A 57051-nucleotide genomic window follows, 5' to 3' on the forward strand; every position below is an offset into this window, starting at 1 on the left:
CGGCAGCCTCTGCGGAGGAGGTTTTCGGGCCGTCGCCCTAGCCGCGTCGATGTCGATTCTACTCTATGCCGCACGCCCGCGCCGGCCGATGGGGATTACCTTCCCCTTGGATTCGGCAGTCAGAAAATTCGCCCACGCCTGCATCAGTGCCGCCCGTTTCTTCAGGAGTTCGCCTCTTCGGTAGGCGGCCTCGACTCGGTCGCCAATCGAGTGAGCCAAGGCCATTTCGGACACCTCAGACGGGAACGACGTTCGCTCTGACGCCCAGTCCTTGAACGTGCTGCGCGCCGTGCCGTGTACCGTGGCATCGCCGCCGCCGGCAGCTTCCAAGGCCTTGGAAAGGGCCGTCAGAGACAGGGGCCGCTTCGACTTGTGGCCGGGGAACAAATGCTTGCCGGTTCGGACTTCGGCCATCTCGTCCAGGATCGCCAAGGCTTCGCGAGATAGGGTTACGCGGTGCTCTTTGTCTGCCTTCATCCGCTCGGGCGGTAGGGTCCACAAGGCATTCTTCCGGTCGACTTCGGACCACAGGCCCCCAGCGGTCTCACCGGGCCGCGTAGCCGTCAGGATAGCGAACCGCACAGCCTTGGCAGCAATGCCCTTGGACTGGCAAAGACGGGCATAGACTGCGGGCAGGTCGTCGATCGGCACCGCCGAGTGGTGCTTCACCTTCCGGACCTTGGCCTTTGGAGGGAACACCTTGTCGAGATGCCCCCTCCACCGAGCCGGGTTCTCGCCCGTCCGGTAGCCCTTTACCTTCGCCCAATCGAGGATCCGTTCCACTCGGCCCCTCACTCTCGAAGCCGTCTCGGGCTTCGTGTACCAAATCGGCTCCAGCACCTTGATGACTTCGGGTGTGCCGATTGAGCCAACGGATAGCGGCCCCAAAGTGGGGGTGGCGTAGGCGTCCAGCGTGTTGCGCCACTGCTGGCGGTGCTTCTTGTTGCGCCAGGAGCCCGTGTGGGCTTCCAGAAACTGGTCGACGGCGTCGCTCCAGAGCACCCCCTGTGCCGCCTCCAGACGTTCCTGAGCCCTGTCAGCCTCACGCACGGCAATGGGGTCCTTGCCCGCCTTTACCAGCGCACGCGCCTTGGTGGCCGCTTCCCGGGCTGCCGCGAGGCTGATGGATGGGAAGGAGCCGACGCCCATCTCCCGGCGACGCCCGGCCAGTGCAAAGCGGAAAATCCAGCTCTTGGCCCCTGCGGATGTGACCTGGAGGTAAAGGCCACCACCGTCGCCGTGGTAACCCGGCTTCATTGGCCGGGACAGGGTGATGGGCTTCAGATTGTGAAGAGTGCGCGCCAAGGCCTACCCGCCATTTTACCCACCATAATGGTGGGTACATAGGCGGACGCGGACGGACAGGCAAGGACGGATATCGGGGAATAATCCTTACAAAACGGGACTATTCGGCCGCCCGCGGACGGCGGCGGTCACTGGATTGGCGGACGCCCTGTCCGCCAGTGGCCTCCGAAAGGCCCGTAAATCAAGGAACTTCAGGCTTTCTCGACACTCTTTGAGCCGCGCTGGTACAAAGGAGTGGTACAAAGTCGTGACGGTTCTCTGCATGGCGCGGCCCTGGCGGCACCCGAAGACAGGCAAGCTCTACTTCCGCAAGGCTATCCCGGAGCACCTCCGGAAGGCCGCCGGAATGCGCGAGTTCAAACGCTCACTCAATACGAGCGACGCGCGCGAAGGGCGCAAGCGGCACTCCGCAATCGCGGGTGAGTACGATGCTCTCATTGAGCGCCTCGAAGCGCCGCCTGTACCGACCTTGGAGGCCGAACAGGTACAAACAATCGCGGTCACTCCCGGTGATCTCCACGCGCTCGCGGGAGACCTCTGGCGGTGGCTCCTAGAACGCTATGCCGCTTCCCCCGCCCCCGATGAGGCGTTCTCCAAGACCGCGCCGAACGGCCCTTGGGGAGCCGCCTCGGAACCGTGGACGGCACAACGCTACGCGCTCCAATGGGGCCGCCGCCTCCGAACCCCTCCGGCTGAACAAGGCATCGTCGTGAAGTTTGTCGGGGAGTTCCTCGCGGAGAAGCGCATTGGCCTTGGAGCGAGTGACCGAAGCGCATTCTATGAGGCAGCGCGCGACGCCATCGACGGTGCTCTAGCGGACCTCCAGAGGCGCTTCCGAGGAGACCTCACCGATAGCCCGATGCTTGCGCGCTATCCGGATGCTCGCCCGAACGCTCGCCAAGGTGTCGGAGGCCAAGCCATGACCGTTGTAGCGATTTGGCGCGAGGGGCAGGTCCTATGGGCCGCTGCGGATACGCGCATTAGCACCGCCGGAAAGCAAGGTGTCATCATACGGACGGACTCAGCCGCTAAGCTTCTGCCCTTACGCGTCAAATGCCGCCAAGTTCCGGCCATGAGTGGAGTGCTGGCGCACGCACACTTTGATCGGACATTCGGCTTCGCCTACGCAGGCGACACGCTACCCGCGCTTCAGGTCTATGCGGCGTCTGTTGCCTTCTTGGATAGCTTGCAGGCCAACGGATACACCGATCCTCCTTCACTGAGTCAGGTTGCCGGGCTTGTGCGTGGCCTTGGAGAGCGCTTCGGACGCGAAGTGGCGGAGAGCCGGCATACGACGGCTTTAGACCTGACATTGGCTGTGTTCGGATACTGTCCGGTCCAATTGAAGTATGCGGTCTACTTGATTAAGCCCGTGCCTGGGGAGCCAACGCTGAGGCAGCCTTCGTCGCCCTTGCGGGCTCCTCAGGCTTATTCATCTTCAAGTAGCCCATCCCAGCGACCCTGCCTCTCAATCCTAGGCTCCGATGTGACTCCGATCCTTTCACCGGGCTTCCAGCCTGGGATATTCACGCCCCCCTAAGCGCCAGCGCGCCGCGCCGCCACCCCCCCTCTAGGGGCCTTGCGCCTATTAGGCTCCCGCGTTGACCCTCGCGGGCCTCTCCCGGCACTCCCCCGACGTCTCTCGCCACCCCGCCCAAGCGCTTAGTTGCCGCTAACATTGGCGGGGGTGAGTCAAAGTGACTCAGGCAGACAACGACCCTCGCGCGGCAATCCATGAGGCCGCCACGGCTACATTCATGCCTACCTTGGCACCGGCCTCCACTTGAGTGCGCGCCGGCCCGACTTGGTCCTAGAGGGCTGGGCAGAAAACCCCTCCGAAACCTCCCCGGAAAACCTCAATGATTTCAATGGGTGCATCTCGCCGTTTGGCTTGGGCGGTTTACAATTGTTTTCCGCCCATCCTGTCGATTAGGATGCGGGCACTACCGTTGCACTGATCTAGGAGAACGCCATGGCCCCGAAGAAGCCCAAGAGAGCCGCCTTGTACCTCCGCGTATCGACCGACCGGCAGACCGTCGAGAACCAACGGCAAGCCCTAGAAGCGGTCGCGGCGCATCGTGAGTGGGAGATCGTCACGGCCTACAGCGACAAGGGCATAAGCGGAGCAAAGGGCAGGAAGGATCGTCCCGAGTTCGACCGGATGCTCAACGATGCCCAGCGTGGGCTCTTTGACGTAATCATGGTCTTCGCCCTGGACCGCATCGGGCGATCCCTCGGGGACCTCTTGAAGACCATCGAACACCTCAAAGCGTGCCGAGTGGACCTGTTCATCGTGAAGTTTCGAGGCGACGGGGAAACGCTCGACACCACGACGGCAGGCGGGAAGCTGCTCTTTCACATCACGGGAGCGTTCGCGGAGTTCGAGGGCGACATGATTAAACAGCGAGTGAACGCTGGCCTTGACCGGGCGCGCGCCCGGGGAGTGACATTGGGGCGTCCGAGGCTGGGAAGCGAGAAAAACGAGAAGAAGGCCAGGGAACGCCAGCGACTTGAAGCGGCTATCCGCGCGGCCATCGCGAAGGGCGACAAGGGCAAGCACAAGATTGCTGCTGAGTTCGGGGTAGGCTCCGGCACAGTCGCCCGGATCAGGGCGGAGATGAACGCCTCTCCGGGGGCTTCCGATTTACTCACCTAGGGGGTAGAGGCGGTGCGGACGACGTAGGCGCTTCAGGCTCAATCAATGATGATCAGAAGAGGAATGCTCGCGAACTCAGCACGTGCAAGTTAGCAGAGATCAGTTCTTTTCGAGCCGGCCCAACGCCATTCGGCACCCGCAAAGGGGCTGGGGGTGGGCCTAGAGGTCGCGAAGCCCCTTCAAAAGCCCGGCCACCTCCGCCCGCCTCTGCTTCAACTCCCGACGCAAGCGGTCGTACAGAGCCACCGGCCCACGCAATAGTTCGAACATCTCCAGGTAGCTCTCGGCATCGTGGACAAACTTCGGCAGTTCCGCCCGCAACTGCGCTAGGGCCTCAAACAATTCCTCCGGCAGCTCTGCAAGGCTGGGAACGCCCTTAATATCTGCGCTCATAAGGTCCAGCAATCGCCCCGCTATCTGCAAATGATCATCTCGCGGTTCGGCCACGGGCGTCATCTGCGTTAAGAACGATTCGAAGAATTCGAGATGCTGATCCAATTCCCTTAGGCTGGCGTTCGCTACGTTGATGATGTGAGAAACCCGCCCGCGCATATCGCGGCGTTGCACGTACACCGCCCCCAAGACCGCGAGCGCCGCGCCCAAGCCTGCCCCCACGACGCCCCCGAGGAAATTCGCGATAGAGTCCTTCATGTCTACCCACGACAACGCGAGCGCCACAGCCACTCCGACGGTTGCGCCGAAGAAGATCAGGGCACCCATCAAGAGAAGCCCTGGAACGCCGTCTAGAGGCTTCTTAAGGTCGAGCATTGCTGGCTCAATCTTCCATCATGATTGTATCGCCGGGCGGTGGGCTGTACCCATCGGGGCGTTGCCGCCACCCCTTCGCGCCCATGCACGCCCGGAACAGACTGAGGCTGACTGTGGGCCGTGATTGCGACGACGCCCCATAAGCATTGGCTTGCCCGCTGGAACGCTGCCGGCTTGCCTCCTGGGCGCACACGTAGCGTTCCTGCATATACTGATCGTAGCTCGCTCCGGGTTTCGCCCAGCGCATCACTTGAGTATCCATGGGCTCGGGCGCGGCACACGCCGCCAGCAAGCCGAATACGCTACACGCGATTACCCCACCAAACCGCCCCAACAGCCCCTCCCCTCGCTACTGGCGAACTACTTACGCTAGCACAACCACCGCGCCCAGACAGTAGAACGGGGCCACCAGCGATCCGCCAATGACCCCGCTACGCATTCCCTCGTGGCCCGCTCCTACCTCGCGGGCTGGCTCCACGGGCTGTCCCAACACATATACAGCCGCTTCCACATGAACCCGCGCCCGGACTCAATCCGATCCAGGCGCGAGGACCAATCGGTCAGGCCCACGAACAACTCGAAACCCCATACGTTAAAATAGACGATCTCTCGCATCTGTATCTCCGATCTCTCTTGCTCGTCCACGGCGCGACTATCGCGACGCGGCGGAGAGACTATGGAGCGGCGTCACGGCAATTAAAAACAGCGGCCTCTAAGTATCGCTGCATTTCCTGCGGTAAATTACATAGCGGCCATTAACTTCCCTTCGCTCCATGCCCATATTTATTTGCGCCTTTTCCCCAACCGCCGCCCCATGGGAATTCCTGGAGAGAAGCGCGCAGGGCCGCTCGAATAGCCCCCAAACACTGTAGCGCCGGTCACCCCTAGCTCTCACCTCCGTAAAGGCGTGAACGCCTGACGTTCAATGAGCCTATGGGACTTTTGCTCTCCAGCCTCGACGCTCGCGTCGCGTGTATAGACACATTGTCTGCCACCTGATACGCAGCGCCCATGCCCGACAGAACAGACATTTCCCCAGCGCTTTCCTCGTGGGGCTCTCCCGACGCCTCCCTAGACCGGCTCGTTCGCTGCGTAGATACCTACCGCCGCTATTGCAGAAGCAATTCGCTCCTGTCCTTCCAACTTCTCTTGGTCGTCGCGGCGCGGTCGCCGATCAACCCACGACAAATAGCCAAGCTGCTGAACGTCACGGAAGCGGGCGTAAGTGTCGGGCTCGACAACTTGGGAGCGGGCTCAACTTCCTACGGCAGGACGCTCGGCCCTCCTCCCGATCTGATTTCCAAGGTCGATCATCCGGCAAGCGCTCGCATGAAGCTCGCCGCGCTAACTCCGAGGGGATCGCAGTTGGTGGCGGAGATGCGGGCAGCGCTCGCCGCCGGACGCTAGCTCGCATAGCCCTAGGGGGAGGGAGATGAAACTTAGCCAATTCGTTAGTGCCGGAGCGCTTCTCTGGGCGGTGTGTTCCAGCGCATCGGCCTCAAGGCGACCAAGCTCGCCGATGCGACCTGCGGCTCGATCCGCCTCAAACTCCTCAAGGCCGCCGCCCTGGTCCGCATCTCCGTCCGCCGCGTCAGGATTGCCATGGCATCGAGCCACCCCCGCCAGCGCGACTGGGCGCTCGCCTACGCCGCGCTCGGCACGCAGCGCTGACACGAACCAGACAGCGCAAAGCCGACATCATGATTGCCAACTCCGCTTCGGCGCGGATGACCGAACTCGCCCAGACTATCCCCAACAACGCTCCCGCCCTGCCTCATCAACGCCAACGACGCGCAATCCTCGAAGCCACCCAAGCTACTCAACTCCGTGAGACATCCGGGCTAGCCCCTATCGCTCCACAGGTGGCTTGGTCTTGCCGCTGGCACGCATACGGCCGATTATCGCGCTTTAGCAAGAGGACCTCACTTGGCGCGCTCCCACCCCATAGACATTCACGTCGGTCAACGCCTTCGCCAGCGGCGGATGCTTCTGGGCATGAACCAGACGGCTCTCGGCAGAGCCGTGGGGATGACCTTTCAGCAGGTTCAGAAGTACGAGAATGGCTCAAATCGCGTGAGCGCCAGTCGACTTTTCGAGTTCGCACACGTGCTCGATTTGCCAGTTACTCACTTCTTCGAAGGACTGGGCGCAGAGGCCGCCACCTCAGGGAAGCGCAAGGTGGGCCGCCCAAAGAGTACCAAGCACGCGGACGAAGAAGGCGCGCTCCTCACGAAGCGAGAGACGCTCCAGCTAGTTCGCGCCTACTATATGATCAAGGACGCGAATAAGCGGAAGCGCTTGTCAGACTTGGTAGTTGCCCTCGCCGGCAAGTAGTTGGTTCAATTCTAGATTTGCTATTGAAAATAGTCACTGATCGCGGCGGCAACCTCCATTGGCCGCGTCATTGCCGGAATGTGTCCTGCTCCTTCTAGAACGACGAGCTTGCTCTCTGGAATCAGTGACTTGATGTAGCGCATCGTCTCGATGTTAACGAGGAAGTCCTTCTCGCCGTGCAGCAGAAGGGTTGGAATGCGTAGCTTCGGAAGCTCGCTCGCCCAATCGACTGTGCTTGCCCACTGCATCGTCATAATCTTCTCGGCGGCTTCCGGCTCGGCGCGCGACAGGATGTTTATCCCCCACCGCCTAACGTGCTCCACATCGAGCTCCGGCGTGCTTCGGTCGATAAACCACTTGAGGCGCTCTCGATGAGTCTCTCCGGGCCACTTCGATGGCGGCACTCGCGGTGTCGGGGTAGCGCCTGGTAGTTGCACTTCGCCGGTCCCATTCATCAGGATCAAGCCTTCGAACCGCTCGGGATGACGAAGGACGGCCCGCATGACAGTCATCACGCCACGCGAGAAGCCAGCGAGAACGCATTTCTCAATTGAGAGAGCGTCCATGACCGCGAAGACATCTTCAACCAATGCCTCGTGCGTGATGGCCTCTACCGGGGCGGTCGTCTCGCCTGTGCCGCGATGATCATAAACGACGGTCCGCCATGTCTCGCTCAACGGGGCAAGCGCTCCGATCCAGTCTTCGAAGTTCCCGACCCATCCGCTGTGCGCCAGAATTGTTCGCGGTCCACTCCCAAAACTCAGTGTGAAGACCTTGTTGCCCCCAATGTCCAAAAACATGGCGTGCTCCCCTCTCTAGCGGCTTTGAACGATATGACACGACACGCGCGTGGACAACCAAAGCGCAAGGCGTGCGGCGGTGTCTCCAGCGCGCCACTCAATGCGCTCGACAAACGTAGCCGCTAACCGTTCACTGGACGGTCTTGGGGGAGACTCTAGTAAATGATGACACGGCGGACCCTGGTGCGCAGGCTACTTAGCTTCGGGCTCTTCCTCGGCACCTCCACCGCCGCCCTTGCTTGGGGCGCCACGGGACACGAATGGGTCTCCGGGATACACCACGAAGAAGATTCATGCGTACTTCGAAGGCGAGTTCGTGAAGCGCAACCTGTCGCGTTCGGCGGTGGCCGCTGAGGTCGGTCCGTATCAGCCTTGTGGCTGCTCAATCGAAGACAAAACCAAGGCCCTGCTCCTCGCTTCGCTCGCCCAAGTCGGCCCTCTGTACGCTCTAGAGAAGGACGGAGGCTTCAAGCGAGGCGCTCAGCGGGGCGCGGCTTTCGCGTCTGAAAGGCTCGCGGCTGGCGCAACGGCGGTGCGGGATATGATCGTGATGGCTTGGGAGGAGAGCGCGGAGACGCCCGTGGGATATCCGATGGTCTACTTGAGGGATATTGAGAGCTGCAAAGTGCGCGCTACGCGGGAGCTATTCGGGGCGGACTAATGGATCCCGTGCTTGCTATTTTGCTACTACGGGGTGCATTCTGGATCCAATAACAATGGACCCATACCATAATGCCAACTTGGAAACCGGACGACCTAAAAGCTTTTGCCGAAGCTGCGCAGTCGCTCAAACTCTATCGCCGTGCCGAACTCAGTGATTCTGACACTAACCGGCCGCTGATCGAGAAGTTGTATGTGGATCCACTGCCGGAAGACGGAGTATTGCAGACCGTCCTGCGTCAAAGCACAACCATTCTTATTGGCCGAAAAGGGACCGGTAAATCCACCGTCTTTCAGCGGGCGCAGCATGAGATAAGGAAGCAGAAAAGCTCACTCTCTTCTTACATTGACATCAAGACTGTGTACGAATCAGCAGAGGTTGACCCCGCACTCCTGCAGAAGATCAGCACAGCCAATAATGCACTGTCTGAAAACACGATCCGGCGGTTGCTCTTGTATAGAGCATTCATCCGAGAGGTACTGACCGAAATCAGAACGGAAATTCAGAAGCAAATCGACAGCTCTCTCTTCGAGAGGCTCAAAGGTACAGTTGGCAAGTCAAGAGCAGAAGTTTTCGAGCCTCTGGACGATATTCTTCAAACAGCCTTCGCCGACGATTTCACCGACGTCACTGGCATTAGTGCGTTGTCTGAAAAGAAGGGAAACCTCGAAAAAGAAGCAGCAGAAACAAAGATAGGTGCATCCGTTGAGGGGAGCATTGGCCCAATCGATGCCTCGGCAAAAGCATCTGCCCGCGCGGAAATCGCCGATACTGCTTCGAGAGAATCTAATCAAGAGCAGACATACTCCCGGATCCTACTGAGAAATCTTAATATTACGGGAGTGATGAAGCAGGTTGCCGACTTGTTGGCGCCCATGGGAATACGGCATCTATACATATTCATAGACGATTTTTCTGAGTTGCCTCCCGATGCAATGGCGGTATTTGTCGACACAATCTTGGCTCCGCTAAACAACTGGTCCCATGAACTTATCAAGTTCAAGGTCGCGGCCTATCCCAACCGAGTCTACTATGGGCAAATCGATAGGACGAAGATCGACGAAATTTATTTGGATCTTTTTAAGTTGTATGGTGGCAATGACGTAAACACGATGGAAGAAAAGGCCATCGAGTTTACATCCAGGCTCATAAACAACAGGCTCAAATACTATTGCAATTCGACGCTCAAAAAGTTTGCGGAATCCGACGTTGATACCGTTTACCGCCACCTCTTCTACGCCACCGTAGGAAATCCTAGGAATCTGGGCCACGTCTTACACAATTTGCGTGACTCTCATCTCGCTTACGGCAAAGAGATCAGGGTTCGCGCCGTAAGAGATGCCGCCGCAAAGTACTATGAAGAAAAAATTGAACCGTACTTTGGTGTGCAAAAATTTAGGCATGAGAGCTTCGCGGAGAGATCCTCTGTCTTCAGTCTGAAGGAACTTCTTGAAGCATTCGTCACGAAGGCAAGGGAACTGAGAAATCATAGTTCGAAAGTTTTCGCTCTCATCGAAGGACGACCGCCCACGAGCCACTTCCATGTCGTCTCGGGTCTAGAGGGCATTCTCTCCACCCTAGAGTTAAACTTTTTCTTGACGAAGTATTTCGAGATGAAAGATCGCGACGGCCGGCAAGTTTCAGTTTACGCACTTAACTACGGCCTCTGTAATCGATACTCAATTGAGTTCGGAAGGCCAGAGGGACAGCGGGAATTCAGACTGTACTTTGTCGAGCGAATCTTCGACTACGGCCCAATCATCGCCGACTATTTGAAGCGCAACCAGGAGATTAAATGCTCCACTTGTGATGCCGTCCACGGCATTGATCGGCTAGAGAGCTTAAGACTCTTCGATATGCTTTGCCCTAGCTGCAAAAAGGGAACCTGCTCGGTCACAAACTTGTCGAAGAAGTACGAGCAAGTTCTCCAAAATATAAATGACGAGTTGCTATTACCACCCACAGAATTGGGAATCTTGGAAGCGCTCTATAGCGAGAAGCGCAACTTGGCGGCAGCGGAGATTGCTGGAGAATTGGACTGCTCTTACCAGTTAGTAGGTAAGCGCGGAAAGATTATGGAAGAACGCGGACTCGTGAATCGCATGATGGAGGAGAAGCGTCGCAAATTTCAAATCACAGATGAAGCGGTTCGAACCTACTTTGACGCAAATGAGTCACGACGGCTTAACCTGCCCGATGATAATGGTTGAGGGTGGCGCTTTCTGATCGTGCGCCAGCTCGCCTGGCCTTCTGCCGTCTATGGCTACACTAGGAGCAACCTAGATCCCCCATCCGGTGGCCTTGTTGCCGCCTCTTGGGTCGCTCCGATGGGCACGGCGGCTACCTCCACGTGGCCTTCGTCGCGAGTGGTGGGTGGGCGGCCCATACCCGTATTGCACAGCTCAGGGTTGGCATACCTGGGCATAGCTGTGGTACAAACTAGTACAAGCGCAGCTCTTGAAAAGCTTGATTTTCCGGCCTTTTGCCGCTGACTATGGGCAATCCCGCCCTGTCCGCCATTTCTCCCTCCCCCGATTGCCCCTGGGACGCGATATCGCCCGCCGGTTGCCGCACTCCATCACGCGGCATAACGGATCGTCGCTTCTACTTTGGCAATGGAATCCGATAGATCGCTCCATCGCCCCAGGCGGCGGTGAGCAAGGATGCTTCGTTGGGGGCGACCACCAAGCCGACCGGGCTACGCAGCCCATCCGCAACGACCTGGGACTGGCCGTCCGGCAGGATTTCCCGCACCGTTGTTCCGCCATAATCGACCACGAACACGCGGCCGTCCTTCGTCGTGGCCACGCCAGGGCCAGGCGCGCCGAACCCTTCGCCGGCCTCGATGCGCGAACCGTCCGGACGCAGAATCGTGACCCCACCGCCAATGTTGGAAACGACATAGCCGGCCGATCCGAAAGATACCCGTCCGCAACGTCATATATTTCCATTCGCCTGCTGTTTTATTCAGGGCATGGAGGGGTGAGGCGTAGACGTAGTTGCGCCCCGGCCACGACAGTTGGCCATCGCCCAGAACCAGGCGGCTGATCTACCGCCTCCCGCATGGAACAGTATTCGTGCTGCCTGGCAGCCGTGCATAAATGCCGTCAATGCTGGCGCTGCGAGGCCGGAACATCTGGCGCGGGCCGACGTGGTCCTGACCGGCCAACATCCCAGACGATGTCACGAAACCAGGCAAGTCGAACTCGACCTTTCGAGCAGGCAACTCTTTGTACACGGCTCTCCGGCGACAATCGGAGATAGGCGAATACGGGAGTGGCACGGGTTTGCAAACCGACCGCCGTGGTGGCGCGCATTGCCCGAGCGCAGTCGCGCATCGCAACCGCATCCGGCAAGTTCATCGCGAGTGGCCACTCGCAGAGCACTGCCTTGCCGGCCTGCAGCGCGCTGGAACAATTTCCTTGTGACGCGTCACCTTCACGGCCACCACGACGAGATCGACATCGGGGTGATGCACCAGCTCCTGCGCCGAGTCGAAGTAGTGCGGCGCTCCATTCAATTCCGCGGCCGCCTTTGCGGTATCACGCTGATGATGACTGATTGCGGAAAGGCAGAACTGGGGCAACTGACGCAAAGCGGGTAGATGCGCGGTCGTCGCCCAGCCCTTCTCGGGGTGAACACCGATGATGCCTACCCTAATACGCCGGGCGCTCATGGCCGGCCTCCAAGGTAGCCGTCCTTCGCGATGGTGCGCAGAAGAGGGAATGAAAAGCTTTCGGTGGCGGTGGCGGTGGCGGGGACTGGATTGGCCTGCCGGCGGCTTTGTCTCCAACTCGCGGGGCTGACCCCGATATGCTGTCGAAAGAGATTGCTCAGGTGCGACTGATCCGTGAATCCGCAGGTCAGTGCGATTTCGCTCAATGATGCATCGCTGTCCAACATCAGGTGAATTGCCCGTTCGAGCCGGCGGCGAACGATGTACGCATGCGGTGGCGCTCCGAACGAGCGCTTGAAGGCCCGGGAGAAGTGCGCCGGACTGCGGCGCACGATCTCGCTTAGCCTTCTCACATGAATCCTCTGATCGAGGTTCTCCTCGATGTAGGTCCGGATGCGCTGTCGCTGCCAGCCCGCCAGACCCGAAGGACCGATGCCACCCGAGTTGCCGGACCGGTCCACTTCTGCGCGTAGCATGGCAGCAGCTTCGACAATTAGCGCCCTGGCGGCGCACTGGTCGTTTTCCAGCTCCTGTCTGGCGGCTTCCAGCAACCGGGCGAGGCTACTCGTCCATTGCTGATATCCCGACAGGTCACCTGGCGCGGTGACATTCGGGGAGTGTGAGTGCGATGTGCCGGACTTCATGCTTCACCTTTCTGGCCACAGCATGAGGCGCCGGCAGCACACAATCCCTGATGCGTTCCTGAAGAATCCTGAAGAGATGATGCCGCTTTCCCATAGGCATCTGATGGTTATTCGCCAGCTCGCACGCCCCCTGCGCAAGTGGCGGCAGAGTTCGAAACCCGTCAAAATCAATTGTCATTGGAGAACCGCGGGGACATTGCAGTGATGCGCAGCAGCGTCTTCGAATGCGGCGACTGGCAGGTCGATCTGGCTCGGCGCGAGCTGCGCGCGCGCAACATTCCTGTGCGGATCGGCGACCGGGCATTCGAGGTTCTTGGAGCTCTCGTTTGCACGGCGGGTACGCTGGTCACCAAGGATGCTCTGATGACGCAGGTGTGGCCCGGAGCCGTCGTCGAGGAGAACACGCTCCAGGTTCACATCTCGGCGGTACGCAAGGCGCTCGGGACGGATCGCGGAATGCTCAAGACGGTTTCCGGGCGCGGCTACCGACTGTCGGGCGAATGGCGCCAGCGCGATGCGACCGACATCGACGGGCGTGAGCAGCCGATGGAGGGATTCCTCAAGGGCGGCCTCCCCTATCCCGGCCCCGGACTCATCGGACGCACTGAAGCCAGGAAAGCGCTCAAGGATCTCCTGTCGGCCTATCGAATCGTGACGCTGACCGGACCGGGAGGGATCGGGAAGACCAGGCTGGCTTTGGCGGTCGCCCACGATCTGGCGCAGCAATACGCTGGGGATGCGTGGTTCGTTGAGCTTGTCTCGCTTTCCGATCCAAACCTGATCCCAACGGCGGTCGCGGCCGCCCTGGGCTTGAAGATGGGCGGCGAGATATCACCCGCTTCCATCGCGCGAGCCATCGGGGGACGGCGCCTGCTTCTCGTACTCGACAATTGCGAGCACCTTATCGACCGAGCGGCACATTTCGTGGAGACTCTCGTTAACAACTGCCCTCGGATCACGATCCTGGCCACCAGTCGTGAAATCCTGAGGATCGATGGAGAGCGCGTCCACCGCGTGCCGCCGCTCAGCGTGCCGGACCGCCAGGACGGGACAGGCAATGTCCTTGGCTACAGCTCCGTCCAGCTCCTGGTTGCGAGAACGAAGGCATTGCATTCGGCTTTCTCGCCGCAGGCCGACGAATTGCCGATGATGGCGGCCGTCTGTCGTCGATTGGATGGCATACCGTTGGCGATCGAACTTGCCGCGGCCCGGACCGCTACGCTCGGCCTGAAGCAAGTGGCGGCACGGCTCGACGACCGTTTCGCTTTACTCACGGGGGGACGGCGGACGGCACTGCCGCGCCACCAGACTCTCCGCGCCGCTCTCGACTGGAGCTACGAGCTCCTCTCCGAGGTCGAGAAACGCCTGCTGCGACGATTGTCCGTCTTTGCCGGCGGCTTTACGCTCGAAGCCGCTGCGGCCGTCGCCGAACAGCCGCTCGGTAGTCTGTCTTCAACCGTGACGGACATTGCGGCCCTTCTGGACAAGTCTCTCATATCGCAGGCCACCTCCACCTCAGGGGGCCGGTGGCAGTTGCTGGAGACGACCCGAGCCTACGCGGCTGAAAAACTTGTTGCCCTCGGGGAAGCCGAGCCGACCGCCCGGCGCCATGCCGAATACTATCGCGATCTCGCCCAGCGCGCCGTGCCTGCCGCCCAATCGGGGTCGACTGCCGATCACATGGCGTTGCTCGAGCGTGAAATGGACAACGTTCGCGCCGCTCTCGACTGGGCCTTCTCGCCTCGTGGGGATAGCTCGGTCGGCGTGGTCCTGACTGCCGCCTATGCGGCCGTATGGATCGGCGCATCGCTCATCGCGGAGTGCCGCGAGCGGGTCGAGCGCGCCCTGGAAGACCTCGAGAGCCGCTCAGATCTGAGCAAGCACTCGGATCTGATGCTGCATATGTCGTTGGGAGCCGCGCTCTATCACTGCACGGGAACGGTCGAGCGCACGGGCATCGTTCTCGCCAGGGCGCTCGAGGCCGCCGAACGACAGGACGACCAGGACACTCAGCTTCGCGCGCTCTGGGCGATGTGGAGCTTCCGCTATAACAGCGGCCAGATGCGCAAAGCCCAGCCCCTTGCGGAACGCTTTGCACGAATAGCCGGGCGCGCGGGTCGGACTGCAGAAGGACTTGTCGGCGATCGATTGCTGGGCACGACCTTGCATCATGTCGGCCAGCAGCCCCAGGCGCGCCAGCATCTCGAGCGTGTGCGCGATCTCTACGTTGCTCCAACGGACCACCGGCACGCGATGTGGTTCCACTACGACCAGCGCGTTCTCGCCCAATCGATACTCGCTCGCGCGCTCTGGATACAGGGCTTCCCCGACCAGGCGCTCGAGAACGCCCGCGCCTGCGTTGAAGCCGCTCGCCTGACGGAGCACAAGCTCACGCTCTGCTACGCGCTGAACATGGCAGCCTGTCCGCTCGCGCTTCTTACCGGCGATCTCGACCAGGCGGAGAAGGCCGCGACGGAGCTGGCCGACATCGTAAGGCGCCACAGCGTCGCGTTCTGGCAGGCCCTGACCAGCTGCGTGACCGGCCACGTCATGGTCCGGCAGGGCCGGTTTGCAGAAGGCACGGCGGTGCTCGCCGACGCGCTCGCCGCCTCCGACGCTCTGGGCGGCACGACCTGGTACCCGGAATTCCAAGGCGCCCTCGCGGAAGCCCTGGCCGGACAGGGCCGCCTCACCGACGCCCTCGCCACGATCGAACTGGCTCTCGCGAAGATGGAGGCGGAGGGTGAACGCTGGTGCATGCCGGAGCTCCTGCGTCTCAAGGGTGAGATCCTGGGGCATCCGCCGGCCAGCCGTTCGGCTAGCCTGGCTGAGGACTGCTTTGCGCAGGCGCTCGAGGCGGCGCGCGAGCAGGGCGCTCTCTCCTGGGAGCTGCGGGCCGCGATGAGCCTGGCGCGCCTGCGGGTGACGCAGAACCGGGCCGCCGAAGCGCGGCGGCTCCTGGCATCGGTCTACGCACAGTTCAGCGAGGGATTCGCCACGGGAGACCTACGCGCAGCCCACGCCATGCTCGCCGGCCTTGCCGCCACTCGAAAGTGAAGCGGCACTCGGCCGCGCTTCTTCTTCACGACCTGACTGGCAGTGCATCGGAGAATTCCTGACGGGTCGTCGGCTTGCCATCGATGGCCTCGTACACCGCTTTGGATTTGCCGAGAGTCTCCATGAGTGATTTCGGCCCTTCGAAGGGCCGGCCGCCAATATGCCAACCGTCGGGATGAAGCTCCTCGATCAGAACCCAAACCACCTCGCGGAACGCCTCCGATCCCTCGAACCTGACCATGACATCGGACAGAGCCTTGGCCATCGCATGCTTCTCTTCGCTGCTAAAGACACCTTCCACCAGCTTGACGTTCACGAATGGCATGACGAGTTCCTTTCCAGGGAGAGAGGCATTCATTCGGCGACATCGACCACGACCTTGCCCTTGGCGCTACGGTCTTCGATCGCACCGTAGGCGTCGAGAATCGAGCTGAGCCCGAACCTGCGCGGATCCAACCGCGGTCTGATCTTTCCCGCATCAGCAAGTTTCGCCGCTTCGCGCAGAATCTCGCCATGATGGGCGCGTCCCCGCCCTGTCAGCATCGGCAACAGAGTAAAGACGCCGGAATAGGTAGCCGCACGGAAGGACAACGGCGCCAATGCATGGTTTCCCCAGCCAAGGCAGCTGACCACATGTCCGAAGCGGCGAACGGCATAAAACGATGCGTCCAGGGCCTGTCCGCCGACGGTGTCGTAGACCAGGTCGAAGCCCTCTCCTCCTGTATGCTCGTCGACATACTGGTCGACGGTCGAGCGTCGATAGTCGATTGCGACCGCGTTCTCGGCTTCGATCTCCGGCCGCCTGGCGGCGCTGTCCACGGCATAAACCTCGGCGCCGAACGCCCTGGCGATCTGGATGGCCATGTGGCCAACGCCCCCGGCGCCCTGCACCAGCACTTTCTGTCCAGCACGAACGCGCGCACGGTCGACGAGTCCCTCCCAGGCGGTGATGAAGACGAGGGGCAGAACCGCTGCCTCTCGCATATCAAGAGCCTTGGGCTTTACCGCGAGCAGATCTGCATCGACTGCAATGAACTCCGCCAGCGAGCCCTGGAGACCGCCGACACCTCCGGCAAGCCCATAGACTGCGTCGCCTGGCTTGAACGCCGTGACAGCCGCGCCCACGCTTTCGACTGTCCCCGCCAGATCCAATCCCAGCACCGCAGGCAACGGGTGCCTGGCATGTGGTGCCTGGCCGTGCCGGATCTTGAGGTCGAGCGGATTGACGCCGCTCGCCGCAACACGCACCAGGACCTGACCGGCTGCCGGCTTCGGCCGGTCGACCGTGGCTCGCCGGAAGGGCGCGTCCACGCCCTCCAGCACCATCGCCTGCATCATTGGCGCCTTCGTCATTTCAGCCCCGCGCCTCAGCCGGCGCCACGACGCATGAGGTCGAGCACCTCGTCGGTCGATGGCACCATATGGGCGAGGTAACGATAGTTGATCAGTGCCGCCTGGTAGCCATCCCCCCATTCGGGATGGCGCGGACCGGCAACGGCGTCCTTCACGACTGCAACCTCGAAGCCCTGTTCGAGAAGTTCGCGCAGATGCGACTCGACGCACATGTTCGCCAGCATCCCGCCCAGAATGATGCGCGAGATCCCACGCTTGCGCAGCTGCAGGACCAGGTCGTTGGTCTGCGGTCCGAACACTTTGTGCGGACTTGCAACGACGGTCTTGCCGTCATCGATATAGGGCTTGAACCGATCGAGCCAATCGGCTCCTGAATTCTTGAATCCCTCAAGCGTAAGCTGACCGCTTCTCCGGAAGACATCGCCGCGCGCCTCGTCCGTCTCCAGCGGACCATTGAATTTCCAGCCCTTGTCAGTCGGGAAGAAGTAGTGCGGGGAGATGAACACGTCGTAGCCGCGCTCCTTGGCAGCCTTGAAGATACGCTCCATGTTCTCGACGGTGCGGTTCTCGGTGACGCTGGCGCCGGTGGCACCCCACGCGCGACCGGCTGGGCTCAGCACGTCGTTCTGGGGATCGATGAACACCACGCCCGTGTCCTTCACACTGACCGGCATTCCGGCGGCGCGCGCGGGCGCTTGGGCGAGAGCTTCCGCCGACGCAATGCCGACGGCAACGACTGCCGAGCAGAAGAGAAAATTCCGGCGCGACAGTCTCTCGGGGACTTGCGGCTCCGGGCCGCTGGCGGATTGGCGTGTCATGACTGACTCTCCGGTGGTTCGAGGCCACAGCGCGAGGCGGCAGCTTCGTCTTCAGGGCGACGAGACATTGTCACGATGAAGCGGACTGCGGCTTGGGGATCCCTGCCCGGATTTGCAAGGAACTGCTGGAACAGGCGCCGCAGACGACCGCATTTCCATCCAATCGTCAGCACGAGGCGCCAAGACCCAGCGCCACCCGCCAGCAAGCATTGGCGTGCACGGGAACCGTCCTGCGGCGGAGAAAGCAGCATGTCCTCGACTGAGCAATTTGGATTCTTGACGACGACTGACGATGTTCTCCAGGGCGTCGACCTCACCGGCAAGGCGATGATCGTCACCGGAGGAGCGAGCGGCATTGGCCTGGAGACGTCGCGCAGCCTGGCCGCCGCAGGGGCCTCCGTCACGATTGCCGCGCGGCGGCTTCGCGAGGCCGAGGAGATAGTCGGGGCCCTCCGGCAAAGCACGGCGAACGATGCAATCGAGGCGCGCGCCCTCGATCTGGCAGACCTCAATTCGGTTCGTGCTTTCATCGACGGCTGGAAGGGTCCTCTTCACGCCTTGGTAAACAACGCCGGGATCATGGCGTTGCCGGTACTCGAGCGCTCGCCGGAGGGCTGCGAGATGCAGTTCGCCACCAACTTCCTGGGACATTTCGCACTCACATTGGGTCTACACCGGCATCTTGCGGAGGCCGGTGACGCCCGCGTCGTTTGCGTCAGCTCGACGGGAAGCCTGTTCGGCCCGGTACTCTGGGACGACCCTCACTTTCGCTTTATCCCCTATGATCCGCTGTTTGCCTACGCCCAGTCCAAGACGGCCTGCATCCTGCTGTCCGTTGGCATAGCCCAGCGATGGGCCGGGAGCGGCATCACGTCCAACGCCCTGCACCCGGGCGCCATCGCCACAAACCTGCAGCGCTACACGGGCGGCTTGCGCACCCCGGAGGCCCTGCGGAAGACGCTACGACAGGGAGCCGCGACTTCGGTCCTGCTGGCGGCTTCACCGGCGCTCAAAGGCGTCAGCGGTCGCTACTTCGAGGATTGCAATGTCGCGCCAGTGTGCAACGAGCGCCCGAGCGCGGCGCTCGCCGGCGTCGCCCCCTATGCGCTCGACGGCTCCAATGCGGAACGGTTGTGGGAGCTGGCGCTGGATCTGATGACACCGCAGACATGATCGCCCTGCACGGATGCGGAGACGTCGGGGCGGCACATCCTTCCAATCAGCAGCAGGAGCTCACAAGACCCGCGAAGCGGCGCGGATCACTCTGACACCGGTGATCGTCGGGTAACGAGAGAGCAAGAGCCATGAGCGCACACGAAAAGCCCTTCTCGCGCCGGAACCTGTTGATCGCCGGCTCCGCTGCAGCGCTGGCGGCCCTGCCGATGATTGGCCCCGAGGCACAGACGGGTACCTCTCGTTCACTCGGATCCGCGAAAGGACATGCGATGAGCTATCTCACCACGAAGGACGGCACGCAGATCTTCTACAAGGACTGGGGCGCCGGGCAGCCCGTGGTCTTCCATCACGGCTGGCCACTCAGCAGCGACGATTGGGACAATCAGATGTTGTTCTTCCTCGCTCAGGGCTACCGCGTCATCGCCCACGACCGCCGCGGCCACGGCCGATCCACGCAGACGCACACGGGCAACGACATGGACACGTATGCCGCCGACATGGCTGAGCTGGCGGCGGCACTCGACCTTCGGAACGCCATCCATGTCGGCCATTCGACCGGCGGCGGCGAAGTGGCCCGATATGTCGCACGACACGGGAAAGGCCGGGTTGCCAAAGCCGTGCTGATCAGCGCCATTCCTCCGGTCATGCTCAAGAGCGAGCGTAACCCGGGCGGCACCCCGATCGAGGTATTCGACGGATATCGGGCGGCACTCGCCGCCAATCGCGCGCAGTTCTATCTCGATGTTCCGAGTGGCCCCTTCTACGGATTCAATCGCCCAGGGGCGAATGTCTCCCAGGGGCTGATCCGCAATTGGTGGCGGCAAGGGATGATGGGCGGCGCCAAGGCCCACTACGATTGCGTTAAAGTCTTTTCGGAAACCGACCACACCGAGGATCTCAGGCAGATCGACGTGCCGGTCCTGCTGATGCACGGCGAAGACGACCAGGTCGTGCCGATCGCCGATTCGGCGCACCTCGGGATAAAGCTGCTTCGACGGGGCCTGCTCAAGACCTACAAGGGTCTGCCGCACGGCATGTTCGCGACTCATCCGGAGATCATCAATGCCGATCTCCTGGCTTTCATGCGCACCTGAAGAGGAGTCAGCACATGTCGAATTCAGCGAATCCAATCACCGTCGATATTCCCGTCGCACTGAAGCAGGTAAAATCAGTGCACAGCATCGGCGGCCTGGCGTTCGAGGGAGACCTGCCGGCCTCGCTCTTCCACCTGCAACTCATAGTGGCCGACATCATCGACTGGGGTGCACAGTCCGAGGTCATTGCAGTGTTTCACACGAACGCCGGACATGTGACCCTTCACGACGTTGCCTACGATGCAGCCCGGCACATTGCCACGGGCAATCCCTACAAGGAGCTCGTCTTCGCGCTGATGAACGGCGGCGTGAAGATCGAGCTTTGCGGCGCCACCGCAAAGGCGAATGGCTGGGGCAACGCCGACCTGCTACCCGGCGTGAAGATCAATACGGACGCCATGGCCCGAACGATCCAGCTCGTTCAGCAAGGCTTCGTAAAGATCACGGAGTAGGCTCGATAAGGGCTGAGCCGGCTGGCGCCATCCAGTATCATCTGGCAGGTTGGTTCCCGTCGAGGAGGGCACGAGAATGAGCGACCAGATCTCCGTTACGATCACCCGACAAGACAAGTACCGGTTTCTGGTCGACTACGGCTCCGGACTGCCGACGTCGGTCGCGGACGAACCCGCGCCCCTTGGTGACGGCGAAGGACCGTCGCCGTCGCATATGCTTGCGGCCAGCGTCGCCAACTGCCTTGCCGCCAGCCTCGTTTTTGCGCACGGGAAGTTCAAGGAAGATCCTGGCCATTTGACGGCGACCGCTGTTTGCCGGATCGGTCGCAACGATCGGAACAGGCTGCGGGTCGTCGGCATCGACGTCAGTCTGACGCTGGGCGTTGCGCCCGAGACGCTTGCGCACCTCGACCGCGCCCTCGCCCAGTTTACGGATTTCTGTACGGTCTCCCAGAGTGTGAAGTCCGGCATCCCGCTGACGGTTACAGTCGCCGCACCCGACGGCCGCGTTCTGAAGCACGAGTGAGCACGAGCTTCTCTTGCTCTGAGGGCCGGACCTCCACCATCCGCGTTACAGGAGCCAAGTTGATTCCTGGCCCAGGTGCCTGAATTCCCCGCTCTGTGTTCCCGGAAGAGGTCAGGTTGCCGACCGGATCACTCCACCATCACCACGAATCGACCATCGGGCGTTTTTTGCCAGCGCGTGCCGGGCCCGGCCGGATCGCCGCCAACATGTTGACGACCCAGGGCCTCGTCTCGGCAGGATCGATTACGTCGTCGAGCATGAAATTGGTCGAGCGATTCAACGCCTTTCCAGCAGTATAGGCCTGCGCAACCTTGCTTTCGAAGAACTCGAGGCGTTCCTCCGGATCGGCGATGGCCGCGAGCTCGGCGCGATAGCCCAGCTTCACCTGCCCCTCGATGCCCATCGGCGCGAACTCGCCGGTCGGCCAGGACACATAGAAATAAGGGGCGCGGTAGTTGCCGCCGGCCATCGCACTCTGCCCCAGGCCGTAAGCCTTGCGCAGCACGATCGTGAAATACGGAACGGTCATGTTGCAACTGGTCAGGAACATGCGCGCCGCATGGCGAACCAGGGCCGTCTTCTCGGCCTCCGGGCCGACCATGATGCCGGGCGTGTCACACAGATTGACGAGCGGGATGTCATAAGCGTCGCAGAGCTGCATGAACCGCGCGCCCTTGTCGGATCCGTCGGAATCGACCGCGCCGCTCAAGTGCTTCGGATCATTGGCCATCACACCGACCGTCCGCCCTTCCAGTCGGATCAACGCCGTGACCAACGTGCGCCCGAAATCGCGGCGCAGCTCGAGCACCGAGCCTTCGTCGGCCAGCGTGTGAATCACGTCGCGCACCTCGTACGTGCGCAGCCGGTTCTCCGGCACGATATGGCGCATCCGCCGCTGATCCGGCGCGATCCACTCTTTCAGAGGCCCCTGGAAATAGGCGAGATATCTCTTGGCTACGGCAACGGCTTCGGCTTCGTCGGCGACCAGGATGTCGACGACTCCGTTGCGCGTCTGCACCGACATCGGGCCGATCTCCTCCGGCGCGAACACCCCGAGTCCGCCGCCCTCGACCATTGCCGGGCCGCCCATGCCGAGCGTGGTGTCCGCCGTCGCGATGATCACGTCGCAGCAGCCGAGCAGCGACGCATTGCCCGCGAAGCATCGACCGGAGACGATGCCGATCAGCGGCACCAGCGCCGAGAGCTGGCCGAAATGATGGAATGTGTCGAACTGGATGAAGCCGCCATAGTCGTCATCGCCCGGCCGGCCGCCGCCGCCTTCTGCAAACAGCACCAATGGCATCCGCCCGTCCTCGGCGATGTCGAGGATCTTGTCGGTCTTCCAGTGATTGTGAACGCCCTGCGTCCCGGCAAAGACGGTGTAGTCATAGGCCATCACGGCAACGCCGGTGGCCGGCGCCTCGAACATGCGTCCGTTTACCCGACCGACGCCGGTGACGAGGCCATCGGCCGGACTGCGGGTCAACAGATCGTCCAGAGTCCGCCGATGCCGCTGTGCCGCAACGACCAGGGGGCCATACTCCACGAACGTGCCAGGATCGATCAGGTCATCGACATTCTCGCGCGCCGTCCGATGGCTGGTCTTGTGCCGGCGCTTCACCGCATCCGGCCGGCTCTTGTCTTGCGTCAGAGCCCGGCGCGCCAGCATCTCGGCCAGATCCGGCCGGATGGCATCGAGGTCGATCTCATCAGCGCCGCTCTGGACTTGCGCCTCGACCTCGGACGGCTCGAGCGTCAACAGCAGCTGGTCTTCCCACAGAGCGTCACCAATCTCGACATGAATGGCCCGGACGATGCCACCTGCGGTCGCCTTGATGACGTGTTCCATCTTCATGGCTTCCATCACGACAACCTCGGCCCCCGCCGGCACGGCATCTCCAACAGAGACGGCAACCGAAATGACAGTGCCCTGCATCGGCGTCCGAACCCCTGACATGCCGTCCTGCAGAGCATCTCCGACGGTAGTGCCGACATTCGGTCCCGACTGGTCGCGCGTCGCCTGCCCGTAGGCAAGGACGGAGAGAGGGTCGGCGGCGTCGACCTTGGCCCCTGCCCGGGCACCCCGCTTCGTATCTCCCTTCGCTGTCGCGTACAGACGCGGATGAGCGGCCGCACCCAGGGAAATCAGCGCCGACGCGTTGGCCTCCACGAAGCCCGTGTCGAGGTCGCCCGCCCGCACACCCTTGTCCAGCAGCACAGCCTGGAGAAAGGCGATGTTGGTCGGCACGCCGGCAATGTTGAATTCGCAGAGGGCCCGGTAGCCCTTGCCCGTCACATCCCCGACGCGGCCGCTGCGGGCGACGACGATGAGTTTGGCGAGCAGCGAATCGTAGGCCGGATTGGTCGCGTAGCCGGCATAGCCGTAGCCGTCGACGCGAATGTCCGGCCCGCCGGGCGGTTCGTAGGTGCCCACGACGCCACCGCCGGGCTTGGCCGTCCCGTCGGGCTGCATCGTTTCGACGTTGATGCGGAGTTGCATCGCCATGCCGCGCGGGACCGGTCCAGCGCCGCCTGCAAGGCCAAGTTCCGCGAGCGTAGCGCCGCTCGCCAGCCGGAGCTGCAGCTCGACGAGGTCCAGGCCCGTGACCGCTTCCGTCACAGTGTGCTCGACCTGAAGTCGCGGATTTGCTTCGATGAAGTAGAAGGCACCGCTGGCGCCATCGACGAGGAATTCGAACGTGCCGAGGCTGCGGTAGTTCGCGGCGCGCGCGAGCGTCAGGGCGGCATCCAGCACCTGTTGCCGTACGCGGGCATCGAGATTCGGCGCGGGCGCGAATTCGACGAGCTTCTGGCGCTGGCGCTGCAGCGAGCAGTCGCGTTCCCACAGATGCGCGACCTCCACCCCATCGCCGATCACCTGCACCTCGATGTGGCGCGCCTGACGCACGAGTTGCTCGACGTAGAGATCACCTGAACCGAAGGCAGCGGTCGCCTCCGAGCGGCAGCGGGCAAATGCCTCCTCCAGCCCCTCGGCCGTCAGGACGGGACGCATGCCGCGTCCGCCACCACCAGCCACTGCCTTGACCATCACGGCCGCCGCCGCGCCGAGCCCGTCCATGAAGGACCGAGCCTCTGCGAGTGTCGTCGGCGCCACCGTGCCCGGCAGGGTCGGCACACCGACTTCATCGGCAAGCTGCCGGGCCCGGTGCTTGTCCCCAAACAGGTCGATTATCTCAGGCGTCGGACCAACAAAGGTGATGCCCGCCTCGGCACAGGCACGCGCGAAGCCTGCATTCTCGGACAGGAAGCCATAGCCAGGATGGATTGCCGTCGCCCCCGCCTCTCTTGCCGCTCGCAGGATAGCTGCCCCATCGAGATACGCCGCGACGCCACGGCCCGGCAGGGCGATCGCCGCATCGGCTTTCTCGACATGCAGGCTGGCGCTGTCGTCAGCGGGATGGATCGCGATGCTGCCCATGCCGAGATCGGCAGCCGAGCGGAAGATGCGAATGGCAATCTCGCCGCGGTTGGCGACGAGCAACTTCTGTCCTGTCATCGTGTCGGTGCTCTTGGAAGAAACAGAAAAGAGAGACGGCAATATTGGCAATACCATAGCCGCCGGCACGATACCGCCTGCGCGAAACCCTTGCCTACATGCCCTGTCGTCTAGGACACTCACGGCATGAACGACATCACCACCGGCAACGAACTTTCCGAGCGCATTTCCGCTGCGGCCCTCGAGATCGAGGACAAGGTCATCGCGTGGCGGCGCGACCTTCACGAGCACCCGGAGCTTTCCTATCAGGAGACGCGCACCGCCGCGCTCGCCGCCGAGCACCTGCAGAAGCTCGGCTACGAGGTAAAGACAGGCGTCGGCATCACCGGCGTCGTGGGCGTGCTGAAGGGCGGCAAGCCCGGCGGCGTTGTGGCGCTGCGGGCCGACATGGATGCACTGCCCGTCGAGGAGAAGGTCGACCTGCCCTTCGCCTCCAGGGCCACGGCGCAGTATCTCGGGCAGACCGTCCCGGTCATGCATGCCTGCGGCCACGATTGCCACGTCGCCATCCTGATGGGTGTCGCCGAGATCCTGGCCGGCATGAAGGACGAGATCCCGGGCACGGTGAAGCTGATCTTCCAGCCAAACGAGGAAGGCTCCAACGACGGCCGTCCGAGCGGCGCCCAGGCGATGATCGCCGACGGCTGCCTGCAGAACCCGGCGCCGTCCGCGGTGTTCGGCCTGCACGTCACCTCGGGCATCCGCTCCGGCGTGATCGCGCTGCGTCCCGGCGGACTGATGGCCAGCGCCGATCGCCTCAAGATCGACGTCGAGGGTCGCCAGACTCACGGCTCACAACCGTGGCGCGGCATCGATCCCGTCGTCACCTCGGCGCAGATCATCCTGGCGTTGCAGACCATCGTCAGCCGCCAGCTCGATCCCACCCTCACGCCGGCGGTCGTGTCGGTCTCGACCATCCATGGCGGGGTGCGCAACAACATCCTACCCGATTCGGTCGCCATGGAAGGCACCATCCGCACCCACGACGAGGGCGTGCGCGCCGAGATCTGGAAGCGGATCGACAAGACCGCCGGCGCCATCGCCGAGGCCGCCGGCGCCCGGGCCACCGTCACGGTCTTCGACGGCGTGCCGGTGACCTACAACGATCCGCCGCTCACCGACTGGGGCACCACCAGCCTGAAGAACGGTCTCGACACGCAGCGCGTCACCGAGGTGCGCCCGGTGATGGGCGCCGAGGATTTCTCGTATCTCGCCCAGGTCGTGCCGGGCATGTTCTTCTTCCTGGGCGTCGTGCCACCGGACGTCGACCCGCTGCAGGCGCCCGCCAACCACTCGCCGCTCTTCCGCGTCCACGAGCCCGCCCTCAAGTACGGCGTGCGCGCGCTCAGCTATCTCGCGATCGACTATCTGAAGCGGAAGTAGCGAGGAACCAAGCCGGGCATCCCAACACCGACCTCACCCTGACGAGCGAATGCAGTGAGCGTCTCGTCGCGCGGAATAACCTCCGCGCTGGGGTGGGCACGAGCACCGTGTCTGTTGCCCATCCTTCGAGACGCGCCCCCGCGGGGGCGCTCCTCAGGATGAGGTGAAAGACTCTACGCCTTGGCGTAGGCGATGCTCATGGTCTCGGCGACACAGGCCGGACGTTCCTGGCCCTCGATCTCGACGGTCCATTGATAGGTCATGCGGATGCCGCCGTTCGGCATGTCGTCGGCGGCGAGCAGCTTCTGGCGGCCGCGGATGCGAGCACCGACCTGCACGGGGCTGGTGTAGCGCACCTTGTTCGAGCCGTAGTTGATGCCGTTGCGCATGTTCTCGATCTTCAGCACATCGCGGGCGAAGGTGGAGATCACCGAGAAGGTGAGATTGCCGTGCGCGATGGTCTTGCCGTCCGGCATGTCGGTCTTGCAGCGCTCGACATCGACATGGATCCACTGATGGTCGCCACTGGCGTCGGCGAAGGTGTTGATGCGCTCCTGCGTCATGACCAGCCAGTCGCTGACTCCCAGCTCCTGACCGACCAGCGCCTTCATCGCCTGCGGGCTCTCGACGATTCTCTTTGCCATGATGTCCTCCTTCAAGTCCTAGAACCAGGCGCGGGCCGCGCAATAGGCTCAGTTTCATTGCTCCCCATCACTGGTAGCATACACATTCGAGACTGGAGGAATACTGAATGGCGATACGCCAAGCGATTTGGAAGGTCGGCGGAACTCCGTCCCCACTAGCCGCTTCATCTTTGCCAAGTGAGAAGGCTCTTGAAGAGATGATCGTCGCTGCACCAGCCATACTTGACGATCAGTGGATGCTCGTAGGTCGACAAATCGCTACAAGATTTGGCGGCATCATCGATCTCCTGGCACTGGCGCCGGATGGCTCTCTCGTTCTCATCGAACTGAAGCGAAACAGAACGCCGAGAGAGGTAGTGGCTCAAGCTCTCGACTATGCAAGCTACGTTGCTTCGCTCAAATCCGAAGACCTCGCGACAATCTACAGTGCATTCGCACCAGAGAAGGACCTGGCCACCGAGTTCAGATCTCGGTTCGGTACGGTCCTCGACGAGGACACCCTTAATGGCAGTCACCAAATCGTCGTTGTCGCAGCAGAACTCGACGATAGCACTGAACGAATCGTGGCCTATCTTGGAGATCGGGGTATACCCATTAACGTCCTTTTCTTTCAGGTCTTTGCTGACGGCGATACGAGCCTACTGAGTCGTGCCTGGCTCAGAGACACCGCGGAGACTCAGGCCAACGCAGTCAGCGCCGCGAGCGGTACGAGCGAGCCTTGGAACGGGGAGTACTACGTCAACTTTGGTCAGAGTAAAACGAGGGCATGGAGCGAGGCCGTTGAATACGGCTTCGTTTCGGCTGGTGGTGGCAGCTGGTACAGCGGAGCGCTGAAGCGCCTTGATCCTGGCGACCGCATCTGGGTGAAAGCACCGAGCTACGGATTCGTCGGTGTCGGCCGCGTAGTTGCCAAGGCTGCTCGCGCAAACGACTTCCTATTGCCGACGGCAACCGGTGATCGGCCGGCACTCGAGGTTCTCAAGGCCGGTACGTATCACCGCGAATATGCGGATGACCCCGAAAAGTCCGAGTATTTTGTTCCTGTTAAATGGCTTGGCACAGTACCGCTGGAAAAGGCCGTCAACGAAGTCGGACTATTCGGCAATCAGAATACGGTTGCGCAGCCCGCGTCGCCAAAATGGCGGCACACTATCGAGCGTCTCAAGCAGATTTTCACGCATTGGGATGCGTCTACCAGTTGAGATAGCCGGCATCAGCCGCCGATGGCGGCCCGAATGCGGTCGACCGCGGCGTCGGGCGCGGTGAGCACTTGTGTCTTGACCGCGGCACTGACGGCCGCCAGCGCGCGCGAGGTCGAGAAGTGCGCGAGCATGATGGCGTCGCAGTGCGCGAGCTCGGACGCCCGCGCGGCGATCAGCGCATTGTGCCGGTCGGCATCGCCCTTGCGCAGCGCGTCCATGGCGCCCTCGACCACGATCGTCTCGAGCGAGGCCTCAGCGCCCGCCTCGGCGACGAACTGCTCGAACTCCTCCGTCATGGTCAGCACTGACGGCGCGAAGGTCGCGAGCATGCCGATCCGACGGCCCTGGCCGATCGCCTCCCGGAACATCGCCTCGTTGGGCTTCAGCACCGGCACCGGCAGTTCCCTTGCCATGCGCTCGATCGCCGGCCCGAAGGCCGAGCAGGTGACGAGGATCGCCTCGGCCCCGATGCGGTGCGCGTAGCTGCCGAGTTCGACGAAGCGCTCGAACATGCGCGGCGTCAGGTCGTGGTCCTTGGCGCGATCGACCGACAGAGAGGAGTCGAGCAGGTCGATGGCCTCGGCCTCGGGCCACCGCGTGGCGAACGTGCGCTGGATGGGCTCCACGGCGACGGGCGTGCCATGCAGGAGGACAATGCGGGGCTTCTTCGACATGCGGCCGGACTTTCGAAACGAGAATGATTTCAGGAATGCTCGAGGCGGGAGACCAGGCCGCCATCGGCATAGGCCTTCGCCGCTTCGGGCGAGGCGAGCAGCGCCATGAACGCGGCTGCACCTTCTGCGTTCTTGGCATCGGCAAAGATGGCGGCATCGAAGGTGGAGACGGTCTGGACCTCCGGCGGAAATGGACCGGCGACGGCGACGCCGGGGACCGACATCAGCTCGCTCACCTGCTGGATCGCAAGGTCGGCCTCGCCGCTCGCGACCTTCTCGCCGGTGAAGCCCATAGGGATCGTAACGGCGCGCGCATTGACCTCGGCGGCGATACCCAGCCGCTCGACCAGCCCGGTGAAGTAGATGCCGCTCGCGCCCGCCCGCGAATAGGCCACCGCCCGCGCAGACACCAGCGCTCGCTTGAAGGCCTCGACTGTCGAAACGTCGGGCTTCGGTGCGCCTTCACGGACGCCGACACCCAAGATCGAATCGGCGAGACAGACGCGCGTCTCGGGACGCACGATGCGATCGGCGCAGAGCTTGTCCATGGCCCCGTCGATGGCGATGATGACGTCGGCGCGCTGCCCGTCGACGATCGACTTCATGAGGGCCGTGGTCGGACGCCAGTCGATCTCCAGGCGATAGGGCGATGCGGCCTCGAAGGCCGGTTTCAGCCAGCGATTGACGGCCACCTCGAGGGCGAGACCACTCATGACGGCGACGGACGACGGCGATGCCACAGGACCTCACTCCTCGCACATTGGACGTTGCCACTATAGCGGGCTGCAGCCATGGCCGACGGCAAAATGTGCTATCGGTTTACAAAGATTCCGGAAACAGGAGGAGATCCAGTGAGCTTTCGTGCCTCGGGCCATAACTGGCGTCTGTACTGCGGAACGAACGTCCTCGAGGCTCCCCTCAGGGAAGTCGTTGCCCGCGCCGGCGCCAAGCGCGCCTTCGTCATCTGCTCGCCGTCGATCAACGGGCGAACCGACACCGTTCGTCGCATCGAGAAGGCGCTGGGACCGACCTTCGCCGGCGTCTTCGACCGGATCGAAAAAGACTGCCCCTATCCCAACGTCTGCGCCGCCCGGGATGCCGCGCGCGAGGCCAAGGCCGATCTCCTCATCGCCGTCGGCGGCGGAAGCGTGCTGGTGGCCACGCGGGCCGTCGCGATCTTCCTCGGCGAGGATCGCGATCCGTTCGAGCTCATGACGCAGTACCCGGCCGACAAGCCGGCCTACAGTCCGCGCCTAGCGGCGCCGAAGCTCCCCATCGTCAACATCCCGACGACTCCCACCAGCGCGATGAACCGCGCGGGAACGGGGCTGAAGAACGACGACCTGGATCATCGAATGGAGTTCTTCGATCCCAAGACCCGGCCGCAGGCGATCCTGCTGGACCACGACGTCCTGATGACGACACCGTCTTCATCCCACCGGTCGACCGCCACGACGGTCTTTTCCAGTGCCGTTGCAGCCATCGCCGCTGCCGAATCCAATCCGCTGGTCGAAGGCGATCGCCTCCAGGCCTTCCGTCTCGCCTTCCGCTCCTATTCGGGCCTCGCGGAGAAGCGCGACGATGCGGCCTCGCGGGCGGATCTCTGCATCGCGGCCTTCCTGCAGAACCGGGCCGAGGACGATGGCGCCCGCATGGGCGCCAGTTCTTCCTTTGGCGGGGACTACGCCGTCTCCACCGCGCTGCATGTCCAGTTCCCGCATGTCGGCCAGGGGGAGTCGATCTCCGCCATCCACGGTACCCGGATCCGGTTGGAACAGGATGACGATGCGGCCGCGGCGCAAGTCGTGGCGGAAGCCCTCGGCCTCGGTCGCAGCACCGGCCCGATCAGGCCGGTCATCGCCGATGAGCTGGAACGGCTGTACCGCAGCGTGGGAATGCCTGTGCGTCTCAGCGAGCTGAACATCCCGCGATCGGCGATCCCCCTCATCGCCGGGCAGACGGTTAAGAACTTCAATGCCAACGCCGGCGTCCGATCCGACAGCGAACGCATTGCCGCCGCTCAGCGGCTGCTGGAGGCCGCTTACTGAACAAGCTGGAAAACGTTCGCACCCGACGGGCCGCACCGCCGCGCTTCATTCGACGACTCGCCCATCCGCCATCTGCACGATAACGCCGGTGAACTGGGCGGCCGCGCGTGGATCGTGGGTGATCAGGATGACCGTGCGTCCCTCCGTTGCGGCGCGCAGGGAAGCGATCAGCCGGCGCGCGGTCCCGGCGTCGAGATTCTCGGTGGGCTCGTCGAGGATCAGGATACGAGGGTCCCGGAGGAGCGCGCGGGCGAGGACGAGCCGGCGGGCCTGGCCGGCGGATAGCCGCGCGCCCGCTTCGCCGATCCACGTGTCGATTCCCTCGGGAAGGCCGCGCACGAACTCGGCGAGCTGAACGACATCGAGAGCATGTTCCATTGCCGCGGCGTCGGCTTCCGGAGCCGCCATGAGGAGATTGTCGCGGACCGAGCCATTGAAGAGCTGCGCATCCTGCGTGGCGATGCCGACGAGGCGGCGCAGGTCTTCCGGCCGATACCGTTGCAGATCGTGCCCGCCCAGCCGGATCTCGCCCTCGTAGTCCCAGAAGCGCACCAGGAGGCGGCCGAGCGAGCTCTTGCCCGCTCCGCTTGGTCCCAGGATGGCGAGATGCTGGCCGTCGGGAATTGCGAGGTCGAGGCTGTCGAGCGCCGGCGGCAGGTCGGGCGCGTAGCGTAGCCGCACCGATGTGAAGACGATGCTAGCGTCTCGCGGTACGGGCGACGGGTCGGGCCCCGCAACGATGGCCGGGCTTCGATCGGCGAGATCGAAGATGCGGAGTGCCGCCGCCCTCACCTCGCCCCAGCGCTCCATGGCCGCCGGCAGCGGCGCGACCGCTTCGAACGCCGCCAGGGCGGCCAGCGCGAGCGCCGGAACGAGGGCGGGCTCGACCCCAGGCAGAAGACCTCCCGCAGCGACGCTCGCCGCGGCCAGCAGGGTGGCACACCAAAGGGCCAGGCCGGCCGAGAGACCGACCGCCGCCTCGGCGATCACGCCAGCGTTCGACGCGCGGCACTGACTGTCGACCAGCCGTTCGCCCAGCGCGTCGATGACCCCGAGGCGACGGTCGACGGCACCCGCAGCGCGCAGATCCGTCAGGCCCTGAAGCAGGTCGACCGTGGCCACGCGCAGGGCGGCACGAGAAGCGACGGCTTCCGCGCCGGGCACCGCGGCGGCGCGGCGCGCCATCACCGGCACGACACCACCCGCCACGATCAGAAGCACGGCGAGCGCCAGCGCCGTCGGCGGATGCAGGGCGGCCACGACCAGAACGACCGCAACGCTGCAAGCCAGCGCCACGGCGACGGGTGAGGCCAGGCGCAGATAGGCGTGCTGCAACGTCTCGACATCGGCCTGCAGGCTGCCCGCAAGGTCACCGCCACGCCGCGCCTGAAGTTGCCCCGGCGACAGGGGAATGAGCCGCCGGAACAACCAGAGGCGCAGGCCCGCCAGGAGCCGGAACGTGGCCTCATGGCTCAGCAACCGCTCGCCATAGCGTCCGCCGGTCCGCACGATGGCGAAGAAGCGGATGCCGGCCGCCGGGAGGAAGTAGTTCATCATGCCGGTGGTGACCCCGGCGATCGCCATCGCAGCAATGAACCAGCCGGCGACACCCATCAACGCGACGCTCGCTAGCACCGTCGCGCAGGCGACGAGGACCGCGAGCCCCATCCAGCCGCGCCACGGCCGGGCGAGCGCAAGCAGGCGGCGGACGACGGCCATGTCGCTCATGGGGCGAGCCCCGCGTCGCGCAGGAGGCGGGCGAAGCGACCATCGTCTGCCTGGAGCGCGGCGCGGGGCCCCTGTTCCACGATGCGTCCCTCCTCCAGGAACACGACCCGGTCGGCGAGCCGCACGGTGGCGAGGCGATGGGTGACGATCAATGTCGTGCGACCCGCCGCGAGCCGACGGATGGCGTCGGCCACCAAGGCTTCCGTGCCGCGGTCCAGTCCGGCGGTACCCTCGTCGAGAAGCAGCACGCCTGCCCGCTCCTTGAGAAAGGCCCGGGCCAACGCCAGACGCTGCACCTGGCCGCCCGACAGCGTCTCGCCATGCTCGCCAAGCGGCGTGTCATAGCCTTGCGGCAGAGCGGCGATGAACTCATCGGCGGCAGCCAGGCGGGCCGCGTCTCGCACGCGATCGAGGCTGGCGTCGGGATCGCCCAGCCGGATGTTGTCGAGCACGCTGCCCTCGAACATGTGCGGCCGCTGCGGCACGACCGCGACATGGCCGAGCCAGTGCGCGGGGTCGACGTTGGCGAGGTCGTGGCCATTGACGAGCAGCCGACCCGTCTGCGGGCGAAGAAAGCCTAGCAGCAGCGACAGCAGGGTACTCTTGCCCGCGCCGCTCGGCCCGACCAGGGCCACGATCTCACCGGGCACGAGACGCAGCGAGAAATCCCGGAGGGCAGGCCTGCCAGGGTCCGTGCCATGGTCCCAGGCAAAACTTACGCCCTCGCATTCGATCGTGATGGCCGAACCCAGCGCCGGCCGCTCCCGACCCGCCGGCACCGGCGGCTCCGCATGCAGGTCGAGGATGCGCTCGGCCGCGGCCAGGGCTTCCATCCGCGCGTGATAGTCGAGGCCCAACTGGCGCAACGGCGCGTAGAACTCGGGCGCGAGCAGCAGGACGAAAAATGCGGCTTCGAAGCCCAGCGCGCCGTCGAGCAGCCGGAAGCCGATCAGCACGGCGACCAGGGCGATCCCGACCGTGGCGAAGAATTCGAGCGCCAGACTGGACAAGAAGGCGACCCGCAGCACGGCCATGGTGCTCTTTCGATAGTCCTCGGCCGCTTCCGCGAGACGCTCGGCCTCCCGGTCGCCGGCATTCAGAAGGCGCAAGGTGGTGAGGCGCTGCAGCCCGTCGAGCAGCCGGCCGGACAGGCGCAGGAGCCGCAGCCACTGCCGGCGGTTCAGTTTCTCCGCGCCGAGACCGAGCAGGATCATGAACAGCGGGATGACCGGCGCCGTCACCAGCAGCACGAGCCCCGAGATCCAGTCACGCGGCAGGACGACGACCAGCACGAGCGGCGGCAGGACGACGAGCACGCCGAGATGGGCCATGAAGCGCGACACATAGGCGTCGAGGGCGTCGACGCCTTCGAGCACGACGGTGGCGGCCTCGCCCGTGCTGCGGCCTGCGTTTGTTGCAGGTCCAAGCGACGCCAGATGGCGCAGCAGGGCCGAGCGAATGCGGGCCTTCACCCGGGCCGCCGCCGCGAGCCCTGCCCGCCCCGAGGCGTTGGCAAGAACGAAGCGCAGTCCCAGCAGCGGCAGCACCGGCAGCAGCCAGACGAGCGCCGACGAGATCGAGGCCTTCTCCATGACGACCGGGGCGATCGCATGGGCCAGCAGCCACGCCTGCGGCACGGCGAGTGCCGCAGCCAGGGCACCCAGCACGATCGCACGCCGCACGCCGCTCCGCGCCGCTTGCGCGATCTCGCCACGCAGCCAGCGCTCGACGCCGGCGCGCCGACGGCCGGGCGCGTCCGCCGGGGTCCCGGTCATGGGAAAGCGATCGTCAGGTCAGCGCGATGGCCGTTGCGCAGGCGCGTCGACGGCGCTGGAGACATCCAGCGGTTCGCCGGGACCGCGGGCCGCCTTGGCTGCATCCTCCTGTGCCTCGAACAGCACGCCAGCCGAGACAGCAACCAGGACCATGAAGCCCGTACCGAGCAACCACGACAGGTACCAGGGGCCGTAGTCGCCAAGGATGATGGCGAACAGGATGGCCAGGGCCGCGAGCGTCATGGCGATGATGTAGCGCACGAACATGTCCGGCCTCCCCTAGTACGCGTGGTCCGAGGTTTCGACGTGCTTCACGCCGACCTTGCCGCGCATCACCCAGAAGGCCCAGCTCGTGTACCAGATGATGAGCGGCATGAAGATCACGACGAAGCCCACCATCCAGGTCAACGTCACGCGGCTCGAACCGGAGTTCCAGACCGTGAGGCTGTGCGCGGGATTGCTGGAAGACGGCATGATGAAGGGGAACATGGCGGCCCCGACCGTGCCGATCACGCCGATCCAGGCCAGCGCTCCCAGCCACCAAGCGAGGATCGGCCGTCTGATCGTATGGGCGAGCGCGCCCAGCAGAAGCCCGGCATAGACCAGCGCCGGCAGCAGCCACAGCGCCGGATGGGCGGCGTAGTTGGCGAGCAGCCCGCCGGGCACCCGCACCACCTGCTGGTGCAGCGGCGTCTGAGGCACACCGGGAGCGGGTCCCGCCACCAGCTTGAAGCCTTCCATCGTCGAGACCCAGAAGCCCGCGACGGTGAAGATCACGAGCGCGGCCAGGCCGCCCAGGATCGCGGCGCGCCGGGCACGCGCGCCGATCGGATCCTCGGCCCCGCTGGCGAGGCAGGAGCCGCCCATGTAGACGGCAAGCGCGACCGACATCAGCCCGCACAGGACGGCAAAGGGGTTGAACAGCCACAGGAAGCTGCCGGTGTAGAAGGACGTCAGGCGCCAGTCGAAGTGGAACGGCACGCCCTGCAGGACATTGCCGATCGCCGCGCCGAACACGACCATCGGCAGCAGACCGCTCAGGAACAGGGCCGTGTCCCAGACGGCGCGCCAGGCCGGCGAGGGCAGCTTGCTGCGATACTCGAAGCCGAGCGGCCGCAGGATCATGCTCCAGAGCAGCAGCAGCATGACGATGTAGAAGCCGGAGAAGGCGGTCGCATAGACCAGCGGCCAGGCCGCGAAGATCGCACCGCCACCCAGGATGAACCACACCTGGTTACCGTCCCAGTGCGGGCCGATGACGTTCAGCGCCACGCGCCGTTCCGAGTCCGTGCGTCCGACATAGCGCAGGAGGGTGCCGACGCCCATGTCCATGCCGACCATGGCGCCGATGCCCGTCAGCAGCACGCCGAGCAGCACCCACCAGACGACCAGGAGAATCATGTAGGTTTCCATGACGCGTCTCCCTCAGTGCGCCGCGAGCGTGCGGCCGGCAGCCGCAACGTGGGGACTTGCAGCATGTTCTTCCGGTCCCTTCCGGATGAACAGGAGCATCAGGTAGATCTCGACGATCGCGAAGGCGGTGTAGAGCAGGATGAAGCCCGACAGCGAGAACACCATGTAGGCGACGCTGTGGGTCGAGGCCGAGAGCCAGGTCGGCAGCATCTCGTTCACCGTCCAGGGCTGGCGCCCGACTTCGGCAACCAGCCATCCGAACTCACACGCGAGAAACGGCACCGCCACCATCAACAAGGAGGCCCACTGGAACCAGCGTTGCCGCTCGACCTGGTTGGAGAGGGTCATCAGCGTCGCCAGCACGAGGTAGGCCAGCATCAGCAGGCCGAAGGCCACCATGATGCGGAACGACCAGAAGACGATCGACACGTTGGGAATGGTGTCGCGCGCGGCGCGGGCGATGTCGGCGTCGGTGATCTTCGACAGGTCACCCTGGGGGGCGTAGCGCAGCACCAGGAAGCCGTAGCCCACGTCCTTGCCATGCGCCTTGAACTGGGCGAGCGCGGCCTCGTCACGCGGATTGGCGCTCAGCTTCTCCATCGCCTGGACGGCCGGGATACCGTTCCGGATGCGCTCCTGCGCCTGGACCTCGAGCTGGTCTATCGCGGGCACGACGCCGTCGAGAGAATGCGTGACCAGGATCGACAGCATCGCGGGAATCTGGATCGTGAAATAGTTCCTCTGCTCGGCCTGGTTCGGAAAGGCGATGGCATTGAAGGCCATCGGCGCCTTCTCCGAGGTCCACAGAGCCTCCATGGCGGCGAGCTTGGTCGGCTGGACCTTGGCTCCGACGTAACCCAGCGCATCGCCCAGCGTGATGACGCCACCGCCGCCCAGCATGCCGAACACCGCGGCGACACGGAACGAGCGCCGCGCGAGATCGAGGTGGCGTCCCTTCAGCATGTACCAGGCGCTGATGCCGCAAACGAAGATGGCCGCCGTCACGTAGCCCGCGAGCACTGTATGGACGAACTTCGACTGGGCATCGGAGTTGAAGAACAGCGCCCCGAAATTCTGCAGTTCCATGCGCATGGTGATGGGATTGAATTCGGCGCCCTGCGGATGCTGCATGAAGCTGTTGGCGACCAGGATCCACAACGCCGAGAAATTCGAACCCAGCGCGACGGCATAGGTCACGATGAGGTGCTGGGCCTTGGACATCTTGTCCCAGCCGAACACCATCAGCCCGATGAACGTCGATTCCAGGAAGAAGGCCATCAGGCCTTCGATGGCCAGCGGCGCGCCGAACGTGTCGCCGACGAAGCTCGAATAGAAGGACCAGTTGGTGCCGAACTGGAACTCCATGGTGAGGCCGGTGGCAACGCCCAGGGCGAAATTGATCAGCAGCAGGCGAGTCCAGAACTGGGCCATCTGCTTATAGATTTCGCGGCCCGTCGTGACATAGACGGTCTCCATGACGGCCAGCAGCACCGTGAGGCCAAGCGTCAGGGGCACGAACAGGAAATGGTAGAGGGCGGTCGCGGCGAATTGCGCCCGCGACAAATCCACGACGAGGTCATTCACCATCGATCAGTCCCCTCTCCCCTACTCATGTGCTGAAGAGACACTCCAGACACCGATCAACATACCACTTTCGGACGCCTTGTTCATGCGACCCTGTCGACAGGTCCGGCTCGATTGCTCGCAACGGCTTCGGGACAGGAATGTCGCAGCAAGGTTGTCGGGTTCTGTCGATCGACCATCGCAGGCTGTCTCGCTCCTGGCACCACCCGCGTCAGCTTCATGCGAATGCATTGCGGCCGTGTCCCGGGCCGAGGAGACAAACCAACGTTTGGGCGAACCATACGAACGGGTCCCACGATCAACCTTTTGGGTGATGCCTGTCCGGACGCACGATGCGGTACGCAGCGTCATCCTGCTGCGGAGACTGCATCATGCATCTGTCGACTCTGCGTCCGGCCGGACGAAGGATGTGCGTGGCACTCGCCATGGTGGCCGTAGCGGCCTTCATGGAGCTACAGACTTGCGCAACATGGGCGCAGTCGCCCGAGCCGAACTCTTCAGACGGGGCACAGTTGCCCGTCGTCACGGCCATCGCGTCGGCCCGCGATGTGCCGACCTACCTGACGAGCATCGGCACGGTCGTTGCCAGCAAGACCACCGTCGTCCGAAGCGGGATCGAAGGCGAACTCACCGAGATCGATTTCACGGCCGGCCAGCGGGTTCAGGCCGGCGACCTCCTCGCGCGCGTGAACGCCGGCGAAAACCCGGCGCAATCGGGTGTAACCGCCCCCGTTTCCTACGAACTTCGATCGCCTGCTTCAGGTATTGTGGGCAAACCGCTGCACCGCCTCGGTGACCTCGTCACCCCTGCCGAGAGGACAGGCCTCGTCGCCATCCGCCAGATCGACCCCATTTACGTGGAGTTCGTGCTGCCGCGGCCGGCACTTTCGGCGCTACGGCGGCGTGGAGCGGACGGCCCCGTGCGGGTGTGGGCGTATGGTGAAGATCGGGTGCATCCGGTGGCGGAAGGCAGGCTGGTTCTCGCCGACAACGGAAGCCCAAGACGCGCGCGTGAGGGAAAGCTCGAAGCCACCTTCTCCAATGAGGACCACGCGCTGTTGCCGGGATTGCGTGTAAAAATCCAGGTCCGCGGCACCTCCGATAATGCCGCCCTAACGGTCCCCCTGTCCGCCGTGCAGCGATCCGCCAGCGGCTACTTCGTCTATTTGGTAACCGCGAGCCGTACCGCCCATATCCGCCCTATCGCCCTGGGAACGGTTACCGAAGGGATCGCGGTCGTCCGCGATGGGCTCGAGCCGGGTGACGTCGTCATAACCGACGGCCAATATCAGCTGACCGAGGGGAGCCGGGTCGCCATTGTCGCCGGTCCGCAGCCGCCGGCCAGGCGACAGGCGACAGGGACCTTGGGCGGAACCCGGGAAAAGACTCCAGGTGACAGAAAAATGACAATACAAATCAATGAGTTAGGCCGCCTGTGACCATTGTGGCAAATATGCAACATTTGTTGGACGGATAAGGCGGGCTTCGCCACTATGCCCTTGGCCATCGGCTACCTGGTACTGGCTCCAAGGGGAACGAATTCATGGCTTTGAGAAACGGGCGCGGCACCACCTCAAACGTACAAACAGTCCTCAAGGCGACGGCTTATTCGATCACGGTCCTGGCGGCCGTGGCTCTCTTCGGAACGGCAGGCACTCTATCTCCCGCCATGGCGCAGGCCAGCAAGGCACCTCCCAAGGCGAAGTTCAAGCCGGTGGCCAAGGCCGCCCCGGCCGATCCGACGGATCGCATGGCCGACGAACTCAATGCCAAGTGGCAGCAGAACAACGGCGCGTTCGCCGGCTTCAACGCTGCGGCGCCCGCCTCCGGCGTGGTGCCGGCCGCTTTCTCGGCCGGCCCGGCGGCCGCCGCCCCCGGCAAAGGCGGCAATGAATGGGGCGACAAGCTGGTCTCGCGCGCCATGAACTATCTCGGCACGCCCTATCGCTACGGCGGCATCTCTCCGGCGACGGGCTTCGACTGCAGCGGCTTCGTCTACTATCTCTACGGCGCGGTCTTCGGACAGCGCATCCCGCGCATGCCGCACGAGATGGTGCGCGAGGCCACGCCGGTCGCGCGCAGCGACCTGCAGAAGGGCGACCTCGTGATGTTCGGCTATCGCGGCACCATCACCCATGTCGGTATCTACAGCGGCAACAACCAGTTCGTGCACGCCACGCATCGTGGCTCGCCGGTCATGGTGACGTCGCTCGACGCCGACTACTACAACACCCGCTACCTGAAGGCGGTCCGGCTCACGCCGCAGTAGCGGCGACCCGCCTAGCCGTATCGCCAACCGGTACGGCCGAGTGACGCAAACCTCTCCGCCCGGCAATAATGACGCCGGGAAAAACGGAGAAGAAGAATGCCGGCGTCGTACGAAACCCATCGCAAGCAGCTCGAACTGATCCTCGAGGCTTGGGGCATGCCCAAGGCGACGGCGGCCGGCACTGCCGAGATCATGAGCTGGGCCGACCTCCACGGCATCGACACGCACGGCATCTCGATGGTGCCGCCCTACGACGAGCGCCGGCTCGGCAACAAGCTCAACGTAACCGCCGAGCCGAAGGTCGTGAAGGAAACGCCGGTGTCGGTGCTGATCGACGGCGGCGGCGGCCTCGGCCATCCCGCCGGACGGCGCGCCATGGAAATCGCCATTGAGAAGGCGAAGAAGACCGGCATCGGCGTGGCGGCGGTGCGCAACTCGGGCCACTTCGGCGCCTGCGGCTTCTATGTCCTGCAGGCGGTCGACGCCGGCTTCATTGGCCTGGCGACCACCTCGGCAAGCGGCATCCAGGTGGCGCCGACCAATGGCGCGCAGGCCCGCCTCGGCACCGACCCGATCGCTTTCGCCGCGCCCGGCAAGCCGGGCAAGCCGTTCCTGCTCGACATGGCGACCACGACCGTGGCGGCCGGCAAGATTCGCAACAAGGCGAACGAGGGTCTGCAAACGCCGCCGGGCTGGCTGGTGACCAGGGACGGCCAGCCCAGCACAGACCCGCACGAAGTCAGCAAGGGCGGCTTCATGACGCCCCTCGGCGGCACCCCGGAAGGCAGCAGCCACAAGGGCTACGGCCTCGGCGCCATGGTCAACATCCTGAGTTCGGCACTGTCGGGCGGCGTGATGGTGACCGACCCGACGCGCAACACGCGGCCGGGTCCGATCGACATCGGCCACTTCTTTCTCGCGATGGATCCCGGCATGTTCCGCGACACGGCGGACTTCCAGGCCGACGTCGCCGCGTTCTGCGATACCTTGCGCGCGACCCGGCCGGCCGATCCGGCCAGGCCCGTTCAGGTGGCAGGCGATCCCGAGCGCCGCACCGCCGCCGCGCGCCTGAAGACGGGCATTCCCGTCGGCCCCAACCTGCTCGCCAAGGTCAAGGAGATCGCCCTGGCCTCGGGGGCAGAGTGGATCATGGAGGGCTGACGGTCCTCGCCATGCCCGTCTCGTGGCGCCCCTCCCCGGCGCGGCTGCTGCCCGCCAATCCCGCGCTATACGACGGACCCATGCTGTCGTTCTGGGTGGCGATCGTCTGGCTCGGCGTGATCACCGTGCGCTCCTGCATCCACCTGCTGGCGCCGGACGGCGGTGCGCAGTCGATCGCCACGATCGATGTCGCGGCCGTCGCGGGCGGCCCGAACATCGTCGCGATCTTTGGTCAGTGGGGGGCCATCCAGCTTCTTCTCGCCCTGCTGCTCTGGGTGCTGCTGCTGCGCTGGCGCGGGACGGTGCCGCTCGTGCTGCTGGTCTTCGCACTCGAGCCCGTGCTTCGAGGCCTGGCCGGACACCTCAAGCCGGTGATGACGACCGGCACGGCCCCGGGCGCTGCGCTCAACTGGCTCGTGCTGCCGGTCATGGCATTCTTCTTCTATCTGTCGCTCTGCCCGGCGCGTCGCTGACCGCTCCCTTCACCGGCTCGGCCAGAACGTGACCTCACCCGTGGGCTTGAACTGGACTCCATAGGAGGCGCCGTTCAGGCACACGGCCGTCAGCACGACGTCGTATCCGACCTGTCGCGGGGACTCGATCCTGTGGATGCCGCTGCAGGGAGCGCGATCCCTGACCAGGGCTTCCATCAAGACCGTCTTCAATCGAGGCATCAGACTTCGGTCATCGGGCGGTGGAACACCGAATACAGCGACGAGCTGCGCCGCCATCCAGCCGGGCGCCACGTACAGGGCCACGCCAACGAGTCCTACCAAGAGGACCATGAGAATTCCGACGAGCTTTCCCACGAAGCACTCCCCTATGCGGGAATGGACTCGCCGATGGCCTTGGCGTCAACCAGCGCGTCGATCTCGGCTTCGCTGTAGCCGACTTCCATCAGGACCTCACGCGTATGCTGGCCGAGCGTGGGCGGCAGGCGACGGATGGCGGCGGGGCTTTCCGAAAAGCGCGCCGGCGGGCGGGCCTGCTGGATGGTCCCTTCGGTTGGATGCTCGAGCTTCTGAAACAGGCCGACGGCCTTCAGATGCGGCTGCTCGCCGATCTCCGTCATCTTCGCGAACGAGGCATGCGGAACGTCGATCCGGAGGAGCAGCTCTTCCCATTCCGCCGTGGTCCGTTCGAGCGCGATCTCCTTCATGCGCGCGTAGATCGCATCGATGTTGGCCGCCCGCTTGATCGGATCGCGAACGGAGAACTCCTCGATGCATTCGGGATGCCCGACCGTCTCGAAGAAGGTGCACCAGTTCTCGCCGGAATAAGGGAGCATGGTGAGCCAGCCGTCCCTGGTCTTGACGGGCTTGCGTTCCTTGACGCGCTTGTATCCCGCGGGCCCGATCGGGGGCACGAAGGCATGACCTCCCAGCATCTCGATGCTGTTGAAGGCCGCGACGGTCTCCAGCATCGGCACCTCGACCAGCTGCCCCTTGCCGGTGCGCTCCCGATATACCAGCGCCGCAGCCACGGCGCCCGCGAGGGCCAGTCCGCAGAGCTTGTCGCCGACGAGGCTCGGCACGAAGGCGGGCTCGTCGTCGGACCCGATGGAAGAGGCAAGGCCGGAGGAAGCCTGGACGATCTCGTCGAAGGCCGGCCGCTTGGCCCAGGGCCCGTCCTGGCCGAAGCCGGTCGCGGCCGCATAGATGATCCTGGGATTGAGCGCCTTGCAGGCCTCGTAGCCGAAGCCCAGCCGTTCCAGCGCGGCGGGACGGATGTTCGTCACCAATGCGTCGGCCTGCGCGATGAGGCGTCGAAGCACCTCCGCGCCGCCGGCGGTCTTCAGGTCGACCGCCACGCTGCGCTTGTTGCGATTGGCAGCCATGAACTGGCCGCTCATGCCCCGGTTCCGGAACTGGCCGGTGTAGCGCCACTGGTCACCGGTGAGCCCCTCGACCTTGATGAGCTCGGCGCCCCAGTCGCCCAGCGTCTGGGCGCCGAAGGGACCGAAGAGGACAGTCGTCAGGTCGAGAATTCGGATGCCGGCGAGCGGCCCGGTCGGCACGGTCATTGCAATCCCTTGCAGAAGGTTGGTTCGACCTCTCAGATAGACAAGCGCGCGCACCGACGAAAGGGCAGCCAGCCGAGCATCGAAATGCAACGGCTGCAGAGGTCCCTTTGCCGCATAAGACCGGGCCGCATCAAACCGGGTTCGTCGGGCCCGAAGTCAAGCGCCGCATGTGGCGGCGCATGCCGTGATAGTCGTTGATGGCATTGTGCATCGTGCGCCGGTTGTCCCAGATCGTGATCGTGCCGGGTTTCCAGTGGACGCGGCAGGTGAACTCGGGCCGGGTCGCATGCGCCTGCAGCCAGTCGATCATCGGCTTGCTTTCCTCCGGCGTCATGCCCTCGAAAGCGACGGTGTGGCCGATGCTGCAATAGAGCGCCTTCTGGCCGGTCTCGTCGATCGTGCGCACGATCGGATGCACAGCCTCATATGAATCGGCATCCTCGGTGCCGGTGATCTTCATGCCGCCGACCACCGAATGGTGCGCCTTGCGGCCGCCAAGATGCTTGAGGCCAGCACTGTTCACGCCCCTGAGCGTGCCCAGCATCTCCTTCATGCGATCCGAGAGACTCTCGTAGGCCGCGACCATGTCGCAATAGAGCGTGTCGCCGCCCCGCTCGGGCGTCTCCAGCGCATAGAGCAGGGTCGCGAGCGGCGGGGTCTTCATGTAGGTCGTGTCGGAATGCCAGCCGCCGCCGAAATTGCGCTTCTCGGACGGCTCCTTGACGATGTCGAACAGGAACGGGAAGTCGTCCATGCCCTTCACGAAGGGATAGTGGTTGGGCTCGCCGAAGCGTGCGCCCACGTCCATCATGCCCTGCGGCGACAGCTCCTGGTCGCGGATCGCGATCACCTTGTAGTCGAGGAACGCCTGGTGGACTTGCGCCCAGTCATGGTTGTCCATGGTACGCAGGTCGACACCCGTCACCTCGGCGCCGAGGGAACCTGCAATCGGCGTCACGGTGATGCTGCTGGCCATACGTTTCTCCTGAGTCTGCTTCTTCTTCAGGGGAGCAATTAAAGACCCTGCCCGCCGGCAACGGCAATCACCTGACCAAATGGCAGGTTCCGCGTCGCGAGCCCCGGCGCATAGCCGGCAGCCCGTGTCGGCGGGTAAACTTCGGGGCAAAACCAAACGGATACGGGATGAAAAAAGACAGCAGCACCTTCTGGAAAAAATCGCGGGTCGAACTCCGGGCCGCCGGCTTCGAGCCAGACAAGACGGCCCAAGCCAGCGCCGTGGTCACGATCGCGAGCGCCTACACCAACGCCCATCGCTGCAACAACCGGGTGCGCACGATCAGCGATCTGCTGGTCGAGCTGCTGGCCGAGCGCGGCGGCAATGGGTTGATCGTCGGGGCGCCGGCCGTGTCCGATGCGCTGACCCAGGGCACCCCAACCGCAGGCTACAGTCTGGTGTCGCGCGACGTCGTGGCCGACTGCTTCGAGATCGGACACTACGCCCATCACGGCGATGCGATGATCGTGATCTCCGGCTGCGACAAGACCGGCGCCGCTGCTCTGATGCCGCTCGCCCGCACCAACGCCTTCGGCCTAGTGCTCTATCCCGGCACCAGCTCGCCCGGCCGCGTCTCGTTCGGCGCCTGGGCGGCGAAGGGCAACAACCTCACCATCATGGACTATGTCGAGGGCCGGGCCGCCAACGAGGCCGGCCGCATCTCCGGCGAGGAGCTGCTCGAGCTCGAGAGCAACGTCATGCCGGGCAGCGGCACCTGCGGCGCGATGTTCACCGCCAACACGATGAGCACCATCGCCGAGGCGATCGGCATGATGCTGCCGCGCGGCGCCTCGCATCCGGCCGACTACAAGGCCGGCAGCGACATCCATGCCGACGTGCAGGCCCAGGCAAAGGCGTCGGTCGACGCGCTCTATCGGCTGATGGAGGCCGGCATCCGTCCGCGCGACATCATGACGGAGAAGGCCTTCGAAAACGCCATCGCCACCGTCTATGCGATGGGCGGATCGACCAACATGTACCTCCACCTGCTGGCCATCGCGCGCGAAGCGCAGGTGCCGATCACCATCGAGCGCATCCAGCAGGTCGGCGAGAAGGTGCCGCTGATCTGCAATCTCCAGCCGCACGGGCCTTACGCGATGGTGAGCCTGCACGAGATCGGCGGCGTGCCCATCGTGATGAAGGAGCTGCTGCGCCACGGTTTCCTCCATGGCGATGTCATGACCGTGACCGGCAAGACGCTGGCCGAGAACCTGGCTTCCGTGCCCACCCTCGAAGAGCTGGGCCCGCAGGACATCGTCGTATCCGTATCGAAGCCTTCGGCGCCAGCGAACAATCATATCAGCGTGCTGAAGGGCAACCTCGCGCCGGAGAGCTGCCTCCTCAAGCTGAGCGGCAAGACGCTGGAAAAGGGAGAGTTCCGCGGCATCGCGCGCGTCTTCGAGTCCGAGGCCGACACGATGAAGGCGATCCGTGCCGGCGAGGTCGTGCCCGGCAACGTCGTCGTCGTGCGCAACGTCGGCCCGGTGGGCGGTCCCGGCATGCCCGAGATGGTGATGCTCACCATCCAGCTGCAGGGGCGCGGCCTGGGCGAGGACGTGGCCCTGATCACCGACGGGCGCTTCTCGGGCGTCAGCCACGGCATCCTGATCGGCCACATCTCACCGGAAGCGGCGCGCGGCGGCCCGATCGCCGCGGTGCGCGACGGCGACACGATCGTCATCGATCCGAATGCGCGAACCCTGAACCTCGAAATCTCGGACGAGGAGCTGGCCCGCCGCATGGCCGACTGGCGCCCGCCCGCCCCGGAAGACCGCCCGCGCCCAGGCTCCGTGCACGACAAATACACGAAGCTGGTTTCGTCGGCGCATTACGGTTGCGTAGTCTAAGCCATGGAGCGCGCCACTGGAGCGGCGCGCTCCAATGACTACGATGCGGCAGCCGCGAACTTGGCGCGGCTGCGCATCAGCGGCTGGATGCGCTGCCCGAACTGTTCGATGCCGATGATGAAATCGTCGAAAGTCAGCATCACGCCGGCGAGGCCGTCGATCTCGGCCATCTCGTCGAGCAGGCGCGCGACCGTGGCGTAGGAGCCGATCAGGCGCGAGCCATTGTTGGGCAGAGGCTCGCGGCGGCGGATGCGGCCGGCGGTCGAGTTGGCGGCGGCGAACTTGTCGGACGCCGCCTGGTCGGAGCGCCAGCCGATGGCGTCGAGGTCGACGCCCGCCTTGTAGTGCTCCCACTTGGCCATCGCGGCTTCGTCAGTCTCGTCAGCGATGATCATGGTGAGGGCCAGCGCCTTCACGTCGCGGCCCGCGGCGGCACAGGCCGTCTTGAGGCGCGCAACGGCGTCGGCGCAATCGCGCGGATCGTTGGCCTCGCCCTGGCCGCTGCAGAAATTATAGGTGCAATGCTCGGCCGCGAACTTCATGCCGGCGTCGCTGGTGCCGGCAGAGATCAGCTTGATCGGCCGCGACGGCAACGGCGAGAGCCGGCAGTCGTTCATTTTGCAATAGTCGCCCTTGAAGTCCGAGCGGCCGGTCTCCCAGAGCTCCTTCATCACCGTCACGTACTCGGTGACCATCTCGTAGCGATGCCTGAAATGCTCCTCGCCCGGCCACAGGCCCATCTGGTCGTACTCGGCCTTCTGCCAGCCGGTGACGAGGTTCACGCCGAAGCGGCCCTTCGAGATGCTGTCGATCGTCACGGCCATGCGCGCGGTGATCGCGGGCGGCAGGGTGAGCACGGCGACTGTCGCGATGAGGTCGATGCGCGTCGTCACCGCCGCGAGACCCGCCATCAGGGTGAAGGATTCGAGGTTGTCGTCCCAGTAGCGCGATTTCCCGCCGAAGCCGCGCAGCTTGATCATCGACATGGCGAAGTCGAAACCGTAGCGCTCGGCGCGCTGCACGACCTCACGGTTGAGGTCGAAACTCGGCGTGTACTGCGGCGAGGTCGACGAGATCAGCCAGCCGTTGTTGCCGATGGGAATGAAGACACCGATTTCCATCCTGCACCTGCCTTTGATACCGGACAGGCAGCAAGCGTCATGCCAGCGGTGGTGCACGGGCTCCGGGCGTTTTCCGGTCCCAAATGGCACAGAATCTGCTGACTCGACCTGTATAGACAGGCTACAGGTTAGGCATGGGGACCGAACAGAATTTGCCGGAGACGGACGACTCGGCGGAGCGCTATCGGCAGGATGGCGCCATCGTCCTGCGCGGCGTCTTCGACGCCTGGGTCGAACCGCTGCGCGCCGGGGTCGAGGCGCTGATGGCCAATCCCAGCTCGCTCGAACGCACCGTCCGGCCGGCCGATGGCTCCGCCCCTTTCTTCCAGGACCTGTGCAACTGGCAGCGCATCCCCGAATTCGAGGCCTTCGTCTGGAAATCGCCGGCCGCGGCGATCGCGGCCCGCCTCATGGGCTCGCGCACCGCGCGCTTTTTCCATGACCATGTGCTGGTGAAACAGCCGGGCGGCAGCACGGTCACGCCCTGGCACCAGGACCAGCCCTACTATTTCGTCGAGGGCCGGCAGAGCGTCAGCTTCTGGATCCCGCTCGATCCCGTGTCGCGCGATGTCGTGATGGAATGCATCAAGGGTTCGCACCTCTGGGGCAAGGGCTTCCGCCCCATGCGCTTCGACGGCACGCGGCTTTATGCCAACGACGATTTCGAGGTGATGCCCGACATCGAGGCGATGCGCCCGACGCTCGACATCGCGGGCTGGGACATGCAGCCGGGCGATGCCATCGCCTTCAATTTCAGCACCGTCCACGGCGCGCCGGCGAACCAGTCGCCGCGCGCACGCCGTGTCTTCTCGGCGCGCTGGGTCGGCGACGACGCGGTGTTCGCCAAGCGCGCCGGACGGACTTCACCACCTTTCCCCGACCTCAGCTTCGAAGGCGGCGCCCCGTTCGACGCCCCGATCTTCCCCGTCGTCTATCGTTCGTAACACTCACGCCAGGAGCTCATCGATGTCCAAGTTCACAGCATTTGCCGCCGTCGTTGCGGCGGCGGCCTTCGCCGGCGGCGCCCAGGCGCAGGACACCAAGGTCGCCATCGGCATTTCCGGCTGGACCGGCTTCGCGCCGATCACGCTCGCCAAGGAGGCCGGCATCTACAAGGCCAACGGCCTCGACGTGACGATCAAGAAGATCCCGCAGAAGGACCGCCACCTCGCGATCGCCTCCGGCGACCTGCAGTGCGCCGCCACGACGGTGGAGACCTGGATCGTGTGGAACGCCAACGGCATCGCCACCACCCAGCTCTTCAAGATGGACCAGGGCATGGGCTCGGACGGCATCGTCGCCCGCAACGACATCTCCAAGGTCACCGACCTCAAGGGCAAGACCATCGCCGCTTCGGCGCCGGGCACCAACCCGCACTTCACCCTGGCGTGGATACTGAAGAAGAACGGCATGTCCCTGAAGGACGTGAAGCTCGTCACCCTCGAGCCGGCACCCGCCGCCAATGCCTTCGTCACCGGCAAGGACCTCGACGCCGCCGTGACCTACGAGCCCTATCTCAGCCTGGTGCGCGACAAGCCCGAGACCGGCAAGCTGATCGCCGATTCGCTGCAATACCCGATGGTGTTCGATTCGTTCGGCTGCACGCCGAAGTTCATCAAGGAGAACCCGAAGGCCGTGAAGGCGCTGGTCGAAAGCTACTTCCAGGCCCTCGACATGATCCAGAAGGACAAGCAGAAGGCCTTCACGATCATGGGCGCCGACGTGAAGCAGACCGCCGAGCAGTTCGAGAAGTCGCAGGCCAAGATCAAGTGGGCTGACCGCGAAGCCAACAAGAAGTTCTTCAGCGGCGAGATCCAGGCCTTCAACAAGGAAGCCGCCGAGCTGCTGCTCGAGATCGGCGTGATCAAGAGCAAGCCCGACAACATGGATACGCTCTTCGACACGACGTACATCAAGTAGCCAGCCTTTTGCCTCCCCCGTCAGCGGGGGAGGTGCCTCGTCTTACGAGGCGGAGGGGTCATGCCCCCTCCGTCGGCGTAGGACGCCGACACCTTCCCATCGGAATGGGGAGGAAGGTTTGAGAAGAGATCATGAAACTGCTGGTTCCCGTCAAACGGGAGAATCGCATCGTCCTGGGCGTGGCGTTCTTCGTCGCCTTCGTCGCGCTCTGGTCCCTGATCACCTGGACCGGGGCCGTCCCGAAGCACTTCCTCGCCTCTCCCTGGCAGACGCTGGTTTCCGGGTGGAGCCTCTTCGCCACCCAGGGTTTCAGCTACGACGTCGGCATGACCATCTGGCGCGTCGTCGGCGGCTTCGTGCTTGCCGCCATCATTGCCGTGCCGCTCGGCATCGCGATGGGCGTCTACAAGCCGATCGAAGCCTTCTTCGAGCCCTTCGTTTCCTTTGCGCGCTATCTGCCGGCCTCGGCCTTCATCCCGCTGCTGATCCTGTGGGTCGGAATCGGCGAGGCGCAGAAACTCACCGTCATCTTCATCGGCTGCTTCTTCCAGCTCACCCTCATGATCACCATGATCGTCGCCGGCACGCGCCGCGACCTGGTGGAAGCGGCCTATACGCTCGGCAGCAAGGACACCGGCGTGATCCGCCGGGTCGTCCTGCCCGGCGCCGCGCCCGACATCGCCGAGGCGCTGCGTCAGGTGCTGGGACTGGGCTGGACCTACATCATCGTCGCCGAGCTGATCGGCGCCTCCTCGGGCATCGGCCATATGATCACCGACAGCCAGGCGCTGATGGCGACCGACCACATCATCGCGGGCATCGTGGTGATCGGCCTGGTCGGCCTGCTCTCGGACCTGGCCTTCAAGAAGGTGAACCAGTACCTCTTCGCGTGGAGCCTGCTGCGATGAGCCGGCTGTCGATCCGTGGCGTTTCCAAGATCTTTCCCGGCCACAAGCGCAACGTACCGCCGACGCAGGCTCTGCTGCCGGTCGACCTCGAGGTCGGCGACAACGATTTCATTACCGTGCTGGGTCCGTCGGGCTGCGGCAAGTCCACCCTGCTGCGGCTGGTCGCCGGGCTCGAGACGCCGACGACAGGCGAGATCAACCTCGACGGCACGAATATCGTGGGCGCTGGTGCCGACCGCGGCGTCGTGTTCCAGAGCTACACGCTCTTCCCGTGGCTGAACGTGCGCCAGAACATCTGCTTCGGGCTGCGCGAAAAGGGCATGAAGCTCTCGGAGCAGCGCGAGATCAGCGACCGCTTCATCGCCCAGGTCGGCCTGCGCGGCTTCGAGGATCATTTTCCCAAGCAGCTCTCGGGCGGCATGCAGCAGAGGGTGGCGATCGCCCGCGCGCTGGCCAATGATCCCAAGATCCTGCTGCTCGACGAACCGTTCGGTGCGCTCGACAACCAGACGCGCGTCCTGATGCAGGAGCTGCTGCTCGGCATCTGGGAGCAGGCGCAGAAGACGGTGATGTTCATCACCCATGACATCGACGAGGCGATCTTCATGGCCAGCCGCGTCGTCGTGTTCAGCGCCCGCCCGGGCCGCATCAAGACCGAGCTGACCGTCGACCTGCCCCATCCCCGGCACTACACGGTCAAGACGACGCCTGAGTTCATGGCGCTGAAGGCCCGCCTCACCGAGGAGATCCGGGTCGAAGCCATCGCTGCGGATCACTGAGGGGCCGATGGAACCGACCGCGCTCTACCAGCAGGTCGAGGACTACATCGTGCGCCACATCCAGGACGGATCCTGGCCGCCCGGCCACCGCCTGCCCTCGGAGCATGAGCTGGTGAGCCGGTTCGGCATGTCGCGCATGACGGTCAACCGCGCCCTTCGGGACCTCGTCCAGCAGGGACGGATCGTGCGGGTTGCGGGCGTCGGCAGCTTTGTCGCCGAGGACAAGCCGCAATCGACCCTGCTGCACATCGCCAGCATCGCCCGCGAAGTCCGCCAGCGCGGACACGACTATCGCTGCGCCTTGCTCTCGGCCGAGCGGGTCGCAGCCCCCGGCGACATCGCCGCCTGGCTTGACCTGCGCTCGGGCCAGTCGGTCTTTCACTCGGTGTGCCTTCACCTCGAGAACGAGGTCCCGGTGCAGTTCGAGGACCGCTACGTCAACCCGCAGGTGGTGCCGGGCTTCCTGGAGCAGGATTTCAACGTTATCCCGCCGGGTGAGTATCTGGTGCAGAACGTGCCGTTCGACGAGATCGAGCATGTCGTCGATGCCGTCCTGCCGACGCCCGAGCAGGCAAACTGCCTGCAGATCGATCCGGCAGAGCCCTGCCTGATGCTGACCCGCCGTACCTGGACGCGCACGAAGCCGGTCACGATGGTGCGATGCCTGCACCCCTCATCGCGGTACAGGCTGGGCTGCCGCTTCGACGCGGTGGGAAATCAGAGATTCGGCTGATCGGCCCTGGTGGCCGTGAACGCAGCCCAGGAGCGTGAGGCCCGTTGCGCCCAGAGCGCTCGCTTCAGAGCGGCTTCGAGCCGTTCGCGGGCGGCCTTTTCGGCCGGTTCTTCGGGGCGGAGATCATCGCGGGGCATATTGGACAAATGCCAGCCCCGCAAAAAAGTTGCGTTACAAGATCATGTCGACCTGAGTTTCATCCCCGGCGGCGGCGCGGCGGCTTCCGGATCGACGGCGCGGATCACATAGGCGTGGGCTTCGGGCTCGTACTTGGCCCAAAGCCCGGCGAGTTCGGCGATAGGTTGAGCATGATCGTCGACCCTCAGATCGACATAGGGAAAGGACTCCCGGTCGACGACGAGCAAGGCCGCCGAGGTCACCGGCTGGAATTCACCGCCCGCCGCTTCGCCCGCCGCGAGCGCATCGATCAGGCGGCGCGCCAATGGCTTATCCGGCGAAGCCTCGAAAGCGGTCACCATGGCCTGCGGCAGCGACGCGGAGCGCACGATGTTGGCGATGGCGGCGCAATCCTTGCCTTGCGCCTCGCCGCGCTCGGCCCGGACATTGGCGCCGGAATAGACGGCGGTGCGGCCGGCGGCATCGATCAGCGCCAGTTGCCGCCAATGCCGATGTGGCGTCGCCGCAACCACGGCCTGCATGGCTTCCGGCGCCGAGAAGCCATGAGCCAGCAAGTCGAGCGCCAACGGCCCCAGCCTGGGATCGGTCCGATGCTGGGTCAGCGCCGCCCCAATGCCCGCCCGTGCATGTGAACAGCGCGAGCCGACCGAGATCGACGAGGTGGTGACGACAGCACCCAGCATGCCGGTGCGAGCACAGCGTCCGACGAGCGAGAAGGTCATGCTCGACTCCCTGAGACCTAAAGACTGGGCAGATTGAGGCCCTTCTCGCGCGCGCAGTCGATGGCTTCCTGGTAACCCGCGTCGGCATGGCGCATGACGCCGGTCGCCGGGTCATTCCACAGCACGCGCTCGACGCGCTTGGCCGCTTCCGGCGTGCCGTCGCAGACGATCACCATGCCGGCATGCTGGGAAAAGCCCATGCCGACGCCGCCGCCATGATGCAACGACACCCAGGTCGCGCCCGAGGCGCAGTTGAGCAGTGCGTTCAGCAGGGGCCAGTCGGACACGGCATCGGAGCCGTCGCGCATACCCTCGGTCTCGCGGTTGGGGCTGGCGACCGAGCCCGAGTCGAGATGATCGCGGCCGATCACGATCGGCGCCTTGAGCTCGCCCTTCGCCACCATCTCGTTGAAGGCGAGGCCGAGGCGATGACGGTCGCCCAGCCCGACCCAGCAGATGCGCGCCGGCAGGCCCTGGAACTTGATGCGTGTCCTGGCCATGTCGAGCCAGTTGTGGAGATGCTTGTTGTCCGGCAGCAGCTCCTTCACCTTCGCGTCGGTGCGGTAGATGTCCTCGGGATCGCCAGACAGCGCGGCCCAGCGGAACGGCCCGACGCCGCGACAAAAAAGTGGACGGATGTAGGCCGGCACGAAGCCCGGGAAGCTGAACGCGTCGGCCACGCCCTCCTCCAGCGCCATCTGGCGGATGTTGTTGCCGTAGTCGACCGTGGGTACGCCGAGTTTGTGGAACTCGAGCATGGCGCGCACGTGACCGGCCATCGACTGCTTCGCGGCCTTGGCCACGCCGGCGGGATCGCTGGTGCGCCTGGCTTCCCAGTCCGCCAGGGTCCAGCCCTTGGGCAGGTAGCCGTTCACCGGATCGTGGGCCGAGGTCTGGTCGGTCACGCAGTCGGGCCGCACGCCGCGCCGCAGCAGCTCGGGCAGGATTTCGGCGGCGTTGCCCAGCAGGCCGACCGAGACGGCCTTCTTCTCGGCCACCGCCTTGCCGATGATCGCCAGCGCATCGTCGAGATCCTTGGCCTGGACGTCGAGATAGCCGGTGCGCAGGCGGAACTCGATGCTGCTGGGACGGCACTCGATCGCGAGACAGGAGGCGCCGGCCATCGTGGCGGCCAGGGTCTGCGCGCCGCCCATGCCGCCCAGGCCGGCGGTCAGGATCCAGCGACCGGCGAGGCTGCCGCCGTAATGCTGGCGCGCCATCTCGACGAAGGTCTCGTAGGTGCCCTGAACGATGCCCTGGCTGCCGATGTAGATCCACGAGCCGGCCGTCATCTGGCCGTACATCATCAGTCCCTTGCGATCGAGTTCGTTGAAATGCTCCCAGGTCGCCCAGCGCGGCACGAGGTTGGAGTTGGCGATCAGCACGCGCGGCGCATCGGCGTGGGTGCGGAACACGCCGACCGGCTTGCCCGACTGGACCAGCAGCGTCTCGTCGGCTTCGAGCTTGCGAAGCGAGGCCACGATGCGGTCGAAGCTCTCCCAGTCGCGCGCCGCCCGGCCGATGCCGCCATAGACGACGAGCTCGCCTGGCTTCTCGGCGACGTCGGGATCGACGTTGTTCATCAGCATGCGCAGCGGCGCCTCGGTGAGCCAGCTCTTGGCCGTGAGCTCGGTGCCGTGCGGCGCCCGGACGGTGCGGGCATTGTCGATGCGATTCATGGTGTCTCCTGGAGTGCGGGCAGGAAGCCGGGGCCGACGGTGGCGACAATGACCCCGCTTGCGACGAGAGAAGTGGCCTTCTCCATGTCGGGATGGAAGTGACGGTCGTCCTCGAGATGCGGCACCTCGCGGCGCAGCAGGGTACGCACCGCCTCGAGCGGCGGGCTGGAAGCCAGCGGCCGGTGGAAGTCGCAGCCCTGTGCCGCCGCCAGCAACTCAATGCCGATCACGGAGGAGAGGTTGGCCGCCATGTCGAGCAGGCGTCGCGCGCCATGCGCGGCCATCGAGACATGGTCTTCCTGGTTGGCCGAGGTCGGGATCGAATCGACGCTGGCGGGATGGGCGCGCTGCTTGTTCTCCGAAACCAATGCCGCCGCCGTCACCTGCGGGATCATGAAGCCCGAGTTGAGGCCGGGCCGCGGCGTCAGGAAGGCCGGCAGGCCCGACAGCGCCGGATCGACCAGCATGGCGATGCGGCGTTCGGCCAGCGAGCCGATCTCGCACAGCGCCAGCGCGATCATGTCGGCGGCGAAGGCCACCGGCTCGGCGTGAAAATTGCCGCCGGACAGCGCCTCTTCGGGATCGGTGAAGATCAGCGGATTGTCGGTGACGCCGTTGGCCTCTGTTTCCAGGGTCGCTGCCGCCTGGCGCAGGATGTCGAGCACGGCGCCCATGACCTGCGGCTGGCAGCGCAGGCAGTAGGGATCCTGCACCCGCTCGTCGCCCACCAGATGCGACGCGCGGATCGCCGAGCCCGCCATCAGGCCGCGCAACGCCTCCGCCGTCGCGATCTGGCCGCGGTGGCGCCGCAACAGGTGGATGCGCGGATCGAACGGCGCATCCGAACCGCGTGCCGCGTCGGTCGAGAGCGCACCGGTGACCAGCGCCGCGCCGTAGAGGTTCTCGGCCTCGAACAGGCCGGCCAGCGCATAGGCGGTCGAGAACTGCGTGCCATTCAGCAGCGCGAGCCCTTCCTTGGCGCCCAGCACCAGCGGCTTCAGTCCGAGATCACCCAGCGCCTTTGCAGCGGGGACCACTTCACCTTCGACGATGAACGAGCCGACGCCGATCATCGCCGCGCTCATATGGGCGAGCGGCGCGAGATCGCCCGAGGCGCCGACCGAGCCCTGGCAGGGCACGACGGGGGTCAGCCCCTCGGCCAGCAGCGTTTCCAGCAGCCGCACCGTCGCGGGTTGCACGCCCGACGCACCCTGCGACAAGCTGCCGAGCTTCAACGCCATCATCAGGCGCACGACAGGCACGGGCATCGGCGCGCCGACGCCGGCGGCGTGGCTGAGCACGATGTTGCGCTGAAGGGTTTGCAGATCGGCTTCTTCGATTCGGACACTGGCCAGCTTTCCGAAGCCGGTGTTGATGCCGTAGACGGGCTGGTGCCTGGCAAGGATGGACGACACGGCCCGCGCCGACTTCTCGATCACTTCGTAAGCAGCGGGATCGAGGCTCACCGCGGCGCCGCGATAGATGTCGCGCCAGGCCGCCAGCGGAACGGTTCCGGGCGTGATCACGATCGCCTTCATCTGCCTCTCCACACTCGCGCATGCAGCGGATTGAAGCCCATGCGGTAGACCAGCTCGGCCGGCCGCTCGATGTCCCAGATGGCGAGATCGCACGACTTGCCGGCTTCCAGCGTGCCGACATCGTCGAGACAGCCCAGAGCGCGCGCCGCCTCGCGCGTCACGCCGGCCACGCATTCGTCGACCGTGAGCCGGAACAAGGTGGCGCCCATGTTCATCGCCAGCAGCAGCGACGTGAGCGGCGACGTGCCGGGATTGCTGTCGGACGCCAGCGCGATCTTCACGCCGTGTTGCCGCAGCAGCTCGACCGGCGGCTTGTGCGTCTCGCGCACGAAATAGAACGCGCCGGGCAGCAGCACGGCGACGGTGCCGGCTTGGGCTAGCGCCTTCACGCCCGTTTCGTCGACATGCTCCAGATGATCGGCCGAGAGCGCACCATAGCGGGCCGCCAGGCTCGCGCCGTGCAGGTTGGAAAGCTGCTCGGCATGAAGCTTTACACGCAGCCCCTTCGCCTTCGCCGCCTCGAACACGCGCTCGATCTGCTGCGGCGTGAAGGCGATACCCTCGCAGAAGCCGTCGACCGCATCGGCCAGCCCCGCCCTGGCGACGGCTGGCAGCATCTCATCGCAGACGGAGGAAATGTAGGCATCCTTGTCGCCGTTCGCTTCCGGCGGCAGCGCGTGCGCGCCGAGGAAGGTCGTCTTGATCGAAAGCGGCCGTGCCTCGGCGATGCGGCGTGCCGCCCGCAACGACTTCAGCTCGGCGGCGAGGTCGAGCCCGTAGCCCGACTTGATCTCCATCGTCGTGACACCCTCGGCGATCAGCGCGTCGACCCGCGGCAGGGCGCTGGCGACCAGCGCCTCCTCGGTGGCCGCGCGGGTCGCCCGCATGGTCGAGACGATGCCGCCGCCCGCGCGCGCGATCTCCTCGTAGCTGGCCCCGGCCAGACGCAGCTCGAACTCGTGCGCGCGGTTGCCGCCATAGACGATGTGGGTGTGGCAATCGACCAGGCCCGGCGTGATCCAGCGGCCGGCGCAATCGATCGTCTCGGCGGCGTCGAGCAGCGGCGCATCGGTTGCCGCGCCAGCGAAGACGATGCGGCCGTCGCGCGCGGCGACGAGACCGTCTTCCACGAGGCCCAGCCCCTCGCCGGTCAGGGTGGCTAGGCGGGCGTTCTTCCAGAGGCGATCACATTGCATGCGGCTCTTATTATGACTATACATAATAATATGTCCAGAACCGCCCTCTGGTTCCGCTCCCTGCTCCTGCCCGACGGCTGGGCCGACGGCGTGCGCCTCGTCATCGTGGACGGCCGGATTGAAACCTTGATGAAGGACGCCCCTACCGAGACGGGGGACGAACGCCACGAAATCGGCCTGCCCGGCCTGCCCAACCTGCACAGCCACGCCTTCCAGCGCGGCATGGCGGGCCTCACCGAGCAGCGCGGCAGCACGGAGGACAGTTTCTGGACGTGGCGCGAGGCGATGTACCGCTTCGTCGACCATATGGGCCCCGACGAGGTCGAAGCGATCGCCGCACAGGCCTATGTGGAAATGCTCGAAAGCGGCTTCACCCGCGTCGGCGAGTTCCATTATGTGCATCACGATCCCGGCGGCGCGCCCTATGCGAACATCGCAGAGCTGGCGACGCGGATCGCCGCAGCGGCCGGCGAGACCGGGATCGGTCTGACGCTTCTTCCCGTCTTCTATCTCCACGCCGGCTTTGGCGGCTTGGCCGCAGCACCGGGCCAGCGGCGCTTCATCAACGATGTCGACCGTTACCGGAGGCTGATCGAGGCAAGCCGCACGGCTGTGTCGTCGCTGCCCGGAGCCGTGATCGGCATCGCGCCGCACAGTCTGCGCGCGGCGACGCCCGAGGAGATCGCGGAGATCCTGCCGCTCGCCAATAGTGGG

The 57051-nt window shown here is 64.5% G+C and carries 51 protein-coding genes (1 of these 51 only partly in view); 25 read left to right on the top strand and 26 right to left on the bottom strand.

What is annotated here, in order from left to right; translation table 11 throughout:
* Positions 1–63: 63 nt before the first annotated feature.
* Positions 64–1305, bottom strand: a complete 1242-nt coding sequence (locus Q0Q48_RS13215; RefSeq protein ID WP_295138289.1) for a site-specific integrase — start codon at positions 1303–1305, stop codon at positions 64–66.
* 262 nt (positions 1306–1567) lie between these two features.
* On the opposite strand from Q0Q48_RS13215, the gene Q0Q48_RS28700 reads away from it, so the two are divergent.
* Both Q0Q48_RS28700 and Q0Q48_RS13220 read left to right on the top strand, forming a co-directional pair.
* Complete coding sequence (locus Q0Q48_RS28700; RefSeq protein ID WP_366915286.1) at positions 1568–2845, top strand: DUF6538 domain-containing protein; 1278 nt, start codon at positions 1568–1570, stop codon at positions 2843–2845.
* A gap of 432 nt (positions 2846–3277) precedes the next feature.
* Positions 3278–3961: a recombinase family protein gene (locus tag Q0Q48_RS13220; protein WP_295138290.1), complete on the top strand. Its 684-nt coding sequence runs from the start codon at positions 3278–3280 to the stop codon at positions 3959–3961.
* A gap of 159 nt (positions 3962–4120) precedes the next feature.
* Here the strand turns inward: Q0Q48_RS13220 and Q0Q48_RS13225 are convergent, their stop codons facing one another.
* A complete protein-coding gene (locus Q0Q48_RS13225; RefSeq protein ID WP_295138292.1) occupies positions 4121–4729 on the bottom strand; it encodes a hypothetical protein in 609 nt (202 codons plus the stop codon).
* A gap of 1011 nt (positions 4730–5740) precedes the next feature.
* Between Q0Q48_RS13225 and Q0Q48_RS13230 the strand changes: the two genes are divergently transcribed.
* From Q0Q48_RS13230 to Q0Q48_RS13240, 3 genes are all read left to right on the top strand, one after another.
* Positions 5741–6136, top strand: coding sequence for a MarR family winged helix-turn-helix transcriptional regulator (locus Q0Q48_RS13230; RefSeq protein WP_295138295.1), 396 nt, complete (start codon positions 5741–5743; stop codon positions 6134–6136).
* 72 nt (positions 6137–6208) lie between these two features.
* A complete protein-coding gene (locus Q0Q48_RS13235; RefSeq protein WP_295138297.1) occupies positions 6209–6400 on the top strand; it encodes a transposase in 192 nt (63 codons plus the stop codon).
* 255 nt (positions 6401–6655) lie between these two features.
* Positions 6656–7063 carry a helix-turn-helix transcriptional regulator gene (locus Q0Q48_RS13240; protein ID WP_295138299.1) on the top strand — a complete coding sequence of 136 codons (408 nt, stop codon included), beginning with the start codon at positions 6656–6658 and terminating at the stop codon, positions 7061–7063.
* A gap of 20 nt (positions 7064–7083) precedes the next feature.
* On the opposite strand, the gene Q0Q48_RS13245 is transcribed toward Q0Q48_RS13240, so the two are convergent.
* Complete coding sequence (locus tag Q0Q48_RS13245) at positions 7084–7863, bottom strand: alpha/beta hydrolase (protein ID WP_295138301.1); 780 nt, start codon at positions 7861–7863, stop codon at positions 7084–7086.
* Between the two features lie 732 nt (positions 7864–8595).
* On the opposite strand from Q0Q48_RS13245, the gene Q0Q48_RS13250 reads away from it, so the two are divergent.
* Positions 8596–10734 carry a winged helix-turn-helix domain-containing protein gene (locus tag Q0Q48_RS13250; protein ID WP_295138304.1) on the top strand — a complete coding sequence of 713 codons (2139 nt, stop codon included), beginning with the start codon at positions 8596–8598 and terminating at the stop codon, positions 10732–10734.
* A gap of 394 nt (positions 10735–11128) precedes the next feature.
* Here Q0Q48_RS13250 and Q0Q48_RS13255 read toward each other — a convergent pair whose 3' ends face one another.
* The 3 genes from Q0Q48_RS13255 to Q0Q48_RS13265 all read right to left on the bottom strand — a co-directional run bounded on the left by Q0Q48_RS13255 (position 11129) and on the right by Q0Q48_RS13265 (position 12844).
* Entirely contained in the window at positions 11129–11332 is a 204-nt protein-coding gene (locus Q0Q48_RS13255) for a hypothetical protein (protein WP_295138306.1), read from the bottom strand.
* A gap of 550 nt (positions 11333–11882) precedes the next feature.
* Complete coding sequence (locus tag Q0Q48_RS13260; protein ID WP_295138308.1) at positions 11883–12200, bottom strand: Gfo/Idh/MocA family oxidoreductase; 318 nt, start codon at positions 12198–12200, stop codon at positions 11883–11885.
* The gene (locus tag Q0Q48_RS13265; protein ID WP_295138310.1) at positions 12197–12844 is read right to left on the bottom strand and encodes an AraC family transcriptional regulator; all 648 of its coding nucleotides are present in this window, start codon (positions 12842–12844) and stop codon (positions 12197–12199) included. Before Q0Q48_RS13265 ends, Q0Q48_RS13260 begins: the two co-directional genes overlap by 4 nt.
* A gap of 204 nt (positions 12845–13048) precedes the next feature.
* On the opposite strand from Q0Q48_RS13265, the gene Q0Q48_RS13270 reads away from it, so the two are divergent.
* Positions 13049–15901 carry a winged helix-turn-helix domain-containing protein gene (locus Q0Q48_RS13270; RefSeq protein WP_295138312.1) on the top strand — a complete coding sequence of 951 codons (2853 nt, stop codon included), beginning with the start codon at positions 13049–13051 and terminating at the stop codon, positions 15899–15901.
* A gap of 25 nt (positions 15902–15926) precedes the next feature.
* On the opposite strand, the gene Q0Q48_RS13275 is transcribed toward Q0Q48_RS13270, so the two are convergent.
* From Q0Q48_RS13275 to Q0Q48_RS13285, 3 genes are read right to left on the bottom strand one after another with little or no spacing between them, the layout of a single operon-like run.
* The gene (locus Q0Q48_RS13275) at positions 15927–16226 is read right to left on the bottom strand and encodes a 4-oxalocrotonate tautomerase family protein (RefSeq protein ID WP_295138314.1); all 300 of its coding nucleotides are present in this window, start codon (positions 16224–16226) and stop codon (positions 15927–15929) included.
* Between the two features lie 29 nt (positions 16227–16255).
* Positions 16256–17236 carry a zinc-dependent alcohol dehydrogenase family protein gene (locus Q0Q48_RS13280; RefSeq protein ID WP_295138814.1) on the bottom strand — a complete coding sequence of 327 codons (981 nt, stop codon included), beginning with the start codon at positions 17234–17236 and terminating at the stop codon, positions 16256–16258.
* Positions 17237–17268: 32 nt separating this feature from the next.
* A complete protein-coding gene (locus Q0Q48_RS13285; RefSeq protein ID WP_295138316.1) occupies positions 17269–18072 on the bottom strand; it encodes a cysteine hydrolase in 804 nt (267 codons plus the stop codon).
* A 327-nt stretch (positions 18073–18399) separates the two neighbouring features.
* Between Q0Q48_RS13285 and Q0Q48_RS13290 the strand changes: the two genes are divergently transcribed.
* The 4 genes from Q0Q48_RS13290 (at position 18400) to Q0Q48_RS13305 (ending at position 21320) form a co-directional block, all read left to right on the top strand.
* Entirely contained in the window at positions 18400–19245 is an 846-nt protein-coding gene (locus Q0Q48_RS13290; RefSeq protein WP_295138816.1) for an SDR family NAD(P)-dependent oxidoreductase, read from the top strand.
* A 272-nt stretch (positions 19246–19517) separates the two neighbouring features.
* The gene (locus Q0Q48_RS13295; RefSeq protein ID WP_295138818.1) at positions 19518–20342 is read left to right on the top strand and encodes an alpha/beta hydrolase; all 825 of its coding nucleotides are present in this window, start codon (positions 19518–19520) and stop codon (positions 20340–20342) included.
* A gap of 14 nt (positions 20343–20356) precedes the next feature.
* Positions 20357–20794, top strand: a complete 438-nt coding sequence (locus tag Q0Q48_RS13300) for a DsrE family protein (RefSeq protein WP_295138318.1) — start codon at positions 20357–20359, stop codon at positions 20792–20794.
* 76 nt (positions 20795–20870) lie between these two features.
* Entirely contained in the window at positions 20871–21320 is a 450-nt protein-coding gene (locus Q0Q48_RS13305) for an OsmC family protein (protein ID WP_295138320.1), read from the top strand.
* A 139-nt stretch (positions 21321–21459) separates the two neighbouring features.
* Here the strand turns inward: Q0Q48_RS13305 and Q0Q48_RS13310 are convergent, their stop codons facing one another.
* Positions 21460–24837, bottom strand: coding sequence for a carboxyl transferase domain-containing protein (locus Q0Q48_RS13310; RefSeq protein ID WP_295138821.1), 3378 nt, complete (start codon positions 24835–24837; stop codon positions 21460–21462).
* A gap of 126 nt (positions 24838–24963) precedes the next feature.
* Here Q0Q48_RS13310 and Q0Q48_RS13315 point away from each other — a divergent pair, with 126 nt between their 5' ends.
* On the top strand, positions 24964–26220 hold the full coding sequence (locus Q0Q48_RS13315) for an amidohydrolase (protein ID WP_295138322.1): 1257 nt from the start codon (positions 24964–24966) through the stop codon (positions 26218–26220).
* 173 nt (positions 26221–26393) lie between these two features.
* Here Q0Q48_RS13315 and Q0Q48_RS13320 read toward each other — a convergent pair whose 3' ends face one another.
* On the bottom strand, positions 26394–26864 hold the full coding sequence (locus Q0Q48_RS13320) for a MaoC family dehydratase (protein ID WP_293868968.1): 471 nt from the start codon (positions 26862–26864) through the stop codon (positions 26394–26396).
* Between the two features lie 107 nt (positions 26865–26971).
* On the opposite strand from Q0Q48_RS13320, the gene Q0Q48_RS13325 reads away from it, so the two are divergent.
* Positions 26972–28066, top strand: coding sequence for an endonuclease NucS domain-containing protein (locus Q0Q48_RS13325; protein WP_295138325.1), 1095 nt, complete (start codon positions 26972–26974; stop codon positions 28064–28066).
* An 11-nt stretch (positions 28067–28077) separates the two neighbouring features.
* On the opposite strand, the gene Q0Q48_RS13330 is transcribed toward Q0Q48_RS13325, so the two are convergent.
* Complete coding sequence (locus Q0Q48_RS13330; protein ID WP_295138326.1) at positions 28078–28740, bottom strand: aspartate/glutamate racemase family protein; 663 nt, start codon at positions 28738–28740, stop codon at positions 28078–28080.
* Positions 28741–28769: 29 nt separating this feature from the next.
* Positions 28770–29453: a substrate-binding domain-containing protein gene (locus Q0Q48_RS13335; protein ID WP_295138328.1), complete on the bottom strand. Its 684-nt coding sequence runs from the start codon at positions 29451–29453 to the stop codon at positions 28770–28772.
* Positions 29454–29591: 138 nt separating this feature from the next.
* Between Q0Q48_RS13335 and Q0Q48_RS13340 the strand changes: the two genes are divergently transcribed.
* Positions 29592–30788 carry an iron-containing alcohol dehydrogenase gene (locus Q0Q48_RS13340; protein WP_295138330.1) on the top strand — a complete coding sequence of 399 codons (1197 nt, stop codon included), beginning with the start codon at positions 29592–29594 and terminating at the stop codon, positions 30786–30788.
* A 45-nt stretch (positions 30789–30833) separates the two neighbouring features.
* Here Q0Q48_RS13340 and cydC read toward each other — a convergent pair whose 3' ends face one another.
* From cydC to Q0Q48_RS13365, 5 genes are read right to left on the bottom strand one after another with little or no spacing between them, the layout of a single operon-like run.
* Positions 30834–32516: a thiol reductant ABC exporter subunit CydC gene (gene cydC / locus Q0Q48_RS13345; protein WP_293868960.1), complete on the bottom strand. Its 1683-nt coding sequence runs from the start codon at positions 32514–32516 to the stop codon at positions 30834–30836.
* Positions 32513–34291 carry a thiol reductant ABC exporter subunit CydD gene (gene cydD, locus Q0Q48_RS13350; RefSeq protein WP_293868958.1) on the bottom strand — a complete coding sequence of 593 codons (1779 nt, stop codon included), beginning with the start codon at positions 34289–34291 and terminating at the stop codon, positions 32513–32515. The genes cydC and cydD overlap by 4 nt, the downstream gene beginning before the upstream one ends.
* 18 nt (positions 34292–34309) lie before the next feature.
* Complete coding sequence (locus Q0Q48_RS13355; RefSeq protein ID WP_293868956.1) at positions 34310–34558, bottom strand: hypothetical protein; 249 nt, start codon at positions 34556–34558, stop codon at positions 34310–34312.
* 12 nt (positions 34559–34570) lie between these two features.
* Complete coding sequence (cydB, locus tag Q0Q48_RS13360; RefSeq protein WP_295138334.1) at positions 34571–35704, bottom strand: cytochrome d ubiquinol oxidase subunit II; 1134 nt, start codon at positions 35702–35704, stop codon at positions 34571–34573.
* 12 nt (positions 35705–35716) lie between these two features.
* Entirely contained in the window at positions 35717–37291 is a 1575-nt protein-coding gene (locus Q0Q48_RS13365; protein WP_295138336.1) for a cytochrome ubiquinol oxidase subunit I, read from the bottom strand.
* 368 nt (positions 37292–37659) lie between these two features.
* On the opposite strand from Q0Q48_RS13365, the gene Q0Q48_RS13370 reads away from it, so the two are divergent.
* From Q0Q48_RS13370 to Q0Q48_RS13385, 4 genes are all read left to right on the top strand, one after another.
* Entirely contained in the window at positions 37660–38727 is a 1068-nt protein-coding gene (locus tag Q0Q48_RS13370; protein WP_295138338.1) for an efflux RND transporter periplasmic adaptor subunit, read from the top strand.
* Between the two features lie 104 nt (positions 38728–38831).
* Positions 38832–39557, top strand: coding sequence for a C40 family peptidase (locus Q0Q48_RS13375; protein ID WP_295138339.1), 726 nt, complete (start codon positions 38832–38834; stop codon positions 39555–39557).
* 96 nt (positions 39558–39653) lie between these two features.
* Positions 39654–40718 carry an Ldh family oxidoreductase gene (locus Q0Q48_RS13380; RefSeq protein ID WP_295138341.1) on the top strand — a complete coding sequence of 355 codons (1065 nt, stop codon included), beginning with the start codon at positions 39654–39656 and terminating at the stop codon, positions 40716–40718.
* An 11-nt stretch (positions 40719–40729) separates the two neighbouring features.
* A complete protein-coding gene (locus tag Q0Q48_RS13385) occupies positions 40730–41191 on the top strand; it encodes a hypothetical protein (protein ID WP_295138343.1) in 462 nt (153 codons plus the stop codon).
* 9 nt (positions 41192–41200) lie between these two features.
* Here the strand turns inward: Q0Q48_RS13385 and Q0Q48_RS13390 are convergent, their stop codons facing one another.
* The 3 genes from Q0Q48_RS13390 to Q0Q48_RS13400 form a co-directional block, all read right to left on the bottom strand.
* Entirely contained in the window at positions 41201–41527 is a 327-nt protein-coding gene (locus tag Q0Q48_RS13390) for a hypothetical protein (protein ID WP_295138345.1), read from the bottom strand.
* Between the two features lie 11 nt (positions 41528–41538).
* Positions 41539–42741 carry a CoA transferase gene (locus Q0Q48_RS13395; protein ID WP_295138347.1) on the bottom strand — a complete coding sequence of 401 codons (1203 nt, stop codon included), beginning with the start codon at positions 42739–42741 and terminating at the stop codon, positions 41539–41541.
* A 130-nt stretch (positions 42742–42871) separates the two neighbouring features.
* The gene (locus Q0Q48_RS13400; protein ID WP_295138349.1) at positions 42872–43717 is read right to left on the bottom strand and encodes a TauD/TfdA family dioxygenase; all 846 of its coding nucleotides are present in this window, start codon (positions 43715–43717) and stop codon (positions 42872–42874) included.
* A gap of 167 nt (positions 43718–43884) precedes the next feature.
* Here Q0Q48_RS13400 and Q0Q48_RS13405 point away from each other — a divergent pair, with 167 nt between their 5' ends.
* Positions 43885–45603 carry a dihydroxy-acid dehydratase gene (locus Q0Q48_RS13405; protein WP_295138351.1) on the top strand — a complete coding sequence of 573 codons (1719 nt, stop codon included), beginning with the start codon at positions 43885–43887 and terminating at the stop codon, positions 45601–45603.
* Positions 45604–45641: 38 nt separating this feature from the next.
* Here Q0Q48_RS13405 and rutA read toward each other — a convergent pair whose 3' ends face one another.
* Positions 45642–46724 carry a pyrimidine utilization protein A gene (rutA, locus tag Q0Q48_RS13410; RefSeq protein ID WP_295138354.1) on the bottom strand — a complete coding sequence of 361 codons (1083 nt, stop codon included), beginning with the start codon at positions 46722–46724 and terminating at the stop codon, positions 45642–45644.
* A gap of 134 nt (positions 46725–46858) precedes the next feature.
* On the opposite strand from rutA, the gene Q0Q48_RS13415 reads away from it, so the two are divergent.
* The 5 genes from Q0Q48_RS13415 to hutC all read left to right on the top strand — a co-directional run bounded on the left by Q0Q48_RS13415 (position 46859) and on the right by hutC (position 51064).
* The gene (locus tag Q0Q48_RS13415) at positions 46859–47668 is read left to right on the top strand and encodes a phytanoyl-CoA dioxygenase family protein (protein ID WP_295138356.1); all 810 of its coding nucleotides are present in this window, start codon (positions 46859–46861) and stop codon (positions 47666–47668) included.
* Between the two features lie 22 nt (positions 47669–47690).
* On the top strand, positions 47691–48644 hold the full coding sequence (locus tag Q0Q48_RS13420) for an ABC transporter substrate-binding protein (RefSeq protein WP_295138358.1): 954 nt from the start codon (positions 47691–47693) through the stop codon (positions 48642–48644).
* A gap of 131 nt (positions 48645–48775) precedes the next feature.
* Positions 48776–49552 carry an ABC transporter permease gene (locus tag Q0Q48_RS13425; protein ID WP_295138361.1) on the top strand — a complete coding sequence of 259 codons (777 nt, stop codon included), beginning with the start codon at positions 48776–48778 and terminating at the stop codon, positions 49550–49552.
* Positions 49549–50331: an ABC transporter ATP-binding protein gene (locus Q0Q48_RS13430; protein WP_295138363.1), complete on the top strand. Its 783-nt coding sequence runs from the start codon at positions 49549–49551 to the stop codon at positions 50329–50331. Before Q0Q48_RS13425 ends, Q0Q48_RS13430 begins: the two co-directional genes overlap by 4 nt.
* Before the next feature lie 7 nt (positions 50332–50338).
* Positions 50339–51064, top strand: a complete 726-nt coding sequence (gene hutC / locus Q0Q48_RS13435) for a histidine utilization repressor (RefSeq protein WP_295138365.1) — start codon at positions 50339–50341, stop codon at positions 51062–51064.
* 179 nt (positions 51065–51243) lie between these two features.
* On the opposite strand, the gene Q0Q48_RS13440 is transcribed toward hutC, so the two are convergent.
* The 4 genes from Q0Q48_RS13440 to hutI are packed head-to-tail and all read right to left on the bottom strand — an operon-like array spanning position 51244 to position 56337.
* Complete coding sequence (locus Q0Q48_RS13440) at positions 51244–51924, bottom strand: DUF1028 domain-containing protein (RefSeq protein WP_295138367.1); 681 nt, start codon at positions 51922–51924, stop codon at positions 51244–51246.
* A gap of 17 nt (positions 51925–51941) precedes the next feature.
* Entirely contained in the window at positions 51942–53603 is a 1662-nt protein-coding gene (gene hutU / locus Q0Q48_RS13445) for a urocanate hydratase (RefSeq protein ID WP_295138369.1), read from the bottom strand.
* Positions 53600–55141 carry a histidine ammonia-lyase gene (hutH, locus tag Q0Q48_RS13450; RefSeq protein WP_295138371.1) on the bottom strand — a complete coding sequence of 514 codons (1542 nt, stop codon included), beginning with the start codon at positions 55139–55141 and terminating at the stop codon, positions 53600–53602. Before hutH ends, hutU begins: the two co-directional genes overlap by 4 nt.
* Positions 55138–56337: an imidazolonepropionase gene (gene hutI / locus Q0Q48_RS13455; RefSeq protein WP_295138373.1), complete on the bottom strand. Its 1200-nt coding sequence runs from the start codon at positions 56335–56337 to the stop codon at positions 55138–55140. Before hutI ends, hutH begins: the two co-directional genes overlap by 4 nt.
* Before the next feature lie 30 nt (positions 56338–56367).
* Here hutI and Q0Q48_RS13460 point away from each other — a divergent pair, with 30 nt between their 5' ends.
* A protein-coding gene (locus Q0Q48_RS13460) for a formimidoylglutamate deiminase (RefSeq protein ID WP_295138375.1) crosses the window boundary here: on the top strand, positions 56368–57051 show its 5' end (the start). 684 nt of this gene lie beyond the right edge of the window; only the first 684 of its 1368 coding nucleotides appear in the window; its start codon is at positions 56368–56370; the stop codon falls past the right edge of the window.

Source organism: uncultured Reyranella sp. (assembly GCF_945957355.1).
Taxonomy (GTDB): domain Bacteria; phylum Pseudomonadota; class Alphaproteobacteria; order Reyranellales; family Reyranellaceae; genus Reyranella.

Coding starts and splice junctions, on each gene's coding strand:
- Q0Q48_RS28700 (WP_366915286.1), top strand. CDS start 1,568: ATGGCGCGGCCCTGGCGGCACCCGAAGACAGGCAAGCTCTACTTCCGC.
- Q0Q48_RS13220 (WP_295138290.1), top strand. CDS start 3,278: ATGGCCCCGAAGAAGCCCAAGAGAGCCGCCTTGTACCTCCGCGTATCG.
- Q0Q48_RS13225 (WP_295138292.1), bottom strand. CDS start 4,729: ATGCTCGACCTTAAGAAGCCTCTAGACGGCGTTCCAGGGCTTCTCTTG.
- Q0Q48_RS13230 (WP_295138295.1), top strand. CDS start 5,741: ATGCCCGACAGAACAGACATTTCCCCAGCGCTTTCCTCGTGGGGCTCT.
- Q0Q48_RS13245 (WP_295138301.1), bottom strand. CDS start 7,863: ATGTTTTTGGACATTGGGGGCAACAAGGTCTTCACACTGAGTTTTGGG.
- Q0Q48_RS13250 (WP_295138304.1), top strand. CDS start 8,596: ATGCCAACTTGGAAACCGGACGACCTAAAAGCTTTTGCCGAAGCTGCG.
- Q0Q48_RS13260 (WP_295138308.1), bottom strand. CDS start 12,200: ATGAGCGCCCGGCGTATTAGGGTAGGCATCATCGGTGTTCACCCCGAG.
- Q0Q48_RS13265 (WP_295138310.1), bottom strand. CDS start 12,844: ATGAAGTCCGGCACATCGCACTCACACTCCCCGAATGTCACCGCGCCA.
- Q0Q48_RS13270 (WP_295138312.1), top strand. CDS start 13,049: ATGCGCAGCAGCGTCTTCGAATGCGGCGACTGGCAGGTCGATCTGGCT.
- Q0Q48_RS13275 (WP_295138314.1), bottom strand. CDS start 16,226: ATGCCATTCGTGAACGTCAAGCTGGTGGAAGGTGTCTTTAGCAGCGAA.
- Q0Q48_RS13280 (WP_295138814.1), bottom strand. CDS start 17,236: ATGCAGGCGATGGTGCTGGAGGGCGTGGACGCGCCCTTCCGGCGAGCC.
- Q0Q48_RS13285 (WP_295138316.1), bottom strand. CDS start 18,072: ATGACACGCCAATCCGCCAGCGGCCCGGAGCCGCAAGTCCCCGAGAGA.
- Q0Q48_RS13290 (WP_295138816.1), top strand. CDS start 18,400: ATGATCGTCACCGGAGGAGCGAGCGGCATTGGCCTGGAGACGTCGCGC.
- Q0Q48_RS13295 (WP_295138818.1), top strand. CDS start 19,518: ATGAGCTATCTCACCACGAAGGACGGCACGCAGATCTTCTACAAGGAC.
- Q0Q48_RS13300 (WP_295138318.1), top strand. CDS start 20,357: ATGTCGAATTCAGCGAATCCAATCACCGTCGATATTCCCGTCGCACTG.
- Q0Q48_RS13305 (WP_295138320.1), top strand. CDS start 20,871: ATGAGCGACCAGATCTCCGTTACGATCACCCGACAAGACAAGTACCGG.
- Q0Q48_RS13310 (WP_295138821.1), bottom strand. CDS start 24,837: ATGACAGGACAGAAGTTGCTCGTCGCCAACCGCGGCGAGATTGCCATT.
- Q0Q48_RS13315 (WP_295138322.1), top strand. CDS start 24,964: ATGAACGACATCACCACCGGCAACGAACTTTCCGAGCGCATTTCCGCT.
- Q0Q48_RS13320 (WP_293868968.1), bottom strand. CDS start 26,864: ATGGCAAAGAGAATCGTCGAGAGCCCGCAGGCGATGAAGGCGCTGGTC.
- Q0Q48_RS13325 (WP_295138325.1), top strand. CDS start 26,972: ATGGCGATACGCCAAGCGATTTGGAAGGTCGGCGGAACTCCGTCCCCA.
- Q0Q48_RS13330 (WP_295138326.1), bottom strand. CDS start 28,740: ATGTCGAAGAAGCCCCGCATTGTCCTCCTGCATGGCACGCCCGTCGCC.
- Q0Q48_RS13335 (WP_295138328.1), bottom strand. CDS start 29,453: ATGAGTGGTCTCGCCCTCGAGGTGGCCGTCAATCGCTGGCTGAAACCG.
- cydC (WP_293868960.1), bottom strand. CDS start 32,516: ATGAGCGACATGGCCGTCGTCCGCCGCCTGCTTGCGCTCGCCCGGCCG.
- cydD (WP_293868958.1), bottom strand. CDS start 34,291: ATGACCGGGACCCCGGCGGACGCGCCCGGCCGTCGGCGCGCCGGCGTC.
- Q0Q48_RS13355 (WP_293868956.1), bottom strand. CDS start 34,558: ATGTTCGTGCGCTACATCATCGCCATGACGCTCGCGGCCCTGGCCATC.
- cydB (WP_295138334.1), bottom strand. CDS start 35,704: ATGGAAACCTACATGATTCTCCTGGTCGTCTGGTGGGTGCTGCTCGGC.
- Q0Q48_RS13365 (WP_295138336.1), bottom strand. CDS start 37,291: ATGGTGAATGACCTCGTCGTGGATTTGTCGCGGGCGCAATTCGCCGCG.
- Q0Q48_RS13370 (WP_295138338.1), top strand. CDS start 37,660: ATGCATCTGTCGACTCTGCGTCCGGCCGGACGAAGGATGTGCGTGGCA.
- Q0Q48_RS13375 (WP_295138339.1), top strand. CDS start 38,832: ATGGCTTTGAGAAACGGGCGCGGCACCACCTCAAACGTACAAACAGTC.
- Q0Q48_RS13380 (WP_295138341.1), top strand. CDS start 39,654: ATGCCGGCGTCGTACGAAACCCATCGCAAGCAGCTCGAACTGATCCTC.
- Q0Q48_RS13385 (WP_295138343.1), top strand. CDS start 40,730: ATGCCCGTCTCGTGGCGCCCCTCCCCGGCGCGGCTGCTGCCCGCCAAT.
- Q0Q48_RS13395 (WP_295138347.1), bottom strand. CDS start 42,741: ATGACCGTGCCGACCGGGCCGCTCGCCGGCATCCGAATTCTCGACCTG.
- Q0Q48_RS13400 (WP_295138349.1), bottom strand. CDS start 43,717: ATGGCCAGCAGCATCACCGTGACGCCGATTGCAGGTTCCCTCGGCGCC.
- Q0Q48_RS13405 (WP_295138351.1), top strand. CDS start 43,885: ATGAAAAAAGACAGCAGCACCTTCTGGAAAAAATCGCGGGTCGAACTC.
- rutA (WP_295138354.1), bottom strand. CDS start 46,724: ATGGAAATCGGTGTCTTCATTCCCATCGGCAACAACGGCTGGCTGATC.
- Q0Q48_RS13415 (WP_295138356.1), top strand. CDS start 46,859: ATGGGGACCGAACAGAATTTGCCGGAGACGGACGACTCGGCGGAGCGC.
- Q0Q48_RS13420 (WP_295138358.1), top strand. CDS start 47,691: ATGTCCAAGTTCACAGCATTTGCCGCCGTCGTTGCGGCGGCGGCCTTC.
- Q0Q48_RS13425 (WP_295138361.1), top strand. CDS start 48,776: ATGAAACTGCTGGTTCCCGTCAAACGGGAGAATCGCATCGTCCTGGGC.
- Q0Q48_RS13430 (WP_295138363.1), top strand. CDS start 49,549: ATGAGCCGGCTGTCGATCCGTGGCGTTTCCAAGATCTTTCCCGGCCAC.
- hutC (WP_295138365.1), top strand. CDS start 50,339: ATGGAACCGACCGCGCTCTACCAGCAGGTCGAGGACTACATCGTGCGC.
- Q0Q48_RS13440 (WP_295138367.1), bottom strand. CDS start 51,924: ATGACCTTCTCGCTCGTCGGACGCTGTGCTCGCACCGGCATGCTGGGT.
- hutU (WP_295138369.1), bottom strand. CDS start 53,603: ATGAATCGCATCGACAATGCCCGCACCGTCCGGGCGCCGCACGGCACC.
- hutH (WP_295138371.1), bottom strand. CDS start 55,141: ATGAAGGCGATCGTGATCACGCCCGGAACCGTTCCGCTGGCGGCCTGG.
- hutI (WP_295138373.1), bottom strand. CDS start 56,337: ATGCAATGTGATCGCCTCTGGAAGAACGCCCGCCTAGCCACCCTGACC.